The organism is Marinoscillum pacificum, assembly GCF_024714495.1.
GTDB classification, from domain to species: Bacteria; Bacteroidota; Bacteroidia; order Cytophagales; family Cyclobacteriaceae; genus Marinoscillum; species Marinoscillum pacificum.
In genome coordinates this window covers 57,672-115,342 of sequence record NZ_JAMZMJ010000011.1, presented here as the reverse complement: position 1 = coordinate 115,342, position 57,671 = coordinate 57,672, and the positions used below count along the sequence as shown (strand labels likewise).

The 57,671-nt window shown below is 42.0% G+C and carries 44 protein-coding genes (1 of these 44 only partly in view); 22 read left to right on the top strand and 22 right to left on the bottom strand.

Going from position 1 to position 57,671, the window contains the following annotated elements; translation table 11 throughout:
• Positions 1-426, top strand: the end of a protein-coding gene (gene yiaK, locus NXS00_RS20485; RefSeq protein ID WP_258101138.1) for a 3-dehydro-L-gulonate 2-dehydrogenase. The gene continues 582 nt to the left of window position 1, outside the view; the window shows 426 of its 1,008 coding nt (coding positions 583-1,008); its start codon lies beyond the left edge, outside the window; its stop codon occupies positions 424-426.
• 254 nt (positions 427-680) lie between these two features.
• Here yiaK and NXS00_RS20480 read toward each other — a convergent pair whose 3' ends face one another.
• The 6 genes from NXS00_RS20480 to NXS00_RS20460 all read right to left on the bottom strand — a co-directional run bounded on the left by NXS00_RS20480 (position 681) and on the right by NXS00_RS20460 (position 3,283).
• Positions 681-1,211, bottom strand: a complete 531-nt coding sequence (locus NXS00_RS20480) for a hypothetical protein (protein ID WP_258101137.1) — start codon at positions 1,209-1,211, stop codon at positions 681-683.
• Between the two features lie 315 nt (positions 1,212-1,526).
• A complete protein-coding gene (locus NXS00_RS26965) occupies positions 1,527-1,625 on the bottom strand; it encodes a hypothetical protein (RefSeq protein WP_373418674.1) in 99 nt (32 codons plus the stop codon).
• A 5-nt stretch (positions 1,626-1,630) separates the two neighbouring features.
• Positions 1,631-1,948: a PIN domain-containing protein gene (locus tag NXS00_RS20475; RefSeq protein WP_258101136.1), complete on the bottom strand. Its 318-nt coding sequence runs from the start codon at positions 1,946-1,948 to the stop codon at positions 1,631-1,633.
• The gene (locus NXS00_RS20470) at positions 1,945-2,148 is read right to left on the bottom strand and encodes a hypothetical protein (protein WP_258101135.1); all 204 of its coding nucleotides are present in this window, start codon (positions 2,146-2,148) and stop codon (positions 1,945-1,947) included. The genes NXS00_RS20475 and NXS00_RS20470 overlap by 4 nt, the downstream gene beginning before the upstream one ends.
• A 187-nt stretch (positions 2,149-2,335) precedes the next feature.
• A complete protein-coding gene (locus NXS00_RS20465; protein WP_258101134.1) occupies positions 2,336-2,794 on the bottom strand; it encodes an SRPBCC family protein in 459 nt (152 codons plus the stop codon).
• 198 nt (positions 2,795-2,992) lie between these two features.
• On the bottom strand, positions 2,993-3,283 hold the full coding sequence (locus NXS00_RS20460) for a hypothetical protein (protein ID WP_258101133.1): 291 nt from the start codon (positions 3,281-3,283) through the stop codon (positions 2,993-2,995).
• 228 nt (positions 3,284-3,511) lie between these two features.
• Between NXS00_RS20460 and NXS00_RS20455 the strand changes: the two genes are divergently transcribed.
• On the top strand, positions 3,512-4,153 hold the full coding sequence (locus NXS00_RS20455; protein ID WP_258101132.1) for a DUF6261 family protein: 642 nt from the start codon (positions 3,512-3,514) through the stop codon (positions 4,151-4,153).
• A 383-nt stretch (positions 4,154-4,536) separates the two neighbouring features.
• On the opposite strand, the gene NXS00_RS20450 is transcribed toward NXS00_RS20455, so the two are convergent.
• The 7 genes from NXS00_RS20450 to NXS00_RS20420 form a co-directional block, all read right to left on the bottom strand.
• Positions 4,537-5,019, bottom strand: coding sequence for a hypothetical protein (locus NXS00_RS20450; RefSeq protein WP_258101131.1), 483 nt, complete (start codon positions 5,017-5,019; stop codon positions 4,537-4,539).
• A 34-nt stretch (positions 5,020-5,053) separates the two neighbouring features.
• A complete protein-coding gene (locus tag NXS00_RS20445) occupies positions 5,054-5,371 on the bottom strand; it encodes a hypothetical protein (RefSeq protein WP_258101130.1) in 318 nt (105 codons plus the stop codon).
• Positions 5,372-5,492: 121 nt separating this feature from the next.
• Positions 5,493-5,924: a DMP19 family protein gene (locus NXS00_RS20440; RefSeq protein ID WP_258101129.1), complete on the bottom strand. Its 432-nt coding sequence runs from the start codon at positions 5,922-5,924 to the stop codon at positions 5,493-5,495.
• A gap of 156 nt (positions 5,925-6,080) precedes the next feature.
• The gene (locus tag NXS00_RS20435; protein WP_258101128.1) at positions 6,081-6,944 is read right to left on the bottom strand and encodes a TraB/GumN family protein; all 864 of its coding nucleotides are present in this window, start codon (positions 6,942-6,944) and stop codon (positions 6,081-6,083) included.
• A 120-nt stretch (positions 6,945-7,064) separates the two neighbouring features.
• Positions 7,065-8,354, bottom strand: a complete 1,290-nt coding sequence (locus NXS00_RS20430; RefSeq protein ID WP_258101127.1) for a BNR-4 repeat-containing protein — start codon at positions 8,352-8,354, stop codon at positions 7,065-7,067.
• Positions 8,355-8,408: 54 nt separating this feature from the next.
• The gene (nudK, locus tag NXS00_RS20425; protein WP_258101215.1) at positions 8,409-8,993 is read right to left on the bottom strand and encodes a GDP-mannose pyrophosphatase NudK; all 585 of its coding nucleotides are present in this window, start codon (positions 8,991-8,993) and stop codon (positions 8,409-8,411) included.
• Positions 8,994-9,106: 113 nt separating this feature from the next.
• Positions 9,107-9,769 carry a hypothetical protein gene (locus NXS00_RS20420; protein ID WP_258101126.1) on the bottom strand — a complete coding sequence of 221 codons (663 nt, stop codon included), beginning with the start codon at positions 9,767-9,769 and terminating at the stop codon, positions 9,107-9,109.
• Positions 9,770-10,168: 399 nt separating this feature from the next.
• Between NXS00_RS20420 and NXS00_RS20415 the strand changes: the two genes are divergently transcribed.
• The 3 genes from NXS00_RS20415 to NXS00_RS20405 are packed head-to-tail and all read left to right on the top strand — an operon-like array spanning position 10,169 to position 12,853.
• Complete coding sequence (locus NXS00_RS20415) at positions 10,169-10,876, top strand: hypothetical protein (protein ID WP_258101125.1); 708 nt, start codon at positions 10,169-10,171, stop codon at positions 10,874-10,876.
• 15 nt (positions 10,877-10,891) lie between these two features.
• Positions 10,892-11,989, top strand: coding sequence for an AraC family transcriptional regulator (locus tag NXS00_RS20410; protein ID WP_258101124.1), 1,098 nt, complete (start codon positions 10,892-10,894; stop codon positions 11,987-11,989).
• A gap of 24 nt (positions 11,990-12,013) precedes the next feature.
• On the top strand, positions 12,014-12,853 hold the full coding sequence (locus tag NXS00_RS20405; RefSeq protein ID WP_258101123.1) for a DUF2911 domain-containing protein: 840 nt from the start codon (positions 12,014-12,016) through the stop codon (positions 12,851-12,853).
• Between the two features lie 481 nt (positions 12,854-13,334).
• Here NXS00_RS20405 and NXS00_RS20400 read toward each other — a convergent pair whose 3' ends face one another.
• The 3 genes from NXS00_RS20400 to NXS00_RS20380 form a co-directional block, all read right to left on the bottom strand.
• Complete coding sequence (locus NXS00_RS20400) at positions 13,335-15,695, bottom strand: Ig-like domain-containing protein (protein ID WP_308709564.1); 2,361 nt, start codon at positions 15,693-15,695, stop codon at positions 13,335-13,337.
• A gap of 96 nt (positions 15,696-15,791) precedes the next feature.
• On the bottom strand, positions 15,792-20,300 hold the full coding sequence (locus NXS00_RS26890) for a glycosyl hydrolase family 18 protein (RefSeq protein ID WP_308709562.1): 4,509 nt from the start codon (positions 20,298-20,300) through the stop codon (positions 15,792-15,794).
• Positions 20,301-20,499: 199 nt separating this feature from the next.
• Positions 20,500-21,414, bottom strand: coding sequence for a DUF6807 family protein (locus tag NXS00_RS20380; protein WP_258101122.1), 915 nt, complete (start codon positions 21,412-21,414; stop codon positions 20,500-20,502).
• A 78-nt stretch (positions 21,415-21,492) separates the two neighbouring features.
• On the opposite strand from NXS00_RS20380, the gene NXS00_RS20375 reads away from it, so the two are divergent.
• Complete coding sequence (locus tag NXS00_RS20375) at positions 21,493-21,969, top strand: hypothetical protein (protein WP_258101121.1); 477 nt, start codon at positions 21,493-21,495, stop codon at positions 21,967-21,969.
• A 58-nt stretch (positions 21,970-22,027) separates the two neighbouring features.
• On the opposite strand, the gene NXS00_RS20370 is transcribed toward NXS00_RS20375, so the two are convergent.
• From NXS00_RS20370 to NXS00_RS20355, 4 genes are all read right to left on the bottom strand, one after another.
• Positions 22,028-22,378 carry a 5-carboxymethyl-2-hydroxymuconate Delta-isomerase gene (locus NXS00_RS20370; protein ID WP_258101120.1) on the bottom strand — a complete coding sequence of 117 codons (351 nt, stop codon included), beginning with the start codon at positions 22,376-22,378 and terminating at the stop codon, positions 22,028-22,030.
• A 110-nt stretch (positions 22,379-22,488) separates the two neighbouring features.
• Positions 22,489-26,919 (bottom strand): efflux RND transporter permease subunit, encoded by a 4,431-nt coding sequence (locus NXS00_RS20365; protein ID WP_258101119.1) that lies wholly within the window; start codon positions 26,917-26,919, stop codon positions 22,489-22,491.
• An 8-nt stretch (positions 26,920-26,927) separates the two neighbouring features.
• Positions 26,928-27,959, bottom strand: a complete 1,032-nt coding sequence (locus NXS00_RS20360; RefSeq protein WP_258101118.1) for an efflux RND transporter periplasmic adaptor subunit — start codon at positions 27,957-27,959, stop codon at positions 26,928-26,930.
• A gap of 100 nt (positions 27,960-28,059) precedes the next feature.
• Entirely contained in the window at positions 28,060-28,629 is a 570-nt protein-coding gene (locus tag NXS00_RS20355) for a Crp/Fnr family transcriptional regulator (RefSeq protein WP_258101117.1), read from the bottom strand.
• A gap of 369 nt (positions 28,630-28,998) precedes the next feature.
• Between NXS00_RS20355 and NXS00_RS20350 the strand changes: the two genes are divergently transcribed.
• The 6 genes from NXS00_RS20350 to NXS00_RS20325 all read left to right on the top strand — a co-directional run bounded on the left by NXS00_RS20350 (position 28,999) and on the right by NXS00_RS20325 (position 34,547).
• Positions 28,999-29,124, top strand: coding sequence for a hypothetical protein (locus tag NXS00_RS20350; protein ID WP_258101116.1), 126 nt, complete (start codon positions 28,999-29,001; stop codon positions 29,122-29,124).
• 868 nt (positions 29,125-29,992) lie between these two features.
• On the top strand, positions 29,993-30,205 hold the full coding sequence (locus NXS00_RS20345; RefSeq protein ID WP_258101115.1) for a hypothetical protein: 213 nt from the start codon (positions 29,993-29,995) through the stop codon (positions 30,203-30,205).
• A 302-nt stretch (positions 30,206-30,507) separates the two neighbouring features.
• The gene (locus tag NXS00_RS20340) at positions 30,508-31,611 is read left to right on the top strand and encodes a slipin family protein (RefSeq protein ID WP_258101114.1); all 1,104 of its coding nucleotides are present in this window, start codon (positions 30,508-30,510) and stop codon (positions 31,609-31,611) included.
• Between the two features lie 147 nt (positions 31,612-31,758).
• Positions 31,759-32,283 carry a tetratricopeptide repeat protein gene (locus NXS00_RS20335; RefSeq protein ID WP_258101113.1) on the top strand — a complete coding sequence of 175 codons (525 nt, stop codon included), beginning with the start codon at positions 31,759-31,761 and terminating at the stop codon, positions 32,281-32,283.
• Positions 32,265-33,686: an RtcB family protein gene (locus NXS00_RS20330; protein WP_258101112.1), complete on the top strand. Its 1,422-nt coding sequence runs from the start codon at positions 32,265-32,267 to the stop codon at positions 33,684-33,686. The genes NXS00_RS20335 and NXS00_RS20330 overlap by 19 nt, the downstream gene beginning before the upstream one ends.
• Positions 33,687-33,878: 192 nt before the next feature.
• Positions 33,879-34,547, top strand: a complete 669-nt coding sequence (locus NXS00_RS20325; protein WP_258101111.1) for a peroxiredoxin-like family protein — start codon at positions 33,879-33,881, stop codon at positions 34,545-34,547.
• 44 nt (positions 34,548-34,591) lie between these two features.
• Here NXS00_RS20325 and NXS00_RS20320 read toward each other — a convergent pair whose 3' ends face one another.
• Both NXS00_RS20320 and NXS00_RS20315 read right to left on the bottom strand, forming a co-directional pair.
• Complete coding sequence (locus NXS00_RS20320; RefSeq protein ID WP_258101110.1) at positions 34,592-34,915, bottom strand: ArsR/SmtB family transcription factor; 324 nt, start codon at positions 34,913-34,915, stop codon at positions 34,592-34,594.
• Positions 34,908-35,357, bottom strand: a complete 450-nt coding sequence (locus NXS00_RS20315; protein WP_258101109.1) for an SRPBCC family protein — start codon at positions 35,355-35,357, stop codon at positions 34,908-34,910. Before NXS00_RS20315 ends, NXS00_RS20320 begins: the two co-directional genes overlap by 8 nt.
• Before the next feature lie 712 nt (positions 35,358-36,069).
• Between NXS00_RS20315 and NXS00_RS20310 the strand changes: the two genes are divergently transcribed.
• The 10 genes from NXS00_RS20310 to NXS00_RS20265 all read left to right on the top strand — a co-directional run bounded on the left by NXS00_RS20310 (position 36,070) and on the right by NXS00_RS20265 (position 57,558).
• A complete protein-coding gene (locus NXS00_RS20310) occupies positions 36,070-43,239 on the top strand; it encodes a type I polyketide synthase (RefSeq protein ID WP_258101108.1) in 7,170 nt (2,389 codons plus the stop codon).
• A 64-nt stretch (positions 43,240-43,303) separates the two neighbouring features.
• Positions 43,304-43,930: a 4'-phosphopantetheinyl transferase family protein gene (locus NXS00_RS20305; protein WP_258101107.1), complete on the top strand. Its 627-nt coding sequence runs from the start codon at positions 43,304-43,306 to the stop codon at positions 43,928-43,930.
• A gap of 226 nt (positions 43,931-44,156) precedes the next feature.
• Positions 44,157-45,923: a methyl-accepting chemotaxis protein gene (locus NXS00_RS20300; protein WP_258101106.1), complete on the top strand. Its 1,767-nt coding sequence runs from the start codon at positions 44,157-44,159 to the stop codon at positions 45,921-45,923.
• A 233-nt stretch (positions 45,924-46,156) separates the two neighbouring features.
• Positions 46,157-46,699: an RNA polymerase sigma factor gene (locus NXS00_RS20295; protein WP_258101105.1), complete on the top strand. Its 543-nt coding sequence runs from the start codon at positions 46,157-46,159 to the stop codon at positions 46,697-46,699.
• Between the two features lie 163 nt (positions 46,700-46,862).
• Positions 46,863-47,792: a FecR family protein gene (locus NXS00_RS20290; RefSeq protein ID WP_258101104.1), complete on the top strand. Its 930-nt coding sequence runs from the start codon at positions 46,863-46,865 to the stop codon at positions 47,790-47,792.
• 134 nt (positions 47,793-47,926) lie between these two features.
• A complete protein-coding gene (locus tag NXS00_RS20285) occupies positions 47,927-51,496 on the top strand; it encodes a SusC/RagA family TonB-linked outer membrane protein (protein WP_258101103.1) in 3,570 nt (1,189 codons plus the stop codon).
• Positions 51,497-51,510: 14 nt separating this feature from the next.
• Positions 51,511-53,079 carry a SusD/RagB family nutrient-binding outer membrane lipoprotein gene (locus tag NXS00_RS20280; protein ID WP_258101102.1) on the top strand — a complete coding sequence of 523 codons (1,569 nt, stop codon included), beginning with the start codon at positions 51,511-51,513 and terminating at the stop codon, positions 53,077-53,079.
• 23 nt (positions 53,080-53,102) lie between these two features.
• Positions 53,103-54,323, top strand: coding sequence for a BACON domain-containing protein (locus NXS00_RS20275; RefSeq protein ID WP_258101101.1), 1,221 nt, complete (start codon positions 53,103-53,105; stop codon positions 54,321-54,323).
• Between the two features lie 18 nt (positions 54,324-54,341).
• Positions 54,342-55,577: a hypothetical protein gene (locus tag NXS00_RS20270; protein WP_258101100.1), complete on the top strand. Its 1,236-nt coding sequence runs from the start codon at positions 54,342-54,344 to the stop codon at positions 55,575-55,577.
• The gene (locus NXS00_RS20265) at positions 55,570-57,558 is read left to right on the top strand and encodes a calcineurin-like phosphoesterase C-terminal domain-containing protein (protein ID WP_258101099.1); all 1,989 of its coding nucleotides are present in this window, start codon (positions 55,570-55,572) and stop codon (positions 57,556-57,558) included. Before NXS00_RS20270 ends, NXS00_RS20265 begins: the two co-directional genes overlap by 8 nt.
• Positions 57,559-57,671: the final 113 nt, after the last annotated feature.

Here is a 57,671-nt window from a genome sequence, read left to right as displayed (position 1 = left end):
CCCTTTGCGGGCGGATGGGATGAAAACAATGAATTGTCCGATGATCCTGTGGAATTAAGAAAGAAGCAGCGTGGATTGCCAATTGGCTATTGGAAAGGTTCAGCGCTCTCGATGATCTTGGACATGTTGGCGACTTTACTTTCTGCAGGTGATTCTACTTATAAAATCAGTCAAAAAGAAGAAGAAACTGGAGTTTCTCAGATTTACCTCTGCATTGATCCTGGCAAATTCAGTGATCCAAATATCTCAGAAAAGCTGCTCAACGAAATCATAGACTATACACACGATGTGCCTCCGATGAATTCTGGTGACAAAGTTTATTATCCGGGAGAAAGAGCTCTTATGAATAGAGAGCGTAATCTGGCGAACGGAATGATTGTGGATGATAAGATTTGGAGAGAAGTGATGGAGTTAGTGAATCAGTGATCGGTTGGTCGGTGAATTGGTGATCAGTAGCTTCGTGATTAGAAGGGGTACTTTCTTGCATATTGAATTTTTGCCTTCCTGCCTCGCCGGCAGGCGGGTTGTCAATTGAGTTGTTGGTGATTAGTGATGAGAAGAGGAGCTCTAAATGTTCGTTTTGAGTTTTTCTTTGCATATTGATTAGTTGCTTACTGCCTATTGAATTTTAGTTGCTTGTTGCCTATTGAACAAAAAGTGATTGGTAAGCCGAAAGGCTCTTATACAATTGGAATCAGAAACGATTTGCATGCTCTTTCGAATAGCTTATTGTCACTTGGTTTGGTGAATGCTTTCAGTTCCGATCCGAATTTACAATAGAATTTGAATGATAATGGATGGCTGCTACTGACCAGGATGTTTTTGAATCCTCTTTCCCGGTAATAAGGCATGATGACTGACTCTAACCAATACCGTCCAATACCTGCTCCTTTGTCCACAATGTGGAAATACTTCAAGCAAATGGTTTCTGCAGGGACAAAATCTTTTAGTAAGTCTGCATCTGCGGAATGACCATCAATGATCGTTAATACTCCTTTGATTTCCTGCTGCTTTTCTACGGTGTGAATGTGATACCATATTTCACTGTCGATGGTTTGATTGATGAAATCCAATGAATGAGTGTATTCATCATAGTCGTCCCATTGGTTTTGGCGTTTCCAGTCTACATATACTTTGATGGGATGGTATAAGGATTCTTCGAATTGTGTATGAAGTTGGTAACTGAAGTCTTCTTTGAAGGCAATTTTCATGCTTGACGGTTGATTATGGCTAAGCGAAATGATCTTGAGTCATTTCGTGCAGAAAATGGCGAATTTAATGAAGTTATGAATGTGATGGGGGCTTGCTCTAGTTCAGGTTCGTAACTTGATGTTCTTGTGAGTTGGTGATCGGTGAATTGGTAGATCAGTGATCAGTCAAAGTTTTCTGCTTGCTTATTGGGTGTTTTGATGTTGCATATTGATTATTTGAATATTGTCAATTGAATTAGGGTATTCGGTAGGTCCGTTTTCGCTAATAGGTGAGTCGGTAATTCGCTTTAGTTCACTTTGCAAACTTGATGTTTGCTATACTCGTTTTTCGTATAATTCTGCTGTAGAGTAAATGTCATGAAAGCCTTTTGCTCTTAATCCTGTGATCAACTTCTTGTCTCCTGTCCAAATGATCGCGTCTATTCCGATGGCAATGGCCAGGAATGGAGTGTCACGGAAGCCAGTTCATAAGCCCTATTCCAATCAGCTTTGGAAATTGCTTCAGATGAAATTAGGTCTATATTTTTTAGAACCTGATGAATCGAAACGTTAATTTTTTCCTCTGACATTTTGGTTAGTGACTGAAGCTTGGTTTTGTATTTTGCCAGTTCATCAAGGATGAACTCAGTAGAGTAGAATTCAAACTGATCCTCTGAATTGAATAGGAGTTCTCCAATAAGCCCGTTTGAATTCAAAATTGCGCTGAAAACAATGTTGGTGTCAACAACTACCCTCATTTAACAAATCGGTGCTTATTTTCCTTCCACCAATTTTCCTTAGATTCTTTTGCCAGTTTATCTATTTGTGCCTGATCCGCAGTACTCTCAGCGGTAGCTTCCTTGTAGCGTAGATAGTCGATCATGCGTTGAAGTCCGAGGGTATCAACGTTAGCAGGTAGCTTGAAAAGAATTTCACTATCTGTTCTCTGAATGTCCATATTCAAATTTACGAATTCTTAGCTAGAAGTGTTCTCCTATTCTCGTTTCTTGAGAATAAGAAATTTTCTTGAAATGACCGCCAAGAGCTCTACTTGCCTATTGAGTACTTGCCTTCCTGCCTCGCCGGCAGGCGGGTTGCCTATTGAGTTGTTGGTGATTAGCGTTTGGTAGAGCTTGCAGGATAAATCACCCTTCCGATAGTTCCTGTAGTTTGTTCAATGCTTTCACCCAGGAGGTATTGAAGTAGTCTTCATGTTCTTCGGTGACATCTAGCGATACGGTGACCGTGGTGATGCCATCATTTTCCTCCAGCGAGTAGATTTCCATGCATCCAGCCCAGGGCTCTACCTCTGGTCCTTCGGTGATTTCCTTGTCTCCGTCTAGCATGCCCAGGTGGCAGATAGAAACGAGTTGGTTGGGGATGTTATCTTCTATTTTGGAGATCATACCACCTTTTTTGCCGTTTTCGTCCGTTCCTACGAAGTACATTTTAGTGCCCTTTTCCCAGTTGCCTTCATAGGTAGATGTAGGGTTGAATTCAGCTGTCCATTGCTCGTAGGTAGCTTTGTTTTCTATGCCGAGCATGATGTTATAAACATGAGCTACTGGCGCCTTGATGTCTTTATGAAACTGAATTCTTTTCATGGGTAGGGTCAATTAAATGGATTGGAAAGGTAGTTATAATTTGCTGGAAATGGAGCGTGATTTTTTGTGGGGAGGTCGTGTATGGAATTACAAATTCCCTGACTCTTTACATTCGGATTACAAATCCGAATGAGCGGGGTTTGCATATGTTCAAGTTGCAAACTTGATTTTTTAGTGAGTCCGCGTTACAAACGCGGACTAGAAGGGGGCATCAATTGCAATCTTCAAATACCCATAATTAGTGTCAAGCATTCTTCTCTCATCACTATTTATTTCAGTTACATCAGCAGTCTGACGAACAAAAAAGTTGCTCCATAGGGTTTTAACCTGTTCTGGGAATAACTCATTATTATGCAGAATCCTAATTGCTTCTTTGGTCTCTTTAATCCCAGTTACCCTTCCTTTGTCTTTTCCAAAGTCGAATTCTACATTAAGCTTCATGTTAGGATATGCTTGCTTAACGATTTGTGAAGTATCTCTTATATTCATTGTTGAAGTCTATGTGGCATTCAACATAGTTATAACATGATCGGTCATGTTGTTTTATTATATCATGACCAATCTAATCCATTTTGGTCTTGATCAAACAATCCCTCAAAATACCCTTTTCCCCACTACCAGTCAACACGTTACGCGGGAAGCATGGATTTTTTAGACGAATGCGTTATCTTCTACGTTTAATTTTTTTTCAATCATTAAACATTTATTGCCATGCAAATGATTAAAGTACCTAAGCTGCGTTGGGCGCAGCTACAATCATTCACCGAAGGAGTATTACAAACCACCAAAGATCTGGCCGAAGTAAGTGCACAGGTTGCTGCAGTAGAGTCGCATTTTGAAGCGTTCAAGGATGGGATGACTCGGTCTGCCGCTTCATCAAACAAGCCTGTCCTGGACCGCACCCGGGATGTACTCAATTCAGGTTTCTTTAAAGGTGTGGAATCAGAGCAGCAGTTTCCACATGCTGGAGCTGTGCAGCAGCTACTGGATCAGGTGGTGAAGATCACCAGTGAATATGGTTTTGGGTTGAGCAAACTGAGCTATGACGAACAGACTGCTCAGACGGATAACATGCTGAAAGAGCTGGAAGCTTTGAATCTAAAGTCTCTACCGGCATTGTCTAGATGGCTGGCACCGATCAAGGCTGCTAATGATGCGTTTAAGTCGACATCTGAGGCTTACATCAAGGATCTCACTGCCTCGGGAGAGACGGTGGCGGCTACCAATGCGGCTCCAGCCCTGGTGGATGCGGTCAATAACCTCTTCACCATGCTGTTTGCCCATGTGCAAATCAGCGGAAGTGAGTCGCTGATCAAAGCCTACAAGGAGTTGATCACCTTGATGGAGGCTTACAAATAGTTTTCACTTTTTAGCCACGTGCCTCAGCTATTGGTCTCACAAATCGAGCGCAAAAGGCTCGTGGCGACTCTAGCCATGGCTTTCATGCTTTTTAGCCTCAAAACTCCAGTTTTGAGGCTACTTTGTATGGAAATAGGTCTATATCTGTAGTAATGGGCATATCCCAAGGTGAAATAGCTCCAAAACTCCAGATTTGGGGCTCTGCGAATCTGAAATAAGTCCAAAACTCTGGACTTTTGCCTCTGCGGACTTGAAATAGGTCCAAAACTGCAGAAGTGGGCTTATGCGGAACTGCGATGAGTCCAAAACTCCAGTTTTGGGCGTTTTTGGGATTTTGGAGGGGGAAAATGGGAGTGTGGGTGGTAATTTCCCATCTTGCTTTTTTAGTGAATGTCTTCCCTGTTCTTGCGTTTTCTTTTTAGATGACAGTTGTAACATACTTCTTTTGATAGATATGGGCTGGTAGTAGGTATAATTAGCTTGTTGCAATCTGCACAATGGATGGCTTTATCTTGTTCCCACCATCTCGGGCAATCATCATCGGGTTCGTTTGGTGAAGGAAAGTAAATTTCCAATTCCAATTCTTTTTTAAGTTCTTCAGCAATATTCATTGCCTGTTTTGCTTCAGGCCATGGAGGAACCTGACCATTAAATAACCTTAAATCGCCATGACCACTACTGATATTTCCCAAATGATGAACATGTGTTCTTTTGAATTTCCAAAATCCAGATTCTGTTATAAGAAACATCATTATAAACCAACCTTGTGTATCTCCATCCCATTGGATTTCAATTACAATTGGTTTTTGGCCGATTCCCTTGATCTTTTCAAGCGCTTGCTCATATCCAAATGATGTTTCTTTCAAGGCAGAATGTTACTTAATGGGTTGCAATTGATGTTTAGGAATATCCTTTTTCGCTTTTATACCATTGGTTGGCAATATCATAAATCTTGTTACCAAGTTCAAGGCCTTCTTCTCCTACAAAATCATCCCATTGTTGAGTTGGTGCGAACCAAATAGCAATGTTCGTAAGATCATGTTGATTGCCGAATTCAATATTGTCTATCTCCTCTAGTAAAGATCCGTGAAATTCTTCAGCGGATAAAAATTCTCCGGAGTATCCACCTTTGTAATTTTCTAAGAGTTTTTCAGCTTGATGCAACAAATCCAGAAGTTCGAAAAATCTCCACTTATGCCAATATTCTACTTTTGACATTCTTGGCTTTGACGTTCCGAATAACTTTTGAAAAATGCTCATGACAGATGACAACTATACACATGACACCTAGTCACGTTATTTAAAATATTGAAGAAAAATACCATTTTTCACTTAAAGTTTATATGCTGGATGTGTTTGGGGATTCTCCAATTCCAGTTTTATTAATATGTTCGAGTAAGGCGTTTTCTAATTTATTATTCAAATCCCAGTAAGTGTCGTCTATGTCGTCAAAGAAGTTGGGATGCTTATCATTTATTTTCATCATCTGAACGTTCCTCTTATCAATATCCTTGGAAGGTTTGCCCCAAAAGAAGTGTTTGTTCACTCGCTTCAAGAGTTTAGCAATGTCAGAACATCCCAGATATTCCAAATCCCTAATTGTGTCCTTGTTGTGCTCCGCTCCATAATTGATATAGTGATCAGTTATTCCATCAGTTGTTAGAGGTTCTAAGTTGAACCAGATTCGCTCGTCACGGGATAAAGATTGGTAGTTCGAAAACCCCTTGTTAACAATTGCCTCCCATGCTGGTTGAGCTTCTTCTCTAGTCATAACAATAATCGGTTTGAATTTGCAAAGTGTAGTACAACAACCGTATACCTGACACCAGGTCACGTTATTTAAAATATTGGAGAAAAATACCCTTTTTTCTTTTCTCGATCTATATGCTTTTTAGGTTTATGAGGAGACAAACCAATGCCGCGATTATTACCTCACCGCTACAGGACTTACCTCATATCCCAGCTCCCTAATCTGATTGATCAAGCCACAATCGTACATCAGGTGACTCAGACCTACAGCAATGAAGCAGTTGTTCGTTTGGAGTTTGTTTTCCAGCTTTTTCATCCATTGGTTGTTTCTGTCGATGAACATTAAGGTATTCGCACATGGAGACTGAAGCTGATAGTCAAAGTTCATGGCGCTGTACCAGTCGATGCTACTGCAGCTGGAGTTGTCCTGGGCTTGTAAAAGGTTGATGGTGGTGTGTAGTCGTTTCTTGTGAACCTTGGCTGGCATGCCTGCAATGTCTTCATTGATGTATTGCAGTTGATCGGCAGTGGTCTCCAGACCGAGTAATGGCGTATCCCAGCTCTCAGCCAAACGACCAATGTAATCATCCAGAGAAGTGGAGTTGTCTTCCTCATCTCGCTGCAAGCAAACAGTCTGATTGTATCGGCGAATCAGAAAAGCATGAAGCTCTGCTGGGGTCATTTTTTGGAAGGCACTACTGTTCGCCAACAGTTGCCGTAGGTAGAGCAGATCGTCCTTTTGGAGGAATGACTTCCAGTTGGTTTCCTTACTTCTCGCTTGGATGATGTCGTCAGCCGTTTCACCGGGAATGTTGAGGTTTTCCTTCAAGACCAGATTACAAGACTTCAGAGCTTCTGTGGTATTTGCCAAGGAGTCGAAAAATACCTTTCCAAACGCATGATGTGTACCGAACAGGTAAGAGGTGTTAGTGCTTTCCGGATGCGTGATTTTGAAAAGAATGGTACCGGAATATGATTCCTGAGCGTTACTTGATTGTGCAACGATCAGGATCAAGGCCAGACAGAAACTATATCTCAACATCAGGAAATTGGTTAGACTGTGATTACAGTATACTTCCTGGTCAAAGAAAGGTTGACGCAACCGGATTAATGGTGCTTTCTAGCGTTTTAGTCAGGTTGTTGGAGGGATGTTTGGTTCTTATTACCTCACCCAATACTTAATAGAAGTCTTATAGTCTGTGTAGTGAATGTATTTTTGATTTTCCATCCATAAGACTACCTCCTGATCTGATGCTTCAAGCCCTCTCGGTACATATGGACGCACATTGTCCAATTCAGAATTTTGGGTAATTGGTTCCTGCTGCCACGTTTTGCCATTGTTGGCAGTTTCCCATCGCTCTATTTCGAAAACGCCGTTGATTTGTCTGGATAGGTAGACCACATTGCTGTTGTCCGGATGAATGGTCATGCCGCCAAAGTAGTGTGGCTCGCGCTCATTTTGTCCTTCTGGTGTTTGTGGAAACCACTTGCCAGAGTCGCATAGTTTGGAGCTGTTCCAGCCCTTATCGGAATATGAAGCGTACCAGTATTCATGGTTTTGCTCCGTTGGGCTTTTGGTGTACAGCAGTACGGGATTTCCTTGTTTGTCCTGACCAATATCTGCTATCCATGCACGCCCTTCTTTTTCATTGGAAGTGAAAACCACAGAGGCGTCTTTGGGTTCAAAGGGTAGCGTTTCTATCGTAGCGATTTGCTCGTCATTGGCCTTGTAGAATGCACCGTTTTCATAGTATACATAATATACCGAGTTGGTCGGTTCGTCGCGTGGGTGTCCGTCCGTAAAGACAATATGAATTTTGGATTGTCCATCAGAGAAATACTTCACATAGGGCCGGTTGTTGCTGTCAAAGGGATAGTTGGTGATGAAAACCTTGCTCTCAGACCAGGTCTGTCCATGGTCATCAGACCACATCATGTTGGGCTTGAAGCCTGTCCACCGTCCGAAACAATAGATCCGATTATTTTCCTTTTCCAGATGAAATGGATTGGCATACGTCATGGTCATGCGCGGGAATCGAGCCAACTCATCATCACTCCAGGGATGGATCAATTGTGCACCAGAAAAGGTGAAATGGCTGGTAGCATCCAGTCGATTGATGAACAAATCCTTGCGGCTATGGCGTGTGTACATGGACAGTATGTCTCCATTTCCTGCCAGGACAAATGCTGGATTGTCATGGTCATCTGCTTCCAGCTTGTAGTAGAGTTCGCTGAAGGAAATGGAATCGGTCTGCAGATTGATCCTGGCAGATTCTATAGTGCCATCTGCTTTTACCCAACCGGTAATGATCGATTCATCTACCTTGATAGCCCGCGGATCGGAAAACCAACACCAGGTGCCATCTTGTGTGGCGTATTTTGGTTGATTTTGTCCTGATAAGGTAATGCTAATGAATACCGTAACTACTGCAATGATTGCTCTCCACTTCATGCATGTAAATTAGGGAATAGCATTAAAATAGTTGAAGAGTTAAGGGGACGAGATTTAAGAAGATATCAACCCATTCAACTTCGCATATTGCAGCAGCATGATGGTCTTGCCATCCTTGATCTCTCCGCTAGCAATCATGTTGTATGCTTCTTCAAAGTCCAGTTCCAATACTTCGATATGCTCATTTTCTTCATCCAGTCCACCGCCATCACTTACTTTCATGTCTTTGGTGTATTCAGCCACGAAGAAGTACAGTATTTCAGTAACCGATCCCGGGGACATATACGATTCAAAAATCTTTTTGACATTGGATACCTTATAGCCTGTTTCTTCCTCCGTTTCTTTTCGGATGCAATCTTCGGCATTGTCTTTATCCAGTAGACCGGCACACGCTTCGATCAACATGCCATCATCGTTTCCATTCACATAAGTGGGGAGACGAAACTGTCTGGTCAAGATGACTTTCTTGGTAGAACTGTTGTACAAAAGGATGGTGGCGCCATTTCCTCTATCATAGGCTTCTCGGGTCTGTTGGGTCCAGTTGCCTTGCTGATCTCGGTGCTCGAAAGTGACTTTGTTGAGGGTGTACCAATTGTCAGAAAGGACTTCTGTGTTGAGAATTTTAATGTTTTCGTTCATATAGGAGCGAAGATTTGTTTTAGGTCCACCTCTCTGAACGGTATTGGTCATCTAAAGTTGGTTTGGAGGAGGAGCATTAAAGCCTATGTAAGAGTTCTCATGCATCGAACATGTTAAGAATCGCTCGTTTTTGATTGGATCTCATGGTCGATAAGGTCAAGAAGATCGTTGATAAATTTGAGTTTTACGGCGGTAAGCACCATGCCATACCATTTGGATTGACTTCTCATTTTACTTTGGAGTTCCTCATTCTTTAGTTTCTTTTCTACTTCCAAAGGGTCATATAGGTAAGTAGCATTTAACGAAAGTTCATCGGACAAATAGCCCAAAATGTAGGTCTCCACAAATGCCTTGTGCCTTTCTGCAACCTCTTCAGAATAAGCATAGTTTAATTCATAATGCTTCACAAGGCTTGATCTTATGGAGTCGTTGGTGATCAGATACAAATTGCCGCTGAATTTGAGGGTAGAATATTCTACATTGTAATTGAAGTGCACATATTCTTTTGCCAAATGATAATACAAAGAGTCTAAGTTTTCTCTGTCGTTTTCATTAAGAATGCTCTCTAACTTTTCTTTACTTCTGGTGTAATTGCGATGAACCTTTTGGAGCCAGGCTTTTTCTGTTTCCAGATCCGAAGCAATTCTTTTCAAGGCATTCTCTTCTCTGCTCTTTAACTTTTGGTTTTCTGAATAATTATTTAATTGAAAGGCGATAAAAATCCCTATGGTTACAACTAATACTTCACCTAAGTAGTGAAGGGTTGTCTTTAGCACGCTCTTTTTATTCAAGGTGTGATATTATTTTTGAAACAATCAATAAACGCTAATCCTACATTGGATAGAGAGGTTTGGTTATAACCTCTTTAAGAGCAGAAAGGTAAATAAACTGTCAAATCCTCACAACACCTGCTTGGAGGTAGGAAGTGTACCCACTATACATAGTGTTATGCAGATGATGGACATAAGATTTAATTCTACTCGTTCAATCCTCGGATTTGTGCCCTGACGGAATCATGACCAGGAGAAACGAACTTAGGTCAATGCATCTCAACTTTGTGTTCATAAGGAGTCCGAATACGGTATTCGGATCCATTCGGACCTCAATAATTCGAATATTTAGAGTTTTCAGAGCAGGTTTGTGGCGATTAAGAACACCAAACTTTCGATGATAAAATGATGAAAAAGATTCAGCAAATTATGCTTTCGATCACACTCCTTAGTTATGTGATGAGTCAGGCGATAGCTCAAGAAAAGGTAGATACCATCACGCTCAAAAAGGGGGAGGTATTTGATATTTTGTTGCTGAGTCGATATCCAAATACAGAAACTGATGTAAAGTCTTATTTCGAAACTGCTTCACCTGTGGCCAGAAGGATGTCATACCAGCCTTTGCCGGGATGGTATAACATCACCAAATACACTCAGGGTAATCATGGTCCTGAAAAGCTAATTCTGGCGAAATGGGACAATATGGCGACTAGAGAGGCTTTTTTAGATCATATCCTAAATGAAGTAGAAGATTTCCACGAGCGAAGAAGAAAAATCTGGTCTTACTTTGGGTTAAGGTATTATGAAATGGAGGAAGATATTTCTTTTGAAATTCACCGGGATCAGTTTCAAGTGGCTACTGCTTTTTGGTTGGAAGCAGGTGAGCTATCAAGCGACTTTTATGAAAAATGGTTGGCAGAAATCAGTAGCTCTGGTGGTCAAATACTAATTGAGCTCAGTGAAGGGAAATCTCCCTTTGGCTACCAGTACGATCCTGAATATTTTGTCATATCTTCTTGGGAAAATAAAAATGCTTTTGATGCTTTTCAGGTCAAGATGAAGCAACTTGAGCTAGATATTATTCAGCACATCAATGAATTTATATTAGAATAGTCAATGGCCTCTTCAATGATTGATCATCTACTCTATTTTGCCTTTTTTCAGGGGTTGTTTCTGTTAGTTATTTATGGTGTGTCCTATAGCAAACGGCAAGTTATAAATGGCTATGTATTGGTTTTGGTTGCGATACTTATGTTGGGTTTAGTTGCCAAAATAGGTCTCCATTCCTGGGGCTGGCAGAGACAGTTGAAAGGGATATCTGAGTTTTCTATTTTACTCTTTGGACCTACAGTATACCTGTTCGTAGAGTCCACTTTATCAGACAAACGCTTTTCCAAATCGGTGCTGCTTCATTATGTGCCTGGAGTGGTTTATAGTTTGGTGGTTACTTTTTACTATATCCTTCCGCCACAGGAGGTCATTCAGGCACGTGTCCTAAGTGGAGAGTTATTTCGCGTGGTTCATATTTTGGTTGGCTTTGGGTTGACTGTTAATATCATCTATTTTGTATTTAGCGTGCTCAAATTCAAAGAGCTAAAGAACTCGCTACAGTCAGAAGTGAGTTATGTGTTGAATTTAGGTTTTGTACGAAATTTTCTGATTGCTATCGGTGGTTGCTTGTTGACGTGGCTGACGGTATATCTCATCAGCTTTGGTCATCGTTCTCAGATCGAAATCATATCCAGGGAATTTATTTGGCTGGCTGTTGCTTTGATCATGCTTTTTATAGCCTATTACCAAATGGTTGCGCCGGGTGTTTTCCAATTGCTACCCATATCCAACAAGGTGAAGTATGCGCAATCTCAGTTTTCAAAAGATGATCTGGATAAGTTGAAATTGGAGTTGGAGCAAATCATGGAGCAGAAAAAGCCTTACTTAAATGCCAGGTTGCTCAAGTCGGATCTGGCAGAGCTGTTGAGTATTAATGCTCCCGAACTCTCAAGACTACTCAACGAACGGATAGGAATGAACTTTTTCGATTATGTCAATTATCATCGGATTCATGAGTTTATTAGATTGGCCAAATCACCTACGGGCGCACAGAAAACGCTAGTGGGGCTTGCTCAGGATGCCGGATTCAATTCAAAATCTACCTTCAATAAATCGTTTAAGGAAATCATGGGGTGTCCGCCATCCGAATACCTCAAAAAGCAAACAGTCACTTAGAATTATCAATTAATCACATAAATCATGTTAAAAATTACTTTAAATGTACTGATGCTTTGCATCGGATGGGTAAGTTATGCTCAAATTAAACTACCCGATTTAAGTCCTGCGGTGGAAATCTCGCAAAAAATAGGCTTGACCACAGCCACTTTGTCCTATTCCAGACCAAGCTTGAGAGGGCGTGATCTGTTTGGAAAAGATGGTGTTCTGATATTAGGTGAGAAATGGCGAACGGGTGCCAATGCTACCACCAAACTCGAGATATCCGGTGATATAGAGATAGGAGGGCAGGTGCTGCTGAAAGGTAGCTATGCTTTGCTGACTACTCCCTCAGAGTCTACCTGGACTTTTCATTTTTACGCTTATGAGAAGCTTTTTCATACCGCATTTTTGGAAAGGAAGCCTATTTTAGAAATTACCGTACCCTCTCAGCATATAGATTACTATTTAGAAACCTTCTCCCTTCATTTCGAATCAATGGATTTAAATAGTAGCAATTTGGTATTGCAGTGGGGCAATTATAAAGTGGAAGTGCCTGTCAAAATAGACGAACATGAGGCAATTATGGCCAATATCCAAAAGGTGCTCCAGGGACCTTCTGACTTCAATTATTTTCAAGCAGCTCTTTATTTGCACGAAACACAGACGGATTTGCCGCTTGCTTTGAGCTACATCCAAAAAGTAACGCAGAGTGAGTCGGCCTTGTTTTTTCAGGTATATAGAGAGGCGTTGAATTTAAAAGACTTGAATAGAAATGATGAGGCTATTGAAGCAGCCAGACGAGCCAAGGAACTAGCCCTAAAATCAGGTAATGCTGATGTGGCGAGGCTGAGCCAAAAGATTGTTGATGAGTTGGTAAGATGATATCATAGATCTGTTCTAGTGCGTTTGAAAACCCATAGTTCTTCGGGATTTGGAATCACGAAGTGAAGTGAAACTGAATTGTAATCTGTTAGTTTCCAGGGAATTGTAAATTCCATGTCTCTAGACTTACGGATTGCAAATCCGTTAGAGCGAGGGTTGAAGTAGTTATAATATAGAGATTGTTTATTGTAGGGAAGAACTGCTCATTTGTCTGTTTTTCAAATCTGAACATTGTTGAGTGCATAGTGCTTGAATTCAAAATAACACCCGCTACCTGGCTCCGCCGAAATACCTTTTTCCACTTTGATTTCTTTGGAACAAACTTCTATATCTGAGGTAGTGTAACCTTTACTACCATGGTAGCGGGTGTGTTTTTTTACCCTTTCAGTCGGGTTGAATTAGGTTAACTTTTAACAAAGAATCAATTGAACAGCCTTTAGGTGTACGACCACTGGGGCAAATTCAATTGATTTTGAGTCAGTTATTCCTTAAGTAGTTTGAAAGTCTCACTTTTTTCGCCATCTATCATTCGAATGAAATACATGCCGGTATTCAGTTCGCTGGTATTGAACATAGACTCATGAATGCCTTTCGCTGTAATACCTTTTCGAAGAACCTTGATTTCTTGTCCTAACTGGTTGTACAATCCAAGATAGATTTCTCGCTCTTCAGAAACAGTTAGTGTAAGTTTTACCTGATTGACAAATGGATTTGGTCCAATGGTTAAGCCGTCATGAAGACCTAAATCTTTCTGGGTCGTTCCCAATGTCCATCTTGATGATGGAAGAGCATCCAGGTAAGCTCGGTAGTTATTCGAAAACTCATATCCGAAGTTTATGTCCCAGTTGATGGACCAGGTCATCATGCCTCTGAAGCCTGAGTACCCTCCAGAATTGATCAAAGTATAATTGCCTCCATAGGAAATGCCTTTTATTAGGTAATCCAACGCTTGCTTCACGGTATTTGGGTTGGTGTATCCACCGCCAGCAGCAGATGGCGATGCAGGTAAGCCTATAGCTAGCTGATCTTCTCTGAAAGGAGGGAAGGCTGTCGGATTACCAGCTACTGAGAATCCTTGCAAGAGCATTTCGCCCATTGCTACCTGGAAGTCCGCAGTTCCTTGTGAGTAACACTGATTGTCTAGTCCAAGCATGCATCCGGTGTTGTAGTGCTGTACATGGATAAGCGCCATACGATCTTTTAATGCATACAATACTGGCAAGTAAGCACCGAAGATGCCTCCATAAGTGCTGTAACCTCCCTGCACATAAGCAGTTTCTGGAGCAGCTGTCAGTACAAAGTCAGATCCATAGTTGTTGAGTATTGTTTCCATTCCCTGAATGAAATAAACCACTCTAGGAGAAGCTGGGAATCTAAAGTCTGTATCACCAGCACCAAGAGAAAGTGAGCTTCCTTCCAGATCTATATCTAATCCATCAAAACCATATTCATTAATGATATTGATCATGGTAGAGCTAAAGCTTTGAGCATTTGCAGCATTTTCGATATGGATGGTTCCATTAGCACCACCTATAGAGATCAATACCTTTTTGCCCTGGCTTTTTAGGTAAGCTACATCGTTTTTGAACTCCTGAGTGGAGGAATAAATTGCATTGTCAGGAGTAAAGGTCATGCTAGCTCCGCCCTGGGTGGTTGGTTCTGCGAAGGCAATGTTGATCACATCCCATTTGTCCGAAACGTCACGTAGTTTTACCACGCCAGACCCATTGTCAAAGTTGTGCCAGTAACCCACCATTACTCTGTCTGGGAGGGCAGTGTTTGGATTACCTCCATCAGAAACATTGATGTATACCTGACTGGAAGTAGTGGTAGCGCTTTCATTGTCGGTAGCAATTGCTGTGATCGCATAGCTGCCTATAGCTACGCTGGTCCATGAGTAGGTGTATGGAGCTGATGTGTCTTCACCAAGTAAGTTTCCATTCTGATAAAAGGCCACTTTGGTCACGCTTCCATCACTGTCAGAGGCACTTGCCTCAATATTTACCGTGCTACCTGGAGTAACTGAAGCCCCGTTAGACGGACTGGTGATGCTGACGTCTGGAGCTAGATTGTCTCCTCCTGTTCCACCACCACATTCGCTGACAAGTGTCCAGGCATCTTGCCAGTGTGCTCCAGTGCCAGGCTCGTAAGCCCATGCAGAGCCATTACACCATCCTGAGTTAGGATAGTCTCTACATTGGTAGATGTTTCCGTTATTGCTAACCTCACTACCTGGCGAATAACCACCATTTTCCACATAGGAGGCTGTTCCTTCACAGTCTCCACCGCCACCGGTGTTGTCTGACTGTACGGTGATGGCAAGGGTCGAAGAGGTGGTAGAAGCGCCATCATTGTCAGTAGCAGTAGCTGTCAGCGAGTAATTCCCCGCAGCAACATTGGTCCAGCTATAGCTGAATGGGCTGCTGCTATCTGTGCCTAGTAGGCTACCATTTTGATAGAAAGAAACACTAGCAACAGTGCCATCTGAGTCAGATGCCGATGCGGAAATAGTAATGTTTTCTCCTTCGGTAAAGGAAGTGCCAGTAGTGTTGATGCTTACGGTTGGAGCGCTATTGCCACCACCTGTACCACACGTTCCGAGGCTGGTCCATACTTGCCATTGACCGGAGTTGCTGGCTGGGTTTTCATTTTGTGTCCACCAGTTGGCTTCATAAGCCACATTGTTGTATTGCACCCTTGTGTCTCCTGTGTAGACGCCAGAGGAAGTCCAAACCGGTAAGCTGGAGCAGTCTACCTGGGCTTGCACCAATTGGGTAATCAAAAAGGAAAGCAGTATCAATAGGATATTTGCCTTCCTGTCAAATGAGTAAAGAGTTTTCATAATCTGAGGTTTGTTTGAAGTGAATGGCGATGTAGAAAGGAAAGGTGACTCAAAAGCTTATGAGACTTTTGATGTCACCCATCCATTTCCAAGTTTTTATTGTTTCACCATCTTAATGGTTTGAGTGTCGCTTCCGATCTGGATTTTACAGAAATACACCCCTTCCGGGAATCCAGTAGCGTTGATCGAGTGGTGGTGAGTTCCCTTGCCAATCGTTCCAATTTCCTGATGGAACACTTCTTTTCCTGCCGCATTGTAGATGGTCAGATTCACAACATTGCTGTTTTCCAGCTTAAAATCAAGCGTGAATGAATCGCTGAATGGGTTCGGATAAGAAGTGATGTTTAACTGAGGAGTTTCTCTTGCAGAAGTTCCCAGTCTGGCTCCTGCGCCACATGTTCCCAGGTTGGCCCACACATCCCAAGATGCTGAGTGCGTATCGGGACTTTCGTTTTGCGTCCACCATTTTGCACGATACAGTGTGCCGTTTTGCTCTACTTCGTCATCTTTTAGGTATACAGCGCTAGCGCTCCAAGTTGATGCATTACATACTGAAGATCCTGCAGTGATCGTCACTTGCTCACTATCAGTATTGCCTTCATTGTCAGTAGCTGTAACCGTGATGGTGTAGCTGCCATCGCTTGTTGGAGTCCATGAAGCAGTATAAGTTCCATCTGATCCAGAAGCGTTAATGGTTTGTCCATTCACGTCAAAAACCACACTAGTGATGCTGCCATCGTCTGAAGCGTTGGCAGTTAGCGTTAGTGCAGTGCCTGTAGCCACAGAGCTGCCATTGGATGGACTGATGATATACACGCTCGGGTTACCTCCGCCACCGCAGTTGTCTGGAGCAGCCTGATAGATAGCATTAAGCAAAGACAGAGAGTTGTTGTTGGTAATGTCTTGAGAAATCTCCCAGATCATGATACCAGACGCCTGACTTTCGGCCAATGCTGTTTTCTGCTGAATAGTGGTGATTCCGTTGTAGTAGTCGCCATTGTAAGTGTCTGCATATGGATCAGCTCCTTCGCTCACCAATGTTGCGAAGGATTTCCAGGATGGTCTGGCATAGAATGGTACACCCAATACTGCTTTCGATTGTGGTAAACCACGTCCTAACCAGTAGTTTAAAGTAGAAGTGGCATAGCTGTAAGGAGAGTGTGTAGCTCCGCTACCACCATCATAAGCCATCAGGTTCAGGAAGTCCACGATTGGGAACACACCATCCAAAATACCGTCAGCATAATATCCTTGCGCTGCAACTGCTGCAGTTAATAGTTTTCCGTTAGCATGCATTGTGGTATTCAACACTTGCATCATCGCCAGGTAATCTTGTGGAGTGTTACCTTCTCTTGGGTATTCCCAATCGATATCTACACCATCCAGATTGTATTGATTACATAAGCTGAGGAGGTTGCTAGCAAAGTTCTGACGACCAGTTGCATTGTTTGACATTGCTTCAAAGTCTGCATTGTTCAAATCAGACCATCCACCAACAGCGATGAGTACTTTTACTCCTTGTGCATGTGCTTGCGTTACGATAGACTGTAGCTTGGCTGGTTGCTCTACAGCTGTTAATCCACCGGTAGTAGTAGGTCGGATAAAAGCGTAGATGATGTGCGTAAGCTTATCATATTGAATGGCATTGGCAGAACCACTCCATGAAGGCATATAACCAACTATTTTGAAATCAGAAGAGCATCCACCTACCGAATTGATTGTGACAGAAACAATAGCGGAATTTCCAGTCGCACCTTCATTGTCTGTAGCCACTGCAGTTAGACTGTAGCTGCCAACTGTTGGAGACCAGGTGTATGCATAAGGTGCAGAATCGTCTTCACTTACTTTCGATCCATTTACAAAGAACTCGACTTTGCTGACTGATTCATCGTCATTTGCGTTTGCAGTGACGCTAATCGTTGATCCTTCATCGAAAGATGATCCAGCGCCTGGTGCAGTTATGCTTATGGTAGGAGCAGGGTTATCGTTCGTAGAAGTTACTGTTACGGAAACTGCCGCAGAGGTTCCGCTAGCATTGTCATTGTCTGTTGCTACCGCAGTGAGGCTGTAAGTACCCGCACTTGCAGTGGTCCAGCTGAACTCATACGGAGCTGAGGTGTCTTCACCTAGAAGTGTTCCGTTTTGGTAAAATGCTACTTTAGCTACCGTGCCATCACTGTCAGATGCACTCGCTGTGATAGCAATAGTCGCACCTGCTGCAAATGATGCGCCATTCGAAGGAGTGGTAATGGTAGTAGTTGGAGCTACGTTTTCCTCAGTGTCATCACATTCACCACTTAGAGTCCATGCATCTTGCCAGTGAGCACCAGTACCAGGCTCATATGCCCATGCAGCACCATTACACCATCCGGAATATGGATAATCTTTACAAGTATAGACTGATCCATCGTTGTAAACTTCGCTGCCTGGACCGTAACCACCGTTTTCTACATACTGAGAAACGGAAGAGCAATTTCCGCCTCCTTGACTTTCTACTGTAATCGTGATTGCAGTAGAAGTGGAAGTAGCTCCTTGATCATCAGTAGCTATAGCTGTCAGAGAGAAGCTGCCGGTCATAGCTGGTGTCCAATTCACCGAGTATGGGCTGCTGGTAACCGTGCCGATACTTGTGCCATTGGCAAAGAACTCAACAGCGGCTACTGATCCATCACTGTCAGATGCCGTTGCGGAAATGTTTATTGCTGAGCCTTCTGAGTAAGTGGCGCCATTGGCAGGACTGGTAACACTCACCGTTGGTACCTGATTAGGTACGTCACCTACGGTTACATTGACTGTAGTCGAAAATGCTGTGCCTCCTTCATTGTCTGTAGCTTTGGTTTTCAGTGCGAAACTTCCTTCCTGTGCATTGGTAATAGTGTATTCGTAAGGAGCAGAAGTGTCTGTGCCGAGCAGGGTGGAGCCTTCATAAAACTCTACTGATGCGATGCTGCCGTCAGGATCACTAGCGGAAGCTGAAATAGTGATGTTGTCACCTACCTCATAAGTGGCGCCATTAGTTGGCGAGGTGATAGAAGTAACAGGATTGACATTGCCACCAGTGCCACCAGCCGCAAATTGCTCATTGACTTTGTTGATGAGTTCTGAATCAACATCTGACCATCTTTTGAGCTTGGTGCCGAAATTGGTCACAGAACCGCCGATTTCCAGGTCTCCATAAACCGTCCAGACGATCGTTCCGCCAAGGTTATTATTGACAATATAGTCCGCTTTAATACCGATAGACTTTACATCATCGTAGCTCAGGAAGAAGTTGCCTTTAGTCAGGTACGGTACTTGTGCCTGGTTGTCCCAATGACGTGTCCAGCCGCTACCGCTGCCTAGTGCTTGTTGCTTGATGTAGTAATAGTTAGGTGTGCCGTCATAAACGTCTCTTGGCCAGTTGGTAAAGTCAGAAGCTGTGGAAATAGGTCCGTCAGGCTGTACTGTTTCCTGTCTTTTTAGTGTTGGAGCGTTGAGGGCTGCAGTGCCGTCAGTTACCACACCTCTCCCATAAAATGGAATACCGAAGTTGATTTTGGCAGCAGGAACGCCATAAGACATCAGTGCATTGTAAGTCGATTGCCAGTTGAAAGTAGGAGATTCTGCACCGTCATAGGAGTAAACTGGTGCGTTGTGACCTGCAATGTCAGAAAAACCGCCATTGAAGTCATACGTCATCATGTTGAAATAGTCTATCGTATTGGATAATGCTGCCCAATCGAATCCGGCCAGCTTTACAGGGTCTGCAGAGAATGCTGCAGTGATTAATTTGTCGGGGCCAATAGCCGCTCTGATTTCCTGCACGAGGATTTTGAAGTTCTCAAAATCAGCTTGGGTGCCCGTAAAGTTCATGCCTGAGTATGGGCCGGGGTATTCCCAATCCAGGTCTATACCATCAAATCCTGTGTTGATCAGCTTTTGACAGTCTGCCACGAAAGTTGCTCGTTTAGCAGGGTCGGCGGCCATTTCTGGGAAGTGCTTACACATACTCCATCCGCCTATAGAGGCCATTACTTTTACGCCATTTTGGTGAGCTAGTTCGAGCACGCCAGGTGCACCATCTTCCTTGTGAAGAGGAACAGGCAAGTTACCGCTCAGTCCCCAGTCTGGATGCGACCAGCTGGTGCCGTTGACTTGTACGTCAAAGCCCTGTGCGATAGCACGGTCTGCAGCAGCCTGGCTGATGTATTGGATCGGGTCAATCTCTCCGAAGAGAATGTGCATGTCCCAGCTACTGTAGATGTCTGTGAAAAAGATATCACCAGGCTGCTGCACGGCACCAGGTTGGTAGATGTTCTTGTTGCGTAGATCTCCGCTGTGTAGGGATCCATCTTGTGCTACACCAAAGAATGAGTAGTTCAGAATGGTGTATTTCGAATAATCAATATTGAGGTGAGTCAATGCTCCTTGCGCTGGTAAGCCGGCATTGGCTGCTTTCCAGGCGTCCCAGTTGGTGATATACCCAACTATTTGTTTGTTGTGGTCCGCGGTGGTGTTAGGTCCGCCGGTGTCCACCTGGGCAATGGTTTGTAGACCAAAAGACATAGTAAGTCCAAGTAGGAAAACTTTCCAGACCCCGGTCATTCTAGCATAAAGTTTAAACATAGTAGCTCTAGTTTTTGCGTTTGAGTAAAACAGACTAGCTACATGTTATCGCGATAAATGAGCTGTGGTGGAAAAAGGTGAAAGTAAGGTATAAAACAGTTAGTTACCGCTAAAATTAATTAGCTGAACGGCAGTGGTTTACTGCTAAATGACATTCCATTATATACAAGCGTGGTTGGGTTTTGTGTTGTAGATATTCTTATTTACAATAACTCTTAAATAGCTCGTTTAATACATTAGCCTCTAGCCCCTCATGAACCAATAATCGATATTTTAATACTGTGGGTGTAGTATTTGAAAGACTTACAGGTGTTGCTCCGGGATGTGGATACACAGCATTTTGCATACTATTCTTTGATCTGAGAATCCATGGATTAGGATAGCCTGGATTTTGTGGATGGCTAAAAATGGTTATTCCTCCCAAAGTTTCGGAATAAATATCCATCCAGCTATTAGCTTCTACAGGTAAGTTTTGAGGAGTGACAATACCATTGGGATCAGTGAAGACCACATCTGCAGGGAGTTTAACTCTCGGAGAAAATCCGCCATAGCCCTTAGCATCTTCCGATCCACCGATTCGCATATTGGGTTCTAAGCCCAGAAGGGAGATTTCTAAATCAATGGCTCGGTAGTCTTCCTGTTTTGGTTGAACGGTTATTGTAGTTGTTTCTTCAACTATTGGTTTTAGAGAGCCGTTCTCATCCGTCCAGAGTGGGGATTTCCATAACACGTGCACTTTGATGCTTTGGGATTCATTGAGGGATAATACTGTTTCTACATCGGTAACTTCCCAGCTGAAATCTTTGATTTCCCATCCATCACCAATTCTTTTGTCTCCGATGTAAAGTTGATGCCATGCCCAGAAAATGCCTCGATGATGTGGATGATCTTCAGGGAAGTCTTCGGTTAATATTTCACCTCGCAAGTTATAGAGTGGATGAATGTAGTTGGATCGGGTGTATTCTCCATTCAGTGACTTTGGAGCTGTTTGATAGAAAAGGATAGTGTCTGCGTTATCCGTAAATAGAATCCCTTCGTCGGATATTTCTGTTCTTATTCCTTGAGCATAGGAAAGCAGAGGAACTAACAAGAAGGTAAATAGGAGCGTTTTCATTCTGGTTGAGTTGTGTCACGTGAATGTATGTAAAAGTAATGAGTCTGATGTCTAAGCTCGATCATCTACCTTTGCCAGATGATTACAGCCACGATCAAACAGATTAAAGACGAACTAAAGTATAAAGAGAAAGAAGAGCTCGTAGAATTGTGTTTGTCCCTAGCCAGGTTCAAGAAAGAAAGCAAAGAACTACTGACTTATCTGCTGTTTGAAGCGCAGGACGAAGCGAGTTATATCTCTGGAGTGAAAGCTGAGATTACCGAAGGATTCATGGATATGAATACTTCGAATATTTACTTCGTGAAGAAGAGTGTTCGTAAAATTTTAAGGGAAACGAAGAAGTATATCCGCTATTCCAAAAACAAGCATACCCAGGCGGAGCTGATCTTGCATTTTCTCTACGAGCTTAAGAATGCCGGCAGTTATCTCAAGAAGAGTACCCAGTTAAAGAACTTGTACAATCGTGAGCTATTGTCTACCAAAAAGGTAATTAAGTCTCTTCATGAAGATCTTCAGTTTGACTTTGAAGTGCAACTGAAAGAACTGACTGTTTAAAGTTGTAATTAATGAGTTTGGTTTTTCAGTGATATTGCTAAAGAGAGAATCTTACTGGTTAACTATTAATCATCCCCTTGTTGAAGTAATTGGCTTTTTCAAATTCCATCACATTCATGGAGATAAAGGTCGTGTCAGGGATTAGTTGGTTCAATGCCGTAACTACTACTTCAGAAAGTTGTTTTTTCTGTTCGTCTGTTCTGCCTTGCATGATGTAGCCAAATACATGGAGAAATGAATCTTGTCCCTCTGCTAAACGATAGGTCTCGAAAGGTCTAATCCGTACTTTGATGTCCCCCGGTGTAAATAGCTTGGTTGACTCTGCTGCAGCATAAACGGTATTCATTAATTGCTGGGTAGAAGTCTGGCTTACCACATTGGCGGAACATTCGATGATCAAGTGAGGCATGGTATGTGGATTTTAAGAGACCATTAAAACATACGAGGCTAGCTCAAAGAGGTTAGTAGAAAAAATAAAAGTATCCAGATCTGATAAGGATCAGGTCTGGATGTTTTATGTTAATAAGCTTGTCCGGAAAGAACGTTCAGGTTTGTTTTCGCTATTCGGTAACTGAGCTGTGCAGCGTACAAGTCTGCTTCTGCTTTGGTTAGATCCGCTTGAGCTTCCATTAGTGTAGGAGTGGTGCTGAGTCCATTCTTCTTTCGGTTTTGCTCTAACTGATAAGCTTGCTTGCGGTAGTAAACCACCTTTTGTGCAACTATAATCAGTTGCTCTGACTGTTTCAGTTCACGATAAGCAGCTCGCACTTCGTTAGCCAGTTCTTCTTCCGTGTTTTTTAGATTTTCTGCCGCTTGATACTGTTTTAGTTTTCGCTGTTTCAGGGTCTGACTATTGCTAAACACATGTTGCAGGTTCCATTGTAGAGAAATACCTGCAAAGGCAAAGTTGTCAGGCAAAAGAGATACACCATCCTGATAGGAATAACCACCAACCAAACCCAGATCCGGGACATAAGCATTTTGCGATGCTTTCACGCCGAGTAATGCTTTGCTGCTGGTGAGTTGGGCAATCTGTAGTTCGTGATTGCTGGTTTTCGCTTGCTGCACAAAGTCCTCTGCGGAAGCTGATTCTGGGATAAATTCCATAGAGACTTCTTGTATCTCCAGGCTGTCCGAATGGTGTGAACCCATAAGGTGCTTGAGCTCTTCCTGATAGTTGGTTAGTGAGGTAGTTGCTTTGAGAACCTTCTGTTGCTCATCGGCTATTTGCGCCATCAAACCCGCAATGTTCACATCGATGATTTTACCCGCATTTACAGCGTCTTCCGCTTCGCCAAATTGGGATTTAGCTAATTGAAGTCTAGTTTCAGCTTCCTCTTTTAGTTTTTGGGCAATCAGAATACCGTAGTAGAGTTTTTCCACTCCCAGCTGAATTTGCTGAACAGCTTGATGCTTTTCTTGTTCCGCAATGCTTACTTCAGTTTTGGCCAGGTCTACTCCAATTTTGATTCGTGAGAGTTGAGAAATGGGTTGATAGGCCATTGCTCCAACAGTGAAAAAGTTGTTTTCGCCTAATTCATACGTTTGATCAGCTTGAGGAAGAAGTACGGTTCCACTCTGCATGGGCAAAGCACCTAGTGCTCCTTGTGGGATCGTCAATGAAGGTAAGTTGGGCATGTATAAATAGCCACCCATTACATTGACAGTAGGGAAGTACTTGATTTTGCTTTCACTCACCATGGACTGGTGTTCCTGTATTTGCAGTTCCTTGATGGTTAACAAATGATTGTTGATTAGAGCCGAGTCAACAGCCATTTCCAAACTGATGGGCGTTGATTGTGCAGAGGATGGAGTAGGGCTAACCAATGCAAGACCCACAGCAATCAAAGGAATCAACGCTTTTGCGATAGACGCTGAGTTGTTGAAAAAGGCTGGTTTGTCTTTTTCTCGCATCCAAACGGCATAAAGAACCGGTACCACAATCAGTGACATGAACATGGAGAACAATACGCCCACAGCAATCACGCTGGCCAAGGGACTCCACATGGGTGAACCGGAAACAATCATCGGAATTACTCCGATAGCTGCAGCACTTGCTGTTAGGAAAATCGGCCGCAATCGGCGTTTACCTGCTTCAATGGCTGCAGTTTTCATATCCGTACCTTTGGCCATCAATTCATTGGTGTAATCCACCAGGATGATGGCATTTCTTACTACTATCCCAGATAAACTAATTAGCCCGACAAAGGCAGTAAAACCAAAGTTGTTTCCTGTAAGGTGAAGGCCTGCCAAAGCACCAAACAAGCTCAGCGGGATAGAGAACATCACAATACTGGATTCTTTCAGGTTTTTGAACTGAAGTAGCAGGATCAGGAAGATTAGTAAAAGACTGATCGCTAGTGCGACTACCATCTGACTGAAAGTCTCCTTTTTGTTTTCATGCTCTCCACCGATTTCCAGGTGATACCCATGAGGTAAATCGATCTGGTTGAGTTCAGGACGGATGCTTTTTAGCAGTTGTGCTGGCAATACTTCCGCTGTGGTTTCACTACCAACTGTTAATGTGCGCAGGCCATTTCGGTGCATGATGCGGCCGATGTGCCATTGTGGTTCCAGATTTGCTACCTGACGAAGCGGTACTGGTGCTCCGGTTGCCGGAGATGGTAAGTAGGTGTCTTGTAGGTCTGTAAAAGTTTCTCGTTCCTCATCTTCCAGTCTCAATACAATGTCTACCGGATCTGACCCTTCATACATAGTGGTAACAGGTGCGCCACTAAAACCTGTGTAAATGGTTTGGGCGATGCTTCCCGTGGTAAAGCCCAGACGGCTAGCTTCATTGTTCAGTTGAATTGCTACTCCAAACATGTTCTCACCAAAGTCAGTATGCACCAATCGACTGCCAGGTGCTTTTTGAAGAATGGTTTTTACTTCATCTCCGATTTTTCGAAGGGTGTTGAGTTCAGTCCCCACGATTCTGATTTCAACAGGAGATTTCGTTGGGGAGCCTTGTTGCATCAGTTTGGCTTGTACTCTCGCTTGAGGGAGGAGAGTACTCATTTGCTCATTGAGCTCCGTGCTTAGCTCTTCAGCAGTAGCATCGGTGGTTGTATTGATCAATATTTGTCCATAGTTGCTGACGGGAAACTCTGGAGCAAAATTGTAGTAAAAACGTGGTGCACTCGACCCAATGTAAGAAGTGTAATTCGTAACTCGCTCATCCGATTGAATCAGGTTTTGAAGTTTGATAACTGCCTCTTCTGTTTCGTCCAGTTGGGTTCCGGTTGGCATCCAGAGCTCCACTACAAATTGGTTCCGTTCTGCAGCTGGGAAGAACTTTTGCTTGATAGTGGTGTACAAGCCTACTGCCAGGAATATGCTCAGTATAGACGAAATCAAAGTCAGCTTTGGATGCTTCATCGCCCAGCCCAATGATCGGTCATAGGCGTCCTGCATGTGATCCAAGACGGATTTACGCTTCCTGGTTTCCTGATGATCTGGATTGTGCAGTCCTTTTTTGATGAATGCATAACACAGTATTGGAGTCAAAATCATGGAAACGATGAAGGAGGCTGTAAGTGCTATCGCAACAGTAATTGGTAGTGCGAAAATGAATTCACCAACGGAACCTGTTAGGATAATCATCGGTAAAAACGCTGCTATGATGGTGGCTGTGGCTGTAAGGATTGGAACAATCAAGTCAAATGCACTTCTCCAGGCGGCAGTCCATCGTTCCACGCCTTTGTCCAGTAGCTCTACATAGTTGTCCGCTACCACTATGGCGTCATCCACAACCATCCCCAAAACAACAATAAGGGCTGCCAGAGAAACCTGATGCAACTCTATGCCAAAGGCGTGAAGCAAAGCGAAAGTGGCTGCCACGGTCATTGGGATGGCGGTTGCTGCTACTGCGGCAATACGGAATGGCATGAGTAAGATCACTACAATCACCACCGAAATGATAGCCAGGAAAAACTCTTTAAAGAAGTGTGAGATGTTCTCATCTACAATCTGTGGTTGATTGATAATGGTATTAAGCGAATAGCCAGTTGGCAGTTGCGCTTTGAATTCATCCAGTTTATGCTGGACATTTTCTCCGAATTCCACAATGTTGTTACCTGCATGCATTTCGATGGCCAGCATCATAGCATTTTGACCATTGATGAATGTTTTGGTGCGCGGATCTTCATACACGCGCTTTACTTCGGCAACATCACTGATTCTCACCACGTCTCCAGCCGAGGAGGTTCCTATGATTTGATTGGAGATCTCGTCTTCTGTGGTGTAATAACCGTTCGTGTAGAGTGGTACTTCCAGCTGACCCGTTTTCACACTTCCGGTAGCATTGATGGAATTTTGCGAACGTAGTACTTGTATAACCTGTGTTAGTGGGATGTCGTATTGCGCTAGTTTTTCAGAATTGGATGAAATGATCACTTGCTGATTTTGTTCTCCAATCCGTTTTATTTTGGATACAGCGTCAATGGTGCGTAGTTCGTCTTCCAGTTTTTCAATGTGATTTTTCAGCTGAGCGTAATTTCCGCTCTCAGATTCTATTCCGATAACGAGTGCTTTGGTATCACCAAAATCCGTATTGACAATAGGTCCAATCACTCCTTGTGGTAGATCCATTTGTCTGGCAAGCAGCAATTCATGTTTGAGTTTATTCCAGAAAATATCCGGTTTTTTGATGTTTTCTTCTAGCTCTACATTCACTACTACCACTCCATCACGTGTGGTGGAATAAGTTTTTTCTTTTCGAACTTCTTCAAATTGAAAAAGGTATTGCTCCACTTTTTTGGTTACCTGATCTTCCACTTGCACGGAGTTGGCACCAGGATAATAGGCGATAACCAAGCCCTGACGAATGGTGATTTTAGGATCTTCTCGTCTAGGCATGTGCAGTAGCGAGTTGATACCTATGGCAAAAGTGATAACCAGTATCGTCACAGTAACCTGTGGATACTTCAAGGATGCTTTAATAAAATTCATGCCTCAGATTATTTTGAAATGTTGATGGAGCTGGCATCTTGTAGGTTTTCCTGGCCACCAGTTACAATCCATTCATTCGGGTTGAGCCCAGATAGTATGCTGATGTTGTTTTGTTGGATGGCTCCAATGGTCACCTTGCGTTTGTAAGCTTTCTTTTTTTCTTTATCCGCTACATAGACATAGTGGGTATTGTCCATGTTGGTTAAAATCGCTGAAGCTGGAATGGCGATTTTGGATGATGTAGTAGCTTCTAGGATCTTCACTTCGGCAACCATTCCTGGTCTTAGTTTTTGATCCGGGTTAGGTAAGTCAATTTTGATGTTGAATGTCCGAGTGGTTGGTTCTGCTGCGGCACCAATTTGTGTTATGCTTCCTTTCCATGATTGACCTAGTGAAGGAATTTCTACCACACAAGTGTCACCAAGATGTATGCTATTTAATTCACCTTCTGGTACAGATGCATTCACCTGCACCGTGTCTATGTCAGAAAGCCCAAAAATTCTTGTTCCCTGACCAATGATCTCACCTGGTTCGGCGCCTCGTTTGAGTAATACGCCCGAGATAGGTGCGTGCAAACGAGTGTCTTTCAGGTTCTTTTCTTGCAGTAGGTAGTTGGCCTTTGCCTGTTCTAGTCCGCTGCTGATTTTAACGAAATCACTTTCTGATAAACTGCCAGATTTGTGCATGGCTGAGAGTCTGTTGTATTCATCCTGAATCTCATCATATTTAGCTTTCGCGATATTTCTGGCGAGTTGGTAACTGGTTGGATCTAAGGATGCCAATAGTTTGCCTTTTTGAATGGATTGACCTTCTTCCAGGGTTACCTGATTGACTTGTCCAGCTACCATAAAAGCCAATTGAACTGTTTGCTGTCCCATCACATTGCCACTAATGTTGATGGAGTTTTCAATGGTCGATTCTTTGGCCTGTTGAGTTATTACAGGGATTGGGGTTTCTTCTTTAGTTGTGGGTTTGTTGCATGCTACTAGCAAAGTCATTAGACTAAGAAGGAGTGTAGTTGAAAAGAATGAATTGTTCATGCGAAACGTATGTGTTTTTGCTTGTTTAACTTGCTCGCAAAGTTCCGTTTACGTTTCGAGAATGTTTTTGACAAAAGTCAAAAAGTGCGGTTTAATTGATTTAAAGCCGTACTTTGGATCTCACTCTGCTCAGAGTTGCCTGATTGATGCCCAGGTAAGAGGCGATGTGTCCCAGTGAAACACGTTGGAGGATGGAGGGTTGATTTTCGAGAAGATTTCTGTAGCGTTCTTCTGCGCTGTAAAACTGCAGTGAGATGATTCGCTGCTCCGCACTGAGAAGAAATTCCCGTAAAACACTATGGTACACTTTGTCCAATTCTGGAAATCTGGAAAGTAATGCTTCAAAGTCAGCAAACCGAAGTACGTACAGCGATGAGTCCTCCATTGCTTCGATATTGTAGAGGCTTGGAGTCTGGGTGTAATAGCTATTGATGACACTGGTGAATAGGTTTTCTCCAAAAAACTGGTAGGTCACATCTTTAGCGTCCCGATCGTGATAGAAAAACCTTAGTAAACCCGATTCAATAAAGTACAGATGCTTACATACTTTACCCGAAGGATGAATGATACTTCCTTTGGTATAGTGTTTCTGCTCAGTGAGCTCATCTATCGCCTGCATGCAGTCAGCTGAGAGTGGTGTGATTTGAGAAAGTACTTCGGTAGGTTTCATGAATGGTAAAGATCCTGATTTGCATTGCTTAATGCAATCTTCATGGTAAATACTCTTGATGATTGTCTATTGGAAGTGAAGTAAGTATTGTTTGAGTGTGTTAGCGAAAGAAGAATATTTGTTAGTATTCAAAATAATATTTGGTTTTTAAAAATCCTTTTCCGATTATTGCATCACAATTAAAAATAGAACAAATGCGTCAATTTATTCAACATATAAAAGCAGATAGTAACCCGGAAGGGATGCTATTAGTATGCTATGATGGATATTGGCCTGGTGAAAGTTGATTTATCATTACTAAAGATATTGAAACCCAGGCCTTCCAGTCTGGGTTTTTTGTTGCTTATGGATTTGGTGAAAATACATATCGTGCAGAATAATATTTTGTTTGCGACTGAAAGTCGATGGGAGAAGTATGTCCAGTCGGAATTACGTGCAGACAGAGATGAAAATGATGGAAAATCGCAGTTGCGAATGAAAGGATACTTTGTGTAACATATACTGTTATGTGCACTGAGAACCCCGATTCGCCAACTGGCGGGTCGGGGTTCTTTGTTTTAAAGTTGATTGGTCTAAGGGTTAGGATACCAGAATCCTGCCGGGTAGGTTTGGCTCTGGGGGTGGTAACGGTTCGCCGCTGCGATTCGAATCTATCATCGGCTGCAATTCGCTTGGGAGGAGGCAGAACGAGTGTCTTCCTTAAGTTCAGAGAGTGGGTGGGAACCACAAGCTGAGTTTCGTTCGCTCAGTGATGTTTGTAAAAGCTCTGTTTATAGAAGCGAGAGGTCGTCCATGGATTGTGGTGATAGTGAAATCCATGCGACGATCTAAATGGGAGTGCAGTTATCTTGGAAAGCTGTCATTTCGAGGAACGAGAAATCTTTCTTAAAAGAATTGTGGAGGTCATAATTCAAGGAAGATTCCTCCTAATGTCGGAATGACATCCTTACACTAAGGTATGTCGGAAAATGATTGCTGTATTCATAGGGATCATTTTGAAGTAAGTTCGAATCTTACTACTCCCACTGGAAAAACCGAAAGGACAAAGACCAGATGAGTGTTTCTGTAAGGCACCATAGTGTCCGCCATTAGGTGGAGATATGCTGCTTTGGCTGGAGGGTTTCCAATCACGTTGTAGGTCGAGGGTTCGATTCCCTCTCCTGATGTAAAAGTTAGGATAGTTCAGTCTGGTTAGAACAACAACTCTGTGAATGTCGTGGGTTCGAATCCCATCTTTATCGTGCCTGTAAGGTTGGATACTGTAGCTCAGTTGGTAGAGCACCACAATTTGGATGTGGAAGATGAGCTTAAAATTCATCATTCAAAAAAGAGATGCCTACTCTACAAAAGGCGCCTATAGAAAATGATCGCAGTGATCCTTGGTAAGGTTCACCGTCATAGTCTTACTGAAAAGTCTGAAAATGGCTTTGAGTGTAAAGGATATCGTGGGTTGATCATTGGGTACTTCAGGTTTGCTTCTGTGTGGTTGAAAGCAGGGAAGAGAAGCATGAATGAACTGTCCATTGAAATATCTGCTCAATTTGATACTCCGCCAAATTTTCAGATGGACCGCTGAGATCATTTTCTTTTAAATGAAAACGATTTGTCATCTCGACCTGTCTGCCGACTGGCAGGCGCAGGAGAGATCTTTCTTGTGCTGGCGGGATGACAATTAAAAATATTATTGGCCAATAGTGATAGCTCTTCTGGGTCTGGTGTTGAATCAACTTGATTCACCCCAACCGAACGTCGGCCCGGCCTAAATAGAGCAAATTGATTCAAGCTTTTCCCATTTAGGGGCGCCTGGCTAAGGGTGATCTGAAAGATCGGGGTAAAAAAGCTGGAATCACATGTTTAATTATTTAAATGTGTAAACAAATGTTGAATCGAGTAAAAATCAACGTAGGCTACGTGGGACTAGTGTTTCGCGGAGGTGATTACCAGCGAGTAATCACAGCAGGTGTTTACTGGTTGTCTCCATGGGAGACTGTTCGTGAATTTAATATGGCTCAGCCATTTCACGCGCCAGTAAATCTGGATGTGTTGCTCAAGGATGAGGAGCTAGCATCACTATTGGACATTGTCAATGTAAAAGATGGTGAGCTATGCCTGGTTTATGAAAATGAAAACTTCAAGCATGTCTTGATCCCAGGTCGATATGCATATTGGAAAGGATTGATTGCCTTCAGATTTCAGATCCTGGATTTGACTTCTGTCGATATTAAAGAAGATGTGCCAATTGCTATTTTGGAAAAAGTAGAAGTAGCGCGGTATGTCCGAATTCTTACAGTAGAAGATTACGAAAAGGGAATGCTTTTCGTGGACGGTAAATTCGATCGGGAGCTAGGTGCAGGTGTCTATTACTTCTGGAAAAACAGTACGCCATTAAAAGTGGTAAAAGTGGATCTGAGAAGTAGACAAATGGAAATCAATGGTCAGGAAATCCTGACTGGAGATAAAGCCGCACTTCGAGTGAACTTCATGGTGCAATACAAGGTCAATAATGTGACAAAAGCTGTCATTGACAACAAAGACTATGAAAAACAACTCTATGTGTTGGTGCAGCTGGCGCTTCGAGACTTTATCGGAACCTACACGCTGGATGAAACCCTTGAAAGAAAGGAGTCTATCTCAGCGTTCGTGATGAAAGAGATTCAGGCGAAAGCTGCGGATCTTGGAGTTGTGGTGCAAGATTGTGGTGTGCGAGATATCATCTTGCCAGGCGAGGTGAAAGAAATCATGAATCAAGTGTTGGTGGCGCAGAAAAAAGCGCAGGCCAATGTGATCATGAGACGGGAGGAAACAGCTTCTACTCGGAGCTTGCTCAACACTGCAAAATTGATGGAAGACAATGAAATGTTGTGGAAACTCAAAGAGATGGAGTATGTAGAAAAGATCGCTGAGAAAATTGGTCAGATCACTGTTTCCGGAAACGGACATGTGGTCAACCAACTCAGAGAGATTTTCGCTCCAGCTAAATAATGGAATGCCTTGAATTTTTGATTGTCATTTCGAGGAACGAGAAATCTAACTAATTGGATTGTGAATCTCATGATTCAAGATAGATTCCTCCTTGCGTCGGAATGACAGCTTTAGAGGGCTTTAAGGCATTCCTTAATTCTAAAACCAATGAAAATTGTAGATCAAACCATAGAGCAATTAATAGATATCGCCATAGATGCCATTTATGAAGGAGAGTATGTGAAAGCACGAGGCTTGATTGACTCGGCGCTATGTGATGAACCGGGTTATCCGAAGTTGCACAGCACTTTGGCCTGGATGTATCATTATCACCAGGAAAACTATGGGTTATCCGAGCGACACTACTTGCTTGCGATCCATTTCGATCCGGACTATGAATATGCATGGAATGGATTGATGGAGTTGCTATTGACTCAAAAACGTTATGCGTTTTTGCAAAGCAAACTATTAATAGCTCGAAAAAATGCTCAATTGGATCAGGAGTACATCCTGCGAACCATGGGCAAGATTGCTGAACGTCAGGGTAAATTTCCTGAAGCTATCAAATATTATAGAGAAGCTTTGATGGAGTCTACTGACAATAACGACTCAGCAGAATTGAAAAAAGATGTAAAACGAATTCGCATGAAGCGATTCAAAACAATATTTAAAAAATGGCAACCACAAAGTTGACAGGAAAAGAGCTGAGACAACTTGGTTACCCCGAAGGAAAAGTGATCGGGACGGCCATGAAGGTGTTGGAAGCTCATTTCAAAGGAAAAAGTAAGAAGCATAAGCTAGAGCTATTGCAGAGAGTGTTGGAAAATCCGGCGTTTTACCAAAAGCATGAGTCTCTTGGACCTGTTGCTAAAGGTTTGATTATCAAAACCGAACACAACAAAATGCTGGAGTTGAATGCCTCAAGAATTCCGTACCAGACGTATGGTGCTGAAGGAATCGAACAGGGTGCGGTTCATCAGATGGAAGTGGCAATGAAATTGCCAGTGACACACTCTGGAGCGTTAATGGCGGATGCGCATCAGGGATATGGTCTGCCGATTGGTGGTGTATTAGCAACTAAAAACGCGGTGATTCCTTATGGTGTAGGAGTGGATATTGGTTGTAGAATGTGCATGACCATTTATGATCTGCCTCCATTGTTTCAATATGATGCAGTCTCCGACTTCAAGCAAATGCTGGAGGATAACACTCGATTTGGAAATGCGACTTTCAGAAGACCGATGGATCATGAAGTCTTGGAGAACAAGTCTTTCGGTGAGATCAATATTCTGAAATCCTTGAAGGATAGAGCGTATTCTCAGATCGGTTCATCTGGTGGCGGAAACCACTTCGTAGAGTTTGGAGTAGCGGAGCTTCTAAGTGATGAGAATGACTTGAAATTACCAAAGGGTAAATACCTAGCTGTATTGTCACATTCTGGTTCCAGAGGTTTAGGTGCGAACATCGCTCGACACTATACCAAACTGGCTATGGATAAGTGTAAACTTCCATCGGAGGCGAAGCATTTGGCCTGGTTGGATTTGGATACCGAAGATGGTCAGGAGTACTGGATTGCGATGAATCTGGCAGGGGACTATGCATCTGCTTGTCATCATCAGATCTATGAACGAATGGCTAAAGCCTTGGGCGAACAACCTCTAGCGCTGGTGGAGAACCATCACAACTTTGCCTGGAAAGAGCAGGATGCTGATGGTGAGGAAATCATTGTTCATAGAAAAGGAGCAACTCCTGCAGGAAAAGGCGTGCTGGGAATTATTCCGGGATCCATGACTGCACCCGGTTTTATTGTGAGAGGAAAAGGGGAGCAAGCTTCCATCAATTCCGCATCGCATGGAGCAGGTAGAGTCATGTCCAGAACAAGAGCCAAGCAAAGTCTATCCAGAGATGAAGTGAGAAAGCATCTCAAGAAAGCTGGTGTGACGGTGATTGGGTCTGGATTGGATGAAGCTCCTCAGGCCTACAAGGACATTCATCAAGTGATGAAGCAACAAGTAGATCTGGTAGATGTGCTTGGAACGTTCACACCGAAAGTGGTGAGAATGTGCGGAGGCAATGAATTTGCTCAGAGAGATTAAAAAGGGCCGGAAGGGGCCCTTTTTTATTGTTTCATATTTAATAGGTTGCCATTAAAAACCTAAAATGTTCCACAAAAGACATTTCATAGCGTCATTTCACCTTTCAGGAATTTTTACCTCAGATTAATGATTGGGCTTTTATGAGCTCCAGATGGAGATATCATAGCGAAACTCCTTAATTATACCTTAATCATGCAGGAAACAACTACCATTAACTATCGACAAAATTTAGATCATTTAAAGGAGCAATTGAAAACCATGTTGCCGGATAAAACGAGAAACGATTTTGCTACGTACGAACAAGAATTAAATCAATCATATCCTAACCCACTTCGATTACACGAAGGCGATCGGGCTCCAGACTTTATCTTATCTGATGGTCATGGAAATAGGGTGCGATTAAAAGATCAGCTGAAACATGGTAAGGTGGTTTTGGTGTTTTATCGTGGGGAATGGTGCCCGTATTGCAACCTTCAGTTGAATCTCTATCAAAGAACTTTGGGTGATTTAGAGGCTCTGGGTGCTTCTTTGTTGGCTGTCTCTCCGCAGCGTTTAGATAAATCTCTATTAATGCAAAAGAAACATGATTTGCGATACTCCATTTTGAGTGATCCGGGAAATCATGTAGCAAGACAATATACTACGATTTTTAAGTATTCTGATGAAGCAGTTGATACATTAAAGGGATTGGGCTATGACTTTGAAACTTTTTATGAGGATAAGTCGAAGGACTTACCTGTTCCTTCAGTATTCATTATAGATACAGATCAAACGGTACTTTGGGCGAAGACTGAAGGAGGAGATTACAAAAATCGGGTTGATCCTACTGATATTTTGTATGTTTTAAGAGCGCGTCGTTAAGTAACGGATTTCATGATAAAGCTGAAGGTTAATGCTTTGATGAATTAACCTTCTTCATTTTTCTTAAGTAACATTTCTAGGTTGCCCAATTCTTTGGTCCAGAACTCTTCGAAGTAATTAACCCAGTTCTGTATTTCTTCAAATCCCTTCGAGTTAAGACTGCATACTCGTTCTCTGCCTTTGTTCTCGATGTTGATGAAGCCTGTGTCTGCTAATACCTTTATGTGCTTGGAGATGGCAGGTCTGCTGATGTTAAAAGAGTCTGCTATCGTGTTGATGCTCTTCTTTTCTTTGGTCAGCATCATGAGTATTTCTCGTCTACTGGTGTCGGCAATAGCAAGAAAGCTATCGTAAGTTGTTCTAGACATTGACTATTTGTTCATTAATGAATTTTCTAAATCGTTTATTGAAGATCTTCATCCAGCCTTTTTCCATGATGAAAGCTGTGAATGCACCTTTGAATCCTTCAAATCCAGTATGAGATAAATGTAATTCGGTGCCACCGTCCACAGAGGTCAACTCATAAGTAACAATCGTGTCCAGGCTGAGTTCGCCAGGTTTTGGACCACCTTTAAGTGAATAAGAAAGCTTCTGGTTTGGAACTACTTCCAATACTTTCAAATACATAATTCCATCCCAACCTCTTCTGGGCTTTTGTTGCTCTGTCCATTCAAAACCTTCTCTAGCTTCAAAAGGTGTTGTTTTGTGAATAGAACTCCATTGTCTAAGAAGTTCAGGATCAGTTAAATATTTCCAGATAGTTTCGGTAGGATATGGGTAAAACCAGTTTAGATGGATTTCCTTTTTCATAATACGTAATTTAAAAGTTACTCAATATTATATGTAACTTTTGAGTTACGCAAAATATTCGCTGAACTTTTTAATATTGCTCTGCTAACATTATGTATTCCAAACTTTTTGTTTAAGTTGGTGTGGTTTTTCATTAAACAGGCGATTATTTTAATAGAATAATACTTAACTGTTCTATGTGTTGAAATAATGACTACTATTTTGGTGAAATATTGAATTATTTGAATGTTGTATTTCATTTATTTTGTAAAATGACACCTAGCTGAAAAATAATAGCTGATTTATGTCATGTTTGGCAAATCCAATTTGCAAATCCCGAACCATTCTTATAACTTTTTCGTGATTAATAATATTTAACGGCGTTAATTGTTATAATCAGTTTGGATACTCACTTTAAAATTATATCAGGCTATGTTGTACTATCCATGACTTTGATCGTATAATCTCCTCCTAACTTTTATTGCTTGCAATAGCTATGGCATTTTGTATGCTTGTGTATTGCTTATTTGCCTAATAATGCCTCTAAACGAGCTTTTTCTCGCATGAGATTGGTGTGTTTCGTTGAATATGGGGTATGTGTAATGTTAATGACATCATCATTGGTTCGCTAATAGTATTGATGATTTTGAATGTATAAGATTCCAGCGGTAACGGATCTTAAATAAGTAGACGTGTGATGAAGTGACTATTAATTTATTAAGAACCAAAATTTATGAAAAAGACAGAGATTGCCATAGTTGGCATCGGCTGCCATACACCTGGACAGGTGCATGGCCCTGAGCAGTTTTGGAACCAGCTGACCAAGGGAGTAAACGGCGTGACTGAAGTGCCGAAGGATCGCTGGGATGTAGAAGAATTTTATGACCCGAATCCAAATAAGGCGGGTAAAATCAAAAACAATAAGGGTGGATTTGTTGAAGGTATAGATCTTTTTGATAATGAATTCTTCAAGGTGTTCCCAAAAGAGGCAGAGCGGATAGATCCTCAGCAAAGGCTATTGCTTCAGACCACTTTTGAGTCAATGGAAGATGCAGGTGACAAGCTGGATGCATTGAAGAATACCAACACGGCGGTGTTTATGAGCACGTTTACCAATGATTATTGGGACATGCAAGTAGGGCAAGATAACCGATACGGTATTAGTCCACATACGCCTATGGGTAGCTCATTAACTGCTATCGCTAACCGTGTTTCCTATTTTTATAATTTAAAAGGTCCAAGTGTATCTATTGATACGGCTTGTTCGGGTTCATTGGTGGCTGTTCACCTGGCGTGTCATAGTATTTGGGATGGTAGTGCAGATGCGGCTTTTGCTGGAGGTGTGAACATCATCATCAATCCTGAATCTACCTTGATGATGTCCAAAGGAAACTTCTTGAGCCCTGATGGCTATTGTAAGTCTTTCGACGAGCGTGCCAATGGTTATGTGCGTAGTGAAGGAGTTGGAGTCGTTTATTTAAAATCGCTTGACAAAGCTCTGGAAGACGGAAACAAGATATATGGAGTAATCCGCTCGACTGTATGTAATTCTGATGGATTTACCTCTGAAGGTTTTACGGTGCCAAGTGAGACCTCCCAAACAAAAATGTTGGGTGATGCTTACAAGCAGGCAGGCATAGATACAGATAGGCTGCAATACATTGAAGCGCACGGTACAGGTACTCCTGTCGGTGATCCAATTGAGACGCGTTCTTTCTCCAATGTATTTGCTACAGAAAGCAGAAACAATCCGTTGATGATTGGCTCGGTGAAAAGTAACATTGGGCATATGGAAGGTGCTGCAGGTGTTGGTGGATTGATCAAACTTGCATTGTCAATTAAGAACAAAGCGATTCCTGGTAACCTGCATTTCCAGAAAATCAATCCGAAAATTGATCTGGAAAACTGGAAGCTTAAAGTAGTGAGTGAAAATACTAGCTGGCCGGATCAAGTTGATGGAAGTCCAAGAGTTGGTGGTGTAAACTCATTTGGAGCTGGTGGTACCAATGCTCATGTGGTTTTAGAAGAGTACGTGGCTTCTGTTGCTGAGGTTAAACCTTCCGAAAAGGAAAATCAGTACTTGTTCCATACCAGTGCGATGACCAAAGAGGCTTTGAAAAACCTGCTAACATCGCATAAGGAGTATATTCAAGAGTCAGGTCACGACCTTAGAGATATCTGCTACAATGTGGGTAAGCATCGTTCGGATTTGAAATACCGAATCGCTATAGCTGGAAAAGATGCTGCTGATATCATTGCTAAAATTGATGCCTATATTGAAGGTACAGTTCTAGCTGGGGTTGTGGAAGATGAAGTTGACGTTAAGCCAAGTAAGTTAGCCTTTGTGTTTACCGGTCAGGGACCACAGTGGTATGCGATGGGTCAGGAGTTAATTGCTACCGAACCATTGTTCAAACAAGTAATTCAAAAGATAGAAGGATATTTTAAAGAAATCGCTGGTTGGTCTCTATTAGAAGAGATGAACAAGGATGAGGAAAACTCGCGTGTTAACGATACGCGTATTGCTCAACCTGCTATCATGGCGATTCAGATTGCCCTGGTAGAGCTTTGGAAAAAACACGGAGTGGTGCCGCAAGGTGTGGTTGGTCACTCTATTGGCGAGGTGGCAGCTGCCTATACTAGTGGTGCTTTGACTTTGGAGCAAGCTGTTCAGGTAATCTACCATAGAAGTAGAGGGCAGCATGCGGCCACAGGAAAAGGTAAAATGTTGGCCATCAGTGTCACTCAGGAGAAAGCGGAGGAATTGATCAAAGATGTTTCGGATGTGGTTTCAATCGGAGCAGTTAATGGTCCTGAGATGATTGTGCTTTCAGGTGATGAGCGTCCATTGATTCGAATCTCTGAGTTGATGGAGGCGAATGACATTTTCAATAAGTTCTTGAGAGTGACGGTGCCATTCCACTCACACCATATGGAGCCATTGAAAGATGAATTGATTAGTTCATTGTTAGAGCTTCAGCCTCAAAAGGCGGAGTTGGATCTATATTCAACAGTAACTGGAAAAAAAGAGGACGGCTCACATTTATTGAGTGAGTATTGGTATCAAAATGTTCGTCAGCCAGTTTATTTCTCCAATGCATTGGATGAAATGATCAATGACGGTTATGACCTGTTCATTGAGATTGGACCTCACCCTGCATTATCTGGAGGAGCTCAAGAGTTATTCCAGAAGAAAGGTATCAATGCTAGCATCTTCCCATCCATCAAGAGAAAAGAAGATGAGAAATTGAGATTCTTACAGACCTTAGGATCATTGTATGCTAAAGGTTTTGATCTTAACTGGGATGCTATTTATCCGGAAAGCAATGCACTAAAAGACCTTCCTAAATATACCTGGGATCTTAAGTCATTCTGGTATGAGGTTTCTGAGCATAAGGCACGCAGAGTGGAGAAAAAACCACACCCGTTGATTTCTGGCTTCAGTCAGTCAGGTGTGAATGATACTACTTATACTTTCGATGTATTGCTGGATCGTCATGTGGATCCATACATAGATGATCACAGAGTAGACGATGTGATCATTTTCCCTGGAACTGGTCACTTAGAGATTGCTACAGCTGCGGCTAAGAGCGCTTTCAAAGATCAGTTTGGATTCCTGGAAGATGTCAATTTTGAAAATGCACTATTCCTTCCAGAAGAAGGAGAGATGTACGAGGTGAAAATCGAGGTGTACTCTGATGAAGAGAAATATTGGATTTTAAGTCGTGATAAGAGCAATTCAGATGCCGAGTGGGTCAAGCACTCTAATGGTAAAATGAACGTTCTTGCTGATCAGTTTGAGTCGCAGCCTGTGGATTTGAAAGCGATTCAGGAGCGAGTAAATGATCGTTTGCCTGTACAGCCAATGTATTTGGAATTAAAGAAAAGCGGTTTGTTCTACGGCCCAACTTTCAAAGCGATCAAAAACCTTTGGGTGGTAGATCAGGAGATTCTAGGTAAGATTGAATTGCATGAGTCTCTTGAATATGGAATTCAGGATTATTACTTGCACCCAGCAATTTTGGATGCGTGTTTGCATACGATTTTCGCAGCGAAAATGAGTGATGACGATGAAGAACGTGGTATTTATTTGCCTGTTCATATCGATCGATACAAGCTGCATGCTAAGCCGACTTCTAAAAATGTGTACAGTTACATTCAAGTAGCTGAAGCAAGTTCAGAGTATCTGAAAGGTGACTTCTGGATTATTGATGAGAATGGTACGTTGATTGCAGAAATTCAAGGTCTGGATTGTAAGTACATCGAAGGATCTAGAAGCAACGAGCAGGATCTGGCTTATTCTGGATGTTACGAATATGAGTGGGAAAAAGCTGGAGAGTTAGCGTTTAAACCTGCGAATAATAAGGTGCTTTTGTTTGGTGAGAAAGGATTCGAATGGTCTTCATTCCAGACTGCTCTAGAAGCAAAAGGCACCACCATTATTGATAGTGGAATTACGAATTATGAAGATAGAGAAGTGGTTCGAGGTGTTCTGAGAGAAATCAAAGAAGCACATCCTACTTTGAATCGTGTGATCGTCACTTTACCACTTTCTGAGCAAAGTGAATCACTGAAAGACTCAACTGTTGATTTGTCATGGAAGGTGTTGAATATTTTCAACGCGATCATTGAAGAAGAACAGCAGATGTCTGTGTGGTTAATCAATGAAAAGGCTGATATCGTTGTTGATTCTGATAAAGATATCAACTTGCTGGAGTCTGTGAGCTATGGACTGGGTCGAGTAATGATCAACGAATATCCATTGGCGTCTGTAAAGATTGCAGATTTAGGCCATCGTGAGAATGCTCAGGAGTTGGAGTCATTAACCAAATTGATTGCATCTACTTCCAATGGTGGAGATGAAACGGACTTTGCCTTCAGAGGTGATGAAATTTTCGTGAAGCGACTAAAAACCGTCAATAAAGACAGTGCTCAGGAAAAGGCTTCAGTTTCTTTGCCAGCTTCTGGTAGCTACTATCAGACTATGTTGAAAGAAAAAGGCATCCTGGATAGTATTGCATTCCAGCAAATCGCTCCATTTGGATTAGGTGATATTGAAGTGGAAATCGATGTGAAAGCTGCTGGTTTGAACTTTAAGGATGTATTGAACCTGAATGGTTTACTTACTGAAGAAAGTGTCATTGGTGGACTTGTAGGAGCACAACTTGGTTTGGAGTGTAGTGGCGTTGTTTCTAAAGTGGGTAAATCAGTAGAGCATGTGAAGCCGGGTGATCGGGTGATTGCGTTCTCACCAAATTCATTTGCTGGAAAGGTGGTAACCCCGAAACATTGTGTGGTGAAACTTCCAGATCATATTTCATTTGAAGAAGGTGCTACCATTACACTTGTTTATCTGACAGCTTATCACTGTATGTTCAACCTTGGACAAATGGATGAAGGTGAGCGCCTGTTGATACACTCCGCTACTGGAGGAGTTGGTATGGCTGCTGTTGCTTTGGCTCAACTTCGAGGAATAGAGGTTTATGCTACAGCCGGAACGGAAGAGAAGCGTGAGCTGCTTCGCAAAATGGGAGTGAAAAATGTCTACAATAGCAGAACCATTGCATTCCATGATGAAATCATGCGTGATACCAATGGCGAAGGTGTTGATTTAGTCCTTAATTCATTAAGTGGAAAGGCAATCATTCAAAGTGTCAAATGTCTGAGACCTTTTGGCCGATTTGTAGAAATTGGGAAAACGGATATCTACAATGATATGAGTCTGCAGTTGAAACGCTTCGGTGACAACTTGAGCTACTTTGCAGTTGATATTGATCGATTGATGGCTCAGCGTCCTAAAAAAGCAGCTGTACTGTTTAAAGATGTGATTGAGTTATTCGAAAACAAAGAGGTTCAGCCACATCCATATACGTCTTTCAAAATCAATGAAATCCGTGATGCTATAGATTTTATAGCTAAAGGAAAGCACATTGGTAAAGTAGTACTCAATATGGAAGATCAGGAAGTTACAGCATTGCCTGCGGCTAAAATGAGATTCTCAGATGAGAAGAGTTACATTATTACTGGAGGTGCAAGTGGATTTGGTTTGGAGTTAGCCAAATGGATGGCTGACAATGGCGCGAAACATCTGGCATTGGTGAGTAGAAGTGGACCTAAATCAGAATATGATTTTGGTTGGATTGAGCAGATGGAATCGCGAGGTGTGAATGTCATGATCGAAAAACTGGATCTTTCTTCTGTAGAAGAAGTGAAAGAAATGGTGATCCGCGTAAGTGAATCAGCTCCAGTTGGTGGTGTGATGCATGGTGCCGCGGTGCTTCAAGATTCTACCATCCAGCGCTTGGATAAGGAGCTATTTGCTAAGGTTTTTGTTCCAAAAGCAATGGGTGCATGGAATCTACATTTAGCAACAGAGGATTTGGATCTGGACTTCTTCTTGTCCTTGTCTTCTATTTCAGCGGTATTCGGTTTGCCTGGTCAGTCTAACTATTCTTCTGCGAACAACTTCCTGGATAAATTGGTGCAATACCGTAAAACAAAAGGTTTGCATGCTCAAAGTGTGAATCTTGGGGTACTTGGTCAGTATGCAGGTATGTCCAAAGAAGGTGGCAACGTGTTGAACGTTCTGGAAAATCAAGGATGGTTGCCATTGACCATGAAGCAGGTGACTAGCAAAATCGAAAGGATTCTTTTGGAAGGTGATGTAGTAAGAATGGCTGCCAATATCGACTGGTTGAGATTCCGTGACTTCTTCCATCACTTGAGATCTGATACTAAGTTCAAAGAATTGCTTTCTGATGAGAATCTTAAAGTGGGTGCTTCCAAAGGAGGTGGTGAAAGCTTAAAAGATCAATTGATAGCTGCGAATGGAGAAGGTAAGAATATTCTTGCAGTGAGTTTGAAGGAAGCTTTGGCTAGAATACTTGGAACAACACCAGATAAGTTGGATGAAAACAAATCCATTTCAGCTATTGGTTTGGATTCATTGATGATGAATCAGTTGAGAAACTGGATTCTGCAAAAGCTTGAATTCAATTATCCATTGATGAAATTATCTAAAGGTCCAAGTATCGTAGAAGTTTCTGAGCACATCATGCAAAGCTTGCAAGGTGCAGCTAGTGGAGGAGCTGTTGAAACACATCAGGATGATTCGGGTATTACAACTGAAGAGGATATTGAAGTAATCAATAAGTGGTTTGTGCATCGTAAAACCGATGAAGATCAAACTGGGAAGTTGAAAATCTTCATGTTCCACTCAATGGGCGCTGGGGCATCTATGTTCAACGACTTCATGTACGAAGCTCCAGAAGGAACCGATGTGTATGCAGTTCAGCTTCCTGGTCGTGAAAACCGAAAAGATGAAGAGTTGTACACTGATTTCACAAAACTGTTGAATGACCTGGAAGAGGCGATGTTACCACTTTTGGATGGTGATTTTGTGATCTACGGTCACAGTTTTGGAGGAATCATTGCGTTCGAAATGACCAGAAGACTAAGGAGTAAGCATGGCAAAGAGCCAGTTCATTTCTTTAGTTCAGCTACGATGGCGCCTCAGATGACCATTACATGGAAAAATAGAGACGTGTTGAAGCAGTCGGCGATTTCGTCTAACTCTGAGCAAAAGCTGCTTGGATTGATGACTTACATCGATGATGTGAATTATGTGAAGAAAATCCTTCCAATTCTACGATTAGATATGGCTTTGCTATTGGATTACGACTATGCAAATGAGCCTAAGTTTGAGTTTCCGATCACAGTCTTCTCTGCTATAGAAGATGAGGTGACGCTTCCTGAAGAAATGGAGCCTTGGAAAGAACATACCAATGCAAAATTCAGACAGGAGTTAGTTCATGGTGATCACTGGTTCGTAACTCGAAACAAGGACTTTATCCGTGAGCAAATTGCTAAGGATTTGAAGCGATTAGCTCTAAGTAAATCTTAATATTTAGTTAAATCAAAACACCGGCGGGAATATCTCGCTGGTGTTACTTATTACCAGCTATTTTATGATATCACTGCAGCTCCCTGAAGGAGTGGTGTCTCATTTTACATCTGCCGAAATAAGGGGGTCAGAGTTGTATGATGAGGAGGTTGCTTTGTGCAATCAATATGAAGCAAATCGTCAGCTAGATTTCAATAGAGGAAGGTATTGCGCACATCAGTGCTTGAACTATTTTGGAAAACGTCAGGCCATTCTAAGAGATAAAGATGGAGTGCCTTTGTGGCCATCAGATATAAGGGGGTCTATCAGTCATACATTCGGTTTAGCCGGAGCAGTCGTAGCATTGACGAATGAAATTGATGCTGTGGGCTTGGATATAGAACGTGTTGGAAGAATAGATCGTGATCTATGGAAGGTGTTGTTCACTGAAAAGGAAATTGACTTTCTAAACAATCGATCATTCGATGATCAAAGGCAATTAAGTACATTGATGTTTTCAGCGAAAGAAGCTTTTTTCAAAATGCAATATCCTCTAACTCGCAAAGGAATGGAGTTTGAAGATTTGGAAATTGAGATTGTTGATAAAGAGGTGAAAATCAGGGCGATGGGTACATTGTCTGACCAGTTCAAAATAATTACTGATTTTACCGATATCTACGTGATTTGCCTACTTCTAAAAACGAATATTTGATTTTTTGTTTACAGAAGATGGTTTTATTGGTAAAAATGTAAATTTGAACCCACCTCTTTTGTGAATCTGGAAATTGGTTCATGTTGGAATTTTTCCGCTTCATGTGATTTATGTCAGGTTTATCTTAAAATTCAAGGATTTTAGCTGCTAATTTCTAAACTTAGGTCGCCTTTTGACAGTACATTAGTCCTACGTCAAAATGTATTAATCATCAAGAACCAAAGCCATGCGCGAATTCATCATTTTTGTTGCCATTATTTATGGTGGAGTGCTTCCTACGTTGCTTTACATCAACTGGAAGATTTTTAGGAAATCGTTCATTTATAAATCCGGAATTTGGATCATTGCTACGATGTTTATTGTGGTTACTGAAGCCTATGCTGTAGGTCACTTCGGATTGATCCATCTCACCTACAGTATTCCGATCGGTATTGTAGCTGTTTTCCTCACTTTTAGAACGTTAAGTTTAAGTATCGAGCGTCCGATGACGCGAATCAATGCTTCTTTTGATCAGCTAAGAGAAGGGGATTTAGAAATCTCCATCGATCAGGCAGATTTAGTAAGAAAAGATGAAGCTGGTGCTTTCTTTAAATCATTGAACCTTTTTTTAGAGCAAATAAAGAAATCTGCCTACTTCGCTAACTCAATGGGCAATGGGGACTTGAGTGTTCAATATACTGCGCTTGGAGATAAAGATATTCTTGGTCAATCACTGATTACGTTAAGACATAAGTTGAGTGATGTGGTGAATGAAACCAATATGGTGGTGCAAGAAGCTGGAGATCATGGAAGACTAGATTCCAGGATAGACGTATCTGATAGAGAAGGTGTTTGGTTGGAGTTGGGCCAATCTGTTAATAATCTATTGGCTTCAATAGTTGATCCAATCATGGAAGTAAATCAGATAGTTTCAGCCATGGCTGATGGTAATCTTACTTTAAGATATGATAACGATGCTAAAGGTCATATTCGTCAAATGACGGATAATTTGAATCTTGCATTAGATAACCTTAGTGAGTTGTTATTCAAAATCTCGAATAGTGCAGGAGAGATTGGCGCTGCTGCTGAAGAAATGTTGACTTCAGGTGAGGAGATGAACGTGAGTATGCGTGAAATCGCAACGTCAATTGTCCAGATGAATAACGGTGCACAGACTCAGGTACGTAAAGTAGATGAGACATCTGGTCTTGTGGAGGTCATGATGAAAAACTCACAAGACATGAGCAGTAAATCCGATGCTATTAACAAAGCAGCAAAAGAGGGAGTGTCTAATAGTGAGGAAGGAGCTAAACTGTCAAGCTATGTAGTGAGGAGTATTGGTGAGATTGCGGATTTCTCTAACATGACGACCAAATCTATGCAGGTGCTTACTGAGCGATCAAAAGAGATCTCTAGAGTGTTAGGTGTCATCACAGAAATTGCTTCTCAAACCAACTTATTAGCATTGAACGCGGCAATTGAAGCAGCGCAGGCAGGAGAATCTGGAAGAGGTTTCGCAGTAGTTGCAGAAGAAATCAGAAAACTAGCTGAAGGCTCTAGAAAGTCTGCAAGCGAGATCGAAAACCTAATTTTGGATGTACAGAAAGATACAAGTGAGGCAGCCAAAGTAATTGCTTCCATGAACATTTTAGTGAAGTCCACAGTAGAAGCTTCTAACAATGCTCAGTCTGTATTTATGGAGATAGAGCGTTCTTCGACACAAACTTTGGGTTATTCTGAGACTATATTGACTTCTACTTCATCTCAGAATGAAAGCATTAATAAGGTAGTGACTATCACAGAAGATGTGGTGGTAATTGCTGAACAAGCAGCGGCAGGTTCTGAGCAGATTTCAAGTTCAGCTAGTGAGCTATCTTCTGGTATGGAAAATTATATGACCAAATTCCATTGGTTAAATTCTACTTCTCAAGATTTACAGTCGGGTATTTCTCGATTCACGTTGAAAACTAAGGTTAAGGAATCAGCGCATGAATATGATTCTGAGGAGGTTTGATCTATGACAATGACAAGTCCTGAATAAACATTACAGTTTTTAGGAATAAATAATTTAGATAGCATCGAGGATTTCTTCGATGCTATTTTTGGTTTTTGTCGTCCCGTGAAAATTCTAAATAAGAAAGAGTAAAGCACAACGGCAGCAGAAAACATCATCATTCGTTAATGTTCACATGATCTCTTAACCATTTTCTGACTCTAGTTTTACTGACAACCCAGCAAGCTACTGAGATGAGAAAATCCAACAAAGAGCTAGAGTTTAGACAAATGTATGAGCAATATTGGCAGATAGTTTATGCCTATGTTTATAACATTATTGCTGAACAAGAGCATTCCGAGGACATTGTACAAGAGATTTTTATCAATCTTTGGAATCGGTTTGATCAGGTCGAAATTAAGGAACCAAAGGCATATCTATTACAAGCAGCAAGATTCCAATGTGCCAAACATTTTCGAAAGCATAAATTCAACCATTTGCAATTAGAGTCTGTGGTAGATGTCCTCAAAACGAATGAGCAGGATTACTCCATCCAGGAAGCAGAAGAGCTGTTGCAAGAGATTTCCAACAAGGCAACTTCATTGCTCCCTGATAGATGTCGCCAGGTGTTTGAGTTGCGCTTTAAACATCAGCTCACCAATAAGGAAATAGCAGAAGAGCTAGGGCTATCTGTAAGTACGGTTGAGAATCAAATCAATAAAGCGTTGAATGTGCTCAGGCTATCCTTCAGTCAGCAAGCAAGTGTACTTGTGGTACTTGCAGTTTTACTTCAATAATCGTCATGTTTTTTTGGCCATTGTTATCTGAATGTTTCGCTTAAGTCACTTCAGAATTTCCATTTCTCTCTGGAGGTTACCTGTCTATTAAATGAAAAAAATGGCATAGGTGCTACTCCAAATACGAGTACTCTATTGGTGAACAACACCTGTAGTGTGCAATATGGAAGAAAGGATAAGAGACCTTTTTAGGAGATATACAGAAGGAAAAGTTACTGAACAAGAAAGCAAAGCTGTAGATCAGGTTTTCGATCAGGCGCAACAAGAAGGTCTGTCAGAAGAGCGTATCATTAGTGATCGTTTGCTAAAGCTACGATTAGATCAGAAGATTTTTGAGCAGACTATTTATAAAACCAATACAAAGAGAAGGGTGCTGCTTGCAGCTGCTTCTACTTTACTTATTATTTGTTCAGCGTTATTCATTTTACATCAGGCGGGATTTGGCACTGTTCAGGTTATAGCACAAAATGGTCAAAAACTTCAGGTAAGGTTGCCAGATGCAAGTGTCGCATATCTTAACTCAGGTAGCGAACTCCGCTATTTCAAGTGGATGGAGTGGTTGCCTAAACGCGAAATAAAACTTGCTGGTGAAGCATATTTCGAGGTAACACATAATCCAGAGAAACCTTTTATCGTCAAAAGTACTAATCTTAATACGCTTGTATTGGGTACACGCTTCGTTGTGGATGACTATCCCGGAGAGGAGGCTTCAGTGACTGTGAGGTCGGGCAAGGTAGGAGTGAGTACTAAAACTGGTGAGGAGCTGGCTATTCTGGAAATGAATCAACAAATAATTTATGCCAATCCTAAGATCTCCTTTACACAGGTGGATGCCACTGACTATTATAGTTGGAAAGATGGAAAAATAGTCTTTGTTGATGCAGATCTGAAAGAGGTGGCAATTACCCTCCAAAGACGATTTGGTGTTGAAGTTCGTCTGAATGCAGATAACCATCAATCATGCACTATCTCTGGTAGCTACTATGACAACAACCTGGATGATGTACTAAACAGTCTTGAATTCATCTATGGAATAAAACACACTTCCGATAAAGAAGGCGTGATACAACTAACAGCAAAATCATGTAATTGACAAAACCAAACTATATGAATAAACCTTGACGAGAAGTAAAAAAGAAAAGCCCGAAATCGACGGCCATCGCTTTCGAGCTTCATAATCGAATTATCTAGTAACTCAATTAAACTGAATTAAAAGTATTGTAATTAATGGACTTTTTAACCATTACCTTAAAAAAAGCTTTTGCATACCTCATGTTATTTATGGTGGGTATAGCAAGCTTGAGCGCTCAGATTGGATCTGATGTGCGTATTGATCTGGAAGTCAGGGGAGCTAAACTGACTGAAATTCTTAAAGAAATAGAGAAGCAAACATCATTTGCGATAGCTTATTCAAAAGATGTTGTAGAGCAATCAAAGACTGTTAGTCTGGATATTTCGGATAAAACAGTAAAAGAAGTCATGGAGCTGCTGAGTGAGCAGTTTCCTATTGATTATGAAGTCAACAACAAGGTGATTTCTGTCAAATTAAGATCTGGAAAGGATGTCATGATCAAAGGAACAGTAAAAGCTCCAGAGGGTGATGCCCTGGTTGGCGCCACTGTTATGCTTAAGGGGTCCGGTGTTGGGACAACTACCGATCTGGATGGCAACTACAGGCTGAATGCGGTGCCTACTCATGGGATATTGGTATATTCATTCATTGGTATGGAAAACCAGGAAGTGCAGGTCGGTAGTCAGACACAGATAGATGTTGTTATGAAGGAGCAAACTACTGTGATGAATGAAGTGGTGGTAACAGCGCTCAACATTGCTAGAGAAGAAAAGGCTCTGGGTTACTCCGTTGCTGAAGTAGGGGGAGAAGATCTTACCAAATCAGTCTCAGGTAACTGGTTAAATAATATGTCTGGCCAGGTGCCAGGATTGTTTTTTGCTAACGCAGGAACAGGTCCTGCTGGTTCTGTACGTGTTTCTCTTCGCGGAGACCAGTCGTTGAACTATGGTAACAATGAGCCACTTTTTGTGATAGATGGAGTGCCTATTTCGTCAGGTATGACCGCCACTAGAAGTGTTAGTAACTATGCACAAGCAGATGCTCCAGTTGACTTTGGTAATGGTGCCAGTGATATCAATCCAGATGATATAGAAGCTGTGTCGGTATTGAAGGGACCTGCAGCAGCTGCGCTTTATGGTTCACGTGCTGCCAATGGAGCCATTATCATCACCACAAAATCAGGTAGAAAGAATAAGGGTATTGGCGTGTCTATCAATTCATCTGTGACCTTCGAAAAAGCAGGGTACTTTCCAGATTTCCAAACGGAATATGGGAATGGTTCAGATCTTGGTAGAAATCCTTACTCGTTATGGGAGCTCTCCGCAGATATGAGTGAGGATGCAATGCCTGTTTCAAGACACTATTCGCGTTACACTTTTGGTGAGAAATTTGGTGATGACAAATACAGATACCTCTACGCTTCCAAAAACTGGGAAACAGGTGAGTTTACTAAACTCCCATGGCAATATCAGGATGACTGGTATACAGGCCTTTTTCAAACAGGTGTAACCACTAATAATACGATTTCTATTAGTGGAAATAATGGAGAAGGAACGACTACCAGATTCTCATTCACAGATTATCGAAATAAATGGATACTTCCTAATACAGGATTTGATCGACAGGCGGTATCTGTAGCATTGTCTACTCCGGTTAACGACCGAATAAGGTTCCAGACTAAAGTCAATTACTATCATCGTAAGAGTGATAATATGCCAGGTGGAGGTTATGACGAAACCAATCCAATGTATTCCTTGGTCTGGGGATTCAATGTGAACAGCATGGATGATTGGAAAAACGAGTACTTCGATGGAAGGTATAACTATACGAATTGGTCCGCTGCTGGCGAGAATGGTCAGGGATTAGTTTTTCCAAGTGCTAATTCGTTCAACCCATATAGAACACTTTATGAAGCACTTAATACTCAGGACAAAGATCGTGTGATCGGTAATATGACCTTGACATTCGACTTAATGGATGGTTTGGAATTGGATTTAAGATCTGGACTTGACTGGGCAGATGAGTTTCGTACACAACGTAGACCATATTACACCGCTGGATATATGAACGGGTTTTACCGAGAGCAGACAGTACGAACTTTGGAAAATAACAATGACTTTATGCTGAGATACACCAATTCTCTGGTTAGCAAGAGATTAGGGTTGTCAGTGATGTTTGGAGGAAACAACCGAATCAACAAATACTACAACAGTAAGATTACTTTGGATCAATTAGGTGAAGAAGGTATTTACCATACTACCAATTTGCCAACAGGGGTTAATCCAGATCCTTACAATTACAGAAGTGAAAAAGTGGTCAATAGTCTATATGGAATGACTTCTCTTAGCTGGGATGAAACGTATTATCTTGATTTTACTGGTAGAAATGACTGGTCAAGTACCTTATCAGAAGGTAACTGGTCTTATTTCTATTCTTCATTAGCGGCCAGCGTATTGCTGGATGAAGTGTTCGATCTTCACTCAAGAGCTAGATGGATGGATATGTTAAAAGCGAGATTGTCTTGGGCCAATGTAGGAAACGATACATCTCCGTATTCCTTAGATCAATATTACAGTTCTACGTCTTATCCTGGAGGTTACGCGTTACCTGGGACTATTCCAGATCCATTGATCAAACCAGAGAATGTAGAGAGCTGGGAAGCTGGTTTAGAAGGTAGGTTTTTCCGAAATAGATTCACATTTGATGTAACGGCTTATAGCTCATCCACTACAAATCAGATTGTGTCTGTAAACGTAGATCAGATCACAGGAGCAACAGGTGTACGTATCAATGCCGGCGAGATCACCAACAAGGGTATAGAATTAGCTTCTACCATTACGCCGGTGAAGACTTCCAATTTTGCCTGGTCATTTGATGTCAACTGGTCTAAGAATGTGAACAAGTTAGTGAGCTTACAAGATGGTTGGGATCCTGAGGAGCCACTACAAACAGATATGGGAACTACCATTGGCAACCGAACTTATATCTACTCTTATGTAGGTGAGCAAATGCATGTGATTTATGGAAGAGGATTCCAGCGTGCACCGGAGGGAGCGTTTTATCTGGATGAGGATGGCAACAAAGTAGACGCGGAAGGTATGCATATTGTAAATGCAGATGGTTATCCAGTGCTCGATGAAGCTCCAGATAGAAGGATAGGAAAAGTAAACCCAGACTGGAGAGCAGGTATGGTGCAGCGTATCAAGTATAAAAATCTCACCTTGACTGCTGCCTTTACAGGTCAAATGGGCGGTCATGCTTTCTCAGTAACCAACTTTGCACTTTCGTATCAAGGCAAACTGAAAAACTCCCTGGAGGGTAGAAATGATGGTTTGGTTCATGAAGGAGTTAACGCAGTAACTGACGCGGAAGGCAATGTGACTTACACTAAGAATGAAACTGTAACCAGCGATATCCTTACTTACTATAACACTTACATGTGGAATAGAAATAATACGGAGAGTAACACATTCAGTACTTCTTATCTGAAATTAAGAGAAGTGAGATTGGATGCCCAGTTGCCAACTTCAATCAGTCAGAAGGTTCGATTCTTACAGGGAGCCAGTGTTGGAGTATTTGCTACCAATGTGTTTTGTCTGACGGAGTTTCCTCAATACGATCCTGATACCGGGATGCTCAATGGTTCTAATATCTATAAGGGAATAGAATCGATGGCCTTTCCTATGTCCAGAACTTATGGTGTCAATGTGCAACTATCATTTTAATAAGAAACATTCCGATGAATAAATTTAGTCGAATAGTAATATTTGGATGGTTGGCTATTGCTGTACTTGGCTGTACCTCCGATTTTGAAGAAATCAATACGAATCCCAATACGACCAATGTTGGGGATATCAAAGCGAGTGGCATGTTCGAGCCATTGCTTTACAATGGAGCTAATGCATGGCTTAATTATACCTGGTTTTGGAATAATGAGCTGATACAGTTCACAGCCTTCACAGGCGGTACTACACGTCAGGAGCACAGATACTTTATCAGTGACGGCAACTGGCAGAGTGTATGGAATCTGTATGCACGCTATGCCAACAATGCCCTTCATATGTATGATTTGAGTGTAGAGCAGGAGGATGCATCCCTTCAGGCCATTGCTTTAACATTGAAAGTTCTTTATATGTCCAATTTGACAGACATGTTTGGCGATATTCCTTATTCAGAAGCGTTTATGGCGCGATTTGGAGGAACAACTAAGCCGAAGTTTGATTCTCAAATGGAGGTGTATCAGCAAATGTTTGCGGATTTGGAGACAGCTAATGACCTATATGCCACAGATCCCATATTCATTAAACCAGCACTGGATGGTATGTATGGTGGTGATATGGCCGGTTGGAGAAAGTTCAATAACTCGCTGTACCTGAGATTGCTATGCCGTGTGAGTGGCAGAGCTGAAATGCAAGCAGGTGCGAAAATTCAGACCATAATCGACAGCCCTGGTCAATACCCTATATTCACTTCCAATGCAGATAATGCAACTGTTCAGTTTTCAGGGAATGATCCTTATAGGAATGAGTTTGCCTTGAGTAGTGAAGGTGATCTGACTAGCTCTGGTAGGAAGATCACAGAGCAGTTGATTAAAATGACTGTGGTAACTGAAGGAAGTGATCAAACTTTTGAGGACCCTCGTCTGGCGATTTTTGCTAAGAAAAACCCAAGCATTGATACAAATCCTGACAGCTTGTGGATAGGTACGGTAGCGGGGTGTACGGAAGAAGAACGCACAGTAGTTGATCGGGGAAGCTCTTGGCTCAATGCGGCGGTATTCTGTAGAGCAGATGCTCCAGGCTGGTTCATGGATTATGCAGAAGTACAGTTCATATTGGCTGAAGCAGCCCTAAATGGTCTAATCAGTGGTGGAGAAACTGCGGCACAAACTTACTATACCAATGCTGTGACTGCATCTATCCAAAAATGGGCTGAGTTTGGTGACTACAGTGAAGCGCCCGTTTCTATAACAGATGAGGATATCACTACATTCCTTAACTCTGAGTTAGCTTCCTGGTCTGGAGCTGCTAATAAAGCGGAGTTAATTGCTAATCAAAAACATTTGGCGCTATTCTGGATTGGCATGGAAGCCTATCATGAGTACCGCAGAACAGGATATCCTGAGTTGACTATTGGAGCTGGTACTGTCTTTAATAATTACACTTTGCCTACTCGGTTTGCTTACCCTACTACAACTATGGCAACCAATTCAGACAATGCAGAAGCAGCATTGGCTAGAATGGGTGGCGACAACAACATGTTGACCCCAGTGTGGTGGAGCAAGCAAGCCATCGATTCAGGTAATTAATTCAATTCAAGATTTTAGAAATAATGACTTTTAATAGATTAAAAACGACTATCAACTTGCTCATGCTACTTATGGTAGCATCTGTAAGTGTGCTGATATTTTCTTCCTGCGAAGAAGAGGAGGGATTTTCAGGAGAACCATACTTCATCATCGAAGATAATCCGACAGGGATCAATGCAGGAGTAGAAGGAGTGAGTCAGAAATATGTAGTGAGATCCAACAGACCTTGGCAAATAGTGCCACAGGGTGAATATGATTGGGTAAAGACTTTTCCCGAAGAAGGAGATGCAGATGGTATTTTTCAATTTATTGTAGACGCCAACCCGACTTTTGATGGACGAACCGCCAGTTTCGCTTTTGTGGTCAATGGTCAGGAGCAACCGGTATTGTTCAATGTAGAGCAAGGTGCTAACGTGCCATACATCAACATAGAGGAGGAAAGTGTAGAAGTTGCCTCTGGTGAAGAGCCTGTCACACTTACCATTGATGCGAACGTCAACTGGACGTATAGTGTAGATGTAGATTGGTTGAGTGAAGTGGAAGTGACTGAAGAGCAACTTAAGTTGTCAACTACCAGAAATACTGGGTTGGAAAGATCAGCAACAGTTACTATAACTACTAGCGATGCAGCTGGTGTTTCTGCAGAAGTGATGGTTACTCAATTGGCTGGTAATATTCTGATAGTTGAGGATTTTAACTGGTTGGAATATGGAAATGCAATTCCATATGAGACCTCTGGTGAAACCCGATATGATAATTGGACGGATGAAGAAAAAGCCAGAGGATGGTATAGTACACCTAATTCATTTTCTAATGATCAACAGATCGTCTATGCTCGTCAGGGTTTTGTAAAGTTGGGTAAAACCAATTATGGAGGAGATTTAATTTCTCCAAAAATGGATATTGTTGGTACAGTGAACCTAAAAGTAACTTTCAAGGCAGCAGTCTATATTTCTGCAGGAGGCACAGTGGATGACAATATCCTTAGAGTTAATGCGGTAGGTGCAGGTACTACAAGTGTTGCTGAGATGGCTATTAACAATGTTCCGAACAACAGAGCACAAGACGAGGAAGGAATTGGCAATGATATCTGGGCTGAGGATCGAGCATATTCTTTTACAATCAGTGGCGCTACAGCGGATACACAAATAAGATTCCTGGGTGGAGATTTTGATTTGAATGGAGTAGGGAAAGGGAAAAACAGGATTTTCCTGGATGACATCACAGTAGAGATTATCGACTAACACAAGACAAATCAAGCAATGAAAATACTCAGATTTGCAATTCTGGCATTGAGCGTAATGCTCAGTGCCTGTACAGAAATAGTTGATACATCGGCAGGGGAGCTTAGTGAGCCTGTCGTAGCAACAGAGTCGCCTGCCAGTGGTATATCGGTAAATTATGTCAATACGAGTAGCTATATCAATAGTGGGTTCTCTTTTTTGAACCCGACTCAAGTCAATAAAAATCGTGTAGCTACCGGAGGCAGTGGATATACTCAGGTGTATGGTTTTAATGTGCCTGAGGCCAATCGTGCTCGAGGTATTCGCTGGAATAGCGATGATGAAACTACAAACCACTGGAGACCTCAGGGTATCACCGGGTTCAAAAAGAACGGCATCAGGTATTTGTTGATTACCTGGTATGGACAAAATGGTAGCGAGCACAAAGGCTCACGAATAACCTTGATGGATATCAGTCCAAGTTCGAGTACCTATTTGAAGTATCGACATATCCTTTTAGTGCAACCAAATATTCCAGGATCGGTTTCTGATTACACTCAATATGATACTTACGCGCCATTGGACATTCATGCTGGTGGTGTGGCTTACTACAATGACAAGTTGTACATAGCCAGTACCAACCTTGGGTTGCGTGTATTTGATCTCAATAAAATCATAGAAGTCACAACAGGTGATGCCACCAAAACGAAGTGTGGAAAGACCGCTGGAGGAACTATGTATGCGTTTAATTATAGGTACATTTTGCCTCAGGTAGGTTATAATGATATCAATGGTGGAGCCAATCCTTTCTCTAGTGTTCAAATCAATGATGCTGGTGATGAGCTCTGGACGGCACAGTACTATTCAGGGAGTTCTGCCTCGTCTATTGTTCCAAAAATTTATGGTTTCCCAATTAATAGTGGTGGTGACATGCTCAATTCTGGTATTAGCTATGTAGTTCCCAAAAACTCCCTTTTTGCCGACAACCATGCGCATGGTATGCAGGGAATATTCCGTAAAGGAAATAGAACATGGCTGTCTTGCACTGGATCCCCATCCAATTCTTATGGATCCAACGCGAGACTAGCTAGATATACAGATGGAGGCACTAACACTACCAGATATCGATGGCCATATGGAGCAGAGTCGCTCTACTACGAGGCTCAGTATGATTATCTGTGGAGTTTGACGGAGTATGAGCCTAACTGTGGCAAGGCCAACGGAAGCCAGGTCAATCGCTGCATTTTCGCAGTGCATTTTTCAAACTATGAATAGAGGTAGAATGAATTCGAGGAGAAAATTTATAAAAATAGGCGGAATTACCACACTCGCTAGTTTGAGTGGTATTGGATTTACGTTTGCACAATGCCGGGAGCCTCATGAGATTGATGAAAACAATTTGTTAAGTATCTCGGGAGTATCAATTCCTTCGAGCATAGATGTAATAGACGGAGAGGAGATAACCATTTCCGGTAAGGGTTTTCAGGTTGGTGATACCATGCTGTTTGAATCTGTTGTAGATGGTAAGACTTACTCTAGTATGGTAAGCCTGGTGACTGATCGAGAGGTTAGTTTTCCAGTGCCAGCATCGATCATTACTGGTGGTTATAAGTTAACAGTGTCTCGCGAGCAGAATAGTCTGTTTCTTGGTAGTCTGGTGCTTAATCTGGTGTCTTCTACAGAGTTGCCTGATAAGGAAGGAATGACCGTGAAAGGAGTTGTATATTCGAGCGGAGTAGGCATCGCAGGAGTGGTCGTTTCTGACGGTTTTGAAGTAACCTTAACAGATGATGAGGGGCGGTATTACTTGCCTTCCCAGAAGAAAACAGGTTTCGTTTTTGTCTCTATTCCGGGCAACTATGAAGTATTAAATAATGGCAATGCACCTCAGTTTTTCCAACGCTTAAGTGCCAATAAGGAGGCTATCGAGCGAAAGGATTTTTCATTGATTGCTACCAATAACGAGAACCATGTGGTGATCCCAATGGCTGATTGGCATTTGGCTAATCGAAATAACGACCTGGATCAGTTTACCAATAAAATCTTGCCGGATGTCAACGCCACCATAGACAAATATGCTGCTGAAGGAGCTAAGGTTTATGTGCTCACACTTGGTGACATGACTTGGGAACTGTATTGGTACAACAATGATTTTGGGCTCAACGAGTACATTCCTTACATGAATAAACTCAATAGTCCGGTTTTCAACTTGATTGGAAACCACGATTATCATCCATATATAGCTGATGATTGGGATGCTTCTGCGATGTATCGAAACGTGCTTGGGCCTACCTATTACTCGTTCAATCTTGGCAAGGTTCACTATGTGGTCCTGGACGATGTGGAGTATCTCAATGAAGGAGCTTCAGAAGGCGTCATTGGTAAGCGTAACTACCGTGATGTGATAGAGTCTGAGCAAATGGAATGGCTGAAGAAAGATCTGGCGGCTATTACTGACAAGAGTACACCGATTATCATTGCTACACATACCCCATTGTATAGGAATCCAAAATTGGATTCGAATAATCAACAGGTAAATGAAGTAAATCTGGAGAATGGTCATTCGCTCATCGCGGCACTGAAAGAGTTTTCGACGGTTCATGTCTTGACCGGCCATACTCATATCAATTACCGAGTTGATGAAGAATTAAATCTGATGGAGCATAACATAGCGGCTGTTTCGGCTACCTGGTGGTGGACTGGAAGAAATGGTTATGCCGGTAATCATATTTGCAAAGACGGCAGCCCTGGTGGGTATGGTGTCTGGAAAATGAAGGGCAGAGACATTGAGTGGATTTATAAAAGTGCCGGTTATGCTGAGGATTATCAGTTCAGATCTTATGACTTGAATACGGTTTATATCAATGCTCCTGATCATGCACCAAATGCGACGGATGATGACTTAGCTGCCTTTGTTGGGCCTTATGGCCAACCACGATCTAGCAATGAGGTGCTTCTTAACATCTGGGGGTATGACAATCAGTGGCAAATAGAGGTGACTGAGAATGGAAAGTCGCTTGGAGTAACCAGAGTGACTGATTTGGATCCATTGCATATCATTTCTTATGAAGCCTTTAGAGTCAATGCTGGTGCCAATCCTACGGGAGCATTTACGACCACTGAGACCTCCCATTTGTTTAGGGTGGTGGCCAATGCGCCAGATTCTACGTTGCAAATCAAAGTGACGGATCGATTTGGAAATGTTTATAAAGAGGAGATGATCAGGCCAAAAGCATTCAATTATACAATGAGTTAATTGATATTTTCGTTTCTGTTTGAACCCTGAGGTGTTGATCTCAGGGTTACTTGTTTTTGAGATATACTCTTTTAATTTGATAGGTAACTGTTGGTTGAATTTTACTAAAGTCT

What these genes read in the sequence shown, in the direction of transcription:
- NXS00_RS20480 (WP_258101137.1), bottom strand. Translation starts at nt 1,211, where the DNA reads ATGAAAATTGCCTTCAAAGAAGACTTCAGTTACCAACTTCATACACAA.
- NXS00_RS20475 (WP_258101136.1), bottom strand. Translation starts at nt 1,948, where the DNA reads ATGAGGGTAGTTGTTGACACCAACATTGTTTTCAGCGCAATTTTGAAT.
- NXS00_RS20470 (WP_258101135.1), bottom strand. Translation starts at nt 2,148, where the DNA reads ATGGACATTCAGAGAACAGATAGTGAAATTCTTTTCAAGCTACCTGCT.
- NXS00_RS20465 (WP_258101134.1), bottom strand. Translation starts at nt 2,794, where the DNA reads ATGAAAAGAATTCAGTTTCATAAAGACATCAAGGCGCCAGTAGCTCAT.
- NXS00_RS20460 (WP_258101133.1), bottom strand. Translation starts at nt 3,283, where the DNA reads ATGAATATAAGAGATACTTCACAAATCGTTAAGCAAGCATATCCTAAC.
- NXS00_RS20455 (WP_258101132.1), top strand. Translation starts at nt 3,512, where the DNA reads ATGATTAAAGTACCTAAGCTGCGTTGGGCGCAGCTACAATCATTCACC.
- NXS00_RS20445 (WP_258101130.1), bottom strand. Translation starts at nt 5,371, where the DNA reads ATGTCAAAAGTAGAATATTGGCATAAGTGGAGATTTTTCGAACTTCTG.
- NXS00_RS20440 (WP_258101129.1), bottom strand. Translation starts at nt 5,924, where the DNA reads ATGACTAGAGAAGAAGCTCAACCAGCATGGGAGGCAATTGTTAACAAG.
- NXS00_RS20435 (WP_258101128.1), bottom strand. Translation starts at nt 6,944, where the DNA reads ATGTTGAGATATAGTTTCTGTCTGGCCTTGATCCTGATCGTTGCACAA.
- NXS00_RS20430 (WP_258101127.1), bottom strand. Translation starts at nt 8,354, where the DNA reads ATGAAGTGGAGAGCAATCATTGCAGTAGTTACGGTATTCATTAGCATT.
- nudK (WP_258101215.1), bottom strand. Translation starts at nt 8,993, where the DNA reads ATGAACGAAAACATTAAAATTCTCAACACAGAAGTCCTTTCTGACAAT.
- NXS00_RS20415 (WP_258101125.1), top strand. Translation starts at nt 10,169, where the DNA reads ATGATGAAAAAGATTCAGCAAATTATGCTTTCGATCACACTCCTTAGT.
- NXS00_RS20410 (WP_258101124.1), top strand. Translation starts at nt 10,892, where the DNA reads ATGATTGATCATCTACTCTATTTTGCCTTTTTTCAGGGGTTGTTTCTG.
- NXS00_RS20405 (WP_258101123.1), top strand. Translation starts at nt 12,014, where the DNA reads ATGTTAAAAATTACTTTAAATGTACTGATGCTTTGCATCGGATGGGTA.
- NXS00_RS20400 (WP_308709564.1), bottom strand. Translation starts at nt 15,695, where the DNA reads ATGAAAACTCTTTACTCATTTGACAGGAAGGCAAATATCCTATTGATA.
- NXS00_RS26890 (WP_308709562.1), bottom strand. Translation starts at nt 20,300, where the DNA reads ATGTTTAAACTTTATGCTAGAATGACCGGGGTCTGGAAAGTTTTCCTA.
- NXS00_RS20380 (WP_258101122.1), bottom strand. Translation starts at nt 21,414, where the DNA reads ATGAAAACGCTCCTATTTACCTTCTTGTTAGTTCCTCTGCTTTCCTAT.
- NXS00_RS20375 (WP_258101121.1), top strand. Translation starts at nt 21,493, where the DNA reads ATGATTACAGCCACGATCAAACAGATTAAAGACGAACTAAAGTATAAA.
- NXS00_RS20370 (WP_258101120.1), bottom strand. Translation starts at nt 22,378, where the DNA reads ATGCCTCACTTGATCATCGAATGTTCCGCCAATGTGGTAAGCCAGACT.
- NXS00_RS20365 (WP_258101119.1), bottom strand. Translation starts at nt 26,919, where the DNA reads ATGAATTTTATTAAAGCATCCTTGAAGTATCCACAGGTTACTGTGACG.
- NXS00_RS20360 (WP_258101118.1), bottom strand. Translation starts at nt 27,959, where the DNA reads ATGAACAATTCATTCTTTTCAACTACACTCCTTCTTAGTCTAATGACT.
- NXS00_RS20355 (WP_258101117.1), bottom strand. Translation starts at nt 28,629, where the DNA reads ATGAAACCTACCGAAGTACTTTCTCAAATCACACCACTCTCAGCTGAC.
- NXS00_RS20345 (WP_258101115.1), top strand. Translation starts at nt 29,993, where the DNA reads ATGATCGCAGTGATCCTTGGTAAGGTTCACCGTCATAGTCTTACTGAA.
- NXS00_RS20340 (WP_258101114.1), top strand. Translation starts at nt 30,508, where the DNA reads ATGTTGAATCGAGTAAAAATCAACGTAGGCTACGTGGGACTAGTGTTT.
- NXS00_RS20335 (WP_258101113.1), top strand. Translation starts at nt 31,759, where the DNA reads ATGAAAATTGTAGATCAAACCATAGAGCAATTAATAGATATCGCCATA.
- NXS00_RS20330 (WP_258101112.1), top strand. Translation starts at nt 32,265, where the DNA reads ATGGCAACCACAAAGTTGACAGGAAAAGAGCTGAGACAACTTGGTTAC.
- NXS00_RS20325 (WP_258101111.1), top strand. Translation starts at nt 33,879, where the DNA reads ATGCAGGAAACAACTACCATTAACTATCGACAAAATTTAGATCATTTA.
- NXS00_RS20320 (WP_258101110.1), bottom strand. Translation starts at nt 34,915, where the DNA reads ATGTCTAGAACAACTTACGATAGCTTTCTTGCTATTGCCGACACCAGT.
- NXS00_RS20315 (WP_258101109.1), bottom strand. Translation starts at nt 35,357, where the DNA reads ATGAAAAAGGAAATCCATCTAAACTGGTTTTACCCATATCCTACCGAA.
- NXS00_RS20310 (WP_258101108.1), top strand. Translation starts at nt 36,070, where the DNA reads ATGAAAAAGACAGAGATTGCCATAGTTGGCATCGGCTGCCATACACCT.
- NXS00_RS20305 (WP_258101107.1), top strand. Translation starts at nt 43,304, where the DNA reads ATGATATCACTGCAGCTCCCTGAAGGAGTGGTGTCTCATTTTACATCT.
- NXS00_RS20300 (WP_258101106.1), top strand. Translation starts at nt 44,157, where the DNA reads ATGCGCGAATTCATCATTTTTGTTGCCATTATTTATGGTGGAGTGCTT.
- NXS00_RS20295 (WP_258101105.1), top strand. Translation starts at nt 46,157, where the DNA reads ATGAGAAAATCCAACAAAGAGCTAGAGTTTAGACAAATGTATGAGCAA.
- NXS00_RS20290 (WP_258101104.1), top strand. Translation starts at nt 46,863, where the DNA reads ATGGAAGAAAGGATAAGAGACCTTTTTAGGAGATATACAGAAGGAAAA.
- NXS00_RS20285 (WP_258101103.1), top strand. Translation starts at nt 47,927, where the DNA reads ATGGACTTTTTAACCATTACCTTAAAAAAAGCTTTTGCATACCTCATG.
- NXS00_RS20280 (WP_258101102.1), top strand. Translation starts at nt 51,511, where the DNA reads ATGAATAAATTTAGTCGAATAGTAATATTTGGATGGTTGGCTATTGCT.
- NXS00_RS20275 (WP_258101101.1), top strand. Translation starts at nt 53,103, where the DNA reads ATGACTTTTAATAGATTAAAAACGACTATCAACTTGCTCATGCTACTT.
- NXS00_RS20270 (WP_258101100.1), top strand. Translation starts at nt 54,342, where the DNA reads ATGAAAATACTCAGATTTGCAATTCTGGCATTGAGCGTAATGCTCAGT.
- NXS00_RS20265 (WP_258101099.1), top strand. Translation starts at nt 55,570, where the DNA reads ATGAATAGAGGTAGAATGAATTCGAGGAGAAAATTTATAAAAATAGGC.